This window comes from Streptomyces sp. NBC_00237 (genome assembly GCF_026342435.1).
Taxonomy (GTDB): Bacteria; Actinomycetota; Actinomycetes; order Streptomycetales; family Streptomycetaceae; genus Streptomyces.
Genome location: NZ_JAPEMT010000008.1, coordinates 1 through 53,574 on the forward strand (window position 1 = coordinate 1; position 53,574 = coordinate 53,574).

70 protein-coding genes and 1 pseudogene (1 of these 71 only partly in view) are annotated in these 53,574 nt (G+C 70.6%); 42 read left to right on the forward strand and 29 right to left on the reverse strand.

The window, feature by feature from the left end:
- Positions 1–1,102: 1,102 nt before the first annotated feature.
- Complete coding sequence (locus OG897_RS39865) at positions 1,103–1,663, forward strand: hypothetical protein (RefSeq protein WP_266665239.1); 561 nt, start codon at positions 1,103–1,105, stop codon at positions 1,661–1,663.
- Complete coding sequence (locus OG897_RS39870; RefSeq protein WP_266665241.1) at positions 1,660–2,130, forward strand: helix-turn-helix domain-containing protein; 471 nt, start codon at positions 1,660–1,662, stop codon at positions 2,128–2,130. The genes OG897_RS39865 and OG897_RS39870 overlap by 4 nt, the downstream gene beginning before the upstream one ends.
- 488 nt (positions 2,131–2,618) lie before the next feature.
- On the opposite strand, the gene OG897_RS39875 is transcribed toward OG897_RS39870, so the two are convergent.
- On the reverse strand, positions 2,619–3,404 hold the full coding sequence (locus tag OG897_RS39875) for a hypothetical protein (RefSeq protein ID WP_266665243.1): 786 nt from the start codon (positions 3,402–3,404) through the stop codon (positions 2,619–2,621).
- A 144-nt stretch (positions 3,405–3,548) separates the two neighbouring features.
- Between OG897_RS39875 and OG897_RS39880 the strand changes: the two genes are divergently transcribed.
- Positions 3,549–4,280, forward strand: coding sequence for a phosphotransferase family protein (locus tag OG897_RS39880; RefSeq protein ID WP_266665245.1), 732 nt, complete (start codon positions 3,549–3,551; stop codon positions 4,278–4,280).
- 248 nt (positions 4,281–4,528) lie between these two features.
- Positions 4,529–4,825, forward strand: a complete 297-nt coding sequence (locus OG897_RS39885) for a hypothetical protein (RefSeq protein ID WP_266665247.1) — start codon at positions 4,529–4,531, stop codon at positions 4,823–4,825.
- A 4-nt stretch (positions 4,826–4,829) separates the two neighbouring features.
- Here OG897_RS39885 and OG897_RS39890 read toward each other — a convergent pair whose 3' ends face one another.
- Positions 4,830–5,525: a hypothetical protein gene (locus OG897_RS39890; protein WP_266665249.1), complete on the reverse strand. Its 696-nt coding sequence runs from the start codon at positions 5,523–5,525 to the stop codon at positions 4,830–4,832.
- A gap of 205 nt (positions 5,526–5,730) precedes the next feature.
- On the opposite strand from OG897_RS39890, the gene OG897_RS39895 reads away from it, so the two are divergent.
- Positions 5,731–6,240 carry a hypothetical protein gene (locus tag OG897_RS39895; protein ID WP_266665251.1) on the forward strand — a complete coding sequence of 170 codons (510 nt, stop codon included), beginning with the start codon at positions 5,731–5,733 and terminating at the stop codon, positions 6,238–6,240.
- Between the two features lie 18 nt (positions 6,241–6,258).
- Here the strand turns inward: OG897_RS39895 and OG897_RS39900 are convergent, their stop codons facing one another.
- Both OG897_RS39900 and OG897_RS39905 read right to left on the reverse strand, forming a co-directional pair.
- On the reverse strand, positions 6,259–6,696 hold the full coding sequence (locus tag OG897_RS39900) for a hypothetical protein (protein ID WP_266665253.1): 438 nt from the start codon (positions 6,694–6,696) through the stop codon (positions 6,259–6,261).
- Between the two features lie 186 nt (positions 6,697–6,882).
- Complete coding sequence (locus tag OG897_RS39905) at positions 6,883–7,581, reverse strand: hypothetical protein (protein WP_266665255.1); 699 nt, start codon at positions 7,579–7,581, stop codon at positions 6,883–6,885.
- A 200-nt stretch (positions 7,582–7,781) separates the two neighbouring features.
- On the opposite strand from OG897_RS39905, the gene OG897_RS39910 reads away from it, so the two are divergent.
- A complete protein-coding gene (locus OG897_RS39910; protein WP_266665257.1) occupies positions 7,782–8,711 on the forward strand; it encodes a hypothetical protein in 930 nt (309 codons plus the stop codon).
- Positions 8,712–8,811: 100 nt separating this feature from the next.
- On the opposite strand, the gene OG897_RS39915 is transcribed toward OG897_RS39910, so the two are convergent.
- The 14 genes from OG897_RS39915 to OG897_RS39980 form a co-directional block, all read right to left on the reverse strand.
- Entirely contained in the window at positions 8,812–9,072 is a 261-nt protein-coding gene (locus OG897_RS39915) for a hypothetical protein (RefSeq protein ID WP_266665259.1), read from the reverse strand.
- Positions 9,069–9,374: a DUF6247 family protein gene (locus OG897_RS39920; RefSeq protein WP_266665411.1), complete on the reverse strand. Its 306-nt coding sequence runs from the start codon at positions 9,372–9,374 to the stop codon at positions 9,069–9,071. Before OG897_RS39920 ends, OG897_RS39915 begins: the two co-directional genes overlap by 4 nt.
- A 76-nt stretch (positions 9,375–9,450) precedes the next feature.
- Positions 9,451–9,783 (reverse strand): hypothetical protein, encoded by a 333-nt coding sequence (locus tag OG897_RS39925; protein ID WP_266665261.1) that lies wholly within the window; start codon positions 9,781–9,783, stop codon positions 9,451–9,453.
- A gap of 14 nt (positions 9,784–9,797) precedes the next feature.
- Positions 9,798–10,346 carry a helix-turn-helix transcriptional regulator gene (locus tag OG897_RS39930; RefSeq protein ID WP_266665263.1) on the reverse strand — a complete coding sequence of 183 codons (549 nt, stop codon included), beginning with the start codon at positions 10,344–10,346 and terminating at the stop codon, positions 9,798–9,800.
- 5 nt (positions 10,347–10,351) lie between these two features.
- A complete protein-coding gene (locus OG897_RS39935; RefSeq protein ID WP_266665265.1) occupies positions 10,352–10,729 on the reverse strand; it encodes a hypothetical protein in 378 nt (125 codons plus the stop codon).
- Positions 10,730–10,786: 57 nt separating this feature from the next.
- On the reverse strand, positions 10,787–12,901 hold the full coding sequence (locus tag OG897_RS39940; RefSeq protein ID WP_266665267.1) for a helix-turn-helix transcriptional regulator: 2,115 nt from the start codon (positions 12,899–12,901) through the stop codon (positions 10,787–10,789).
- 245 nt (positions 12,902–13,146) lie between these two features.
- Entirely contained in the window at positions 13,147–13,686 is a 540-nt protein-coding gene (locus OG897_RS39945) for a flavoprotein (RefSeq protein WP_266665269.1), read from the reverse strand.
- Positions 13,687–13,789: 103 nt separating this feature from the next.
- Entirely contained in the window at positions 13,790–13,969 is a 180-nt protein-coding gene (locus OG897_RS39950; RefSeq protein ID WP_266665271.1) for a hypothetical protein, read from the reverse strand.
- 52 nt (positions 13,970–14,021) lie between these two features.
- The gene (locus tag OG897_RS39955) at positions 14,022–14,195 is read right to left on the reverse strand and encodes a hypothetical protein (RefSeq protein WP_266665272.1); all 174 of its coding nucleotides are present in this window, start codon (positions 14,193–14,195) and stop codon (positions 14,022–14,024) included.
- Positions 14,196–14,254: 59 nt separating this feature from the next.
- On the reverse strand, positions 14,255–14,740 hold the full coding sequence (locus tag OG897_RS39960; protein ID WP_266665274.1) for a transcriptional regulator: 486 nt from the start codon (positions 14,738–14,740) through the stop codon (positions 14,255–14,257).
- 109 nt (positions 14,741–14,849) lie between these two features.
- The gene (locus tag OG897_RS39965) at positions 14,850–15,275 is read right to left on the reverse strand and encodes a hypothetical protein (protein WP_266665276.1); all 426 of its coding nucleotides are present in this window, start codon (positions 15,273–15,275) and stop codon (positions 14,850–14,852) included.
- A 396-nt stretch (positions 15,276–15,671) separates the two neighbouring features.
- Positions 15,672–16,193, reverse strand: a complete 522-nt coding sequence (locus tag OG897_RS39970) for a hypothetical protein (protein WP_266665278.1) — start codon at positions 16,191–16,193, stop codon at positions 15,672–15,674.
- Positions 16,190–17,122 (reverse strand): ATP-binding protein, encoded by a 933-nt coding sequence (locus OG897_RS39975; protein WP_266665279.1) that lies wholly within the window; start codon positions 17,120–17,122, stop codon positions 16,190–16,192. Before OG897_RS39975 ends, OG897_RS39970 begins: the two co-directional genes overlap by 4 nt.
- A gap of 101 nt (positions 17,123–17,223) precedes the next feature.
- Positions 17,224–18,429 (reverse strand): helix-turn-helix domain-containing protein, encoded by a 1,206-nt coding sequence (locus OG897_RS39980; protein ID WP_266665281.1) that lies wholly within the window; start codon positions 18,427–18,429, stop codon positions 17,224–17,226.
- A 119-nt stretch (positions 18,430–18,548) separates the two neighbouring features.
- On the opposite strand from OG897_RS39980, the gene OG897_RS39985 reads away from it, so the two are divergent.
- The gene (locus OG897_RS39985) at positions 18,549–19,241 is read left to right on the forward strand and encodes a haloacid dehalogenase-like hydrolase (protein ID WP_323188164.1); all 693 of its coding nucleotides are present in this window, start codon (positions 18,549–18,551) and stop codon (positions 19,239–19,241) included.
- A gap of 60 nt (positions 19,242–19,301) precedes the next feature.
- Here the strand turns inward: OG897_RS39985 and OG897_RS39990 are convergent, their stop codons facing one another.
- The 11 genes and pseudogenes from OG897_RS39990 to OG897_RS40030 all read right to left on the reverse strand — a co-directional run bounded on the left by OG897_RS39990 (position 19,302) and on the right by OG897_RS40030 (position 29,830).
- The gene (locus tag OG897_RS39990) at positions 19,302–19,514 is read right to left on the reverse strand and encodes a hypothetical protein (RefSeq protein ID WP_266665283.1); all 213 of its coding nucleotides are present in this window, start codon (positions 19,512–19,514) and stop codon (positions 19,302–19,304) included.
- Positions 19,511–20,623: a hypothetical protein gene (locus OG897_RS39995; RefSeq protein WP_266665285.1), complete on the reverse strand. Its 1,113-nt coding sequence runs from the start codon at positions 20,621–20,623 to the stop codon at positions 19,511–19,513. The genes OG897_RS39990 and OG897_RS39995 overlap by 4 nt, the downstream gene beginning before the upstream one ends.
- A 214-nt stretch (positions 20,624–20,837) precedes the next feature.
- Positions 20,838–22,001 (reverse strand): protein kinase, encoded by a 1,164-nt coding sequence (locus OG897_RS40000; RefSeq protein ID WP_266665287.1) that lies wholly within the window; start codon positions 21,999–22,001, stop codon positions 20,838–20,840.
- 115 nt (positions 22,002–22,116) lie between these two features.
- Positions 22,117–22,968: a DciA family protein gene (locus OG897_RS40005; RefSeq protein WP_266665289.1), complete on the reverse strand. Its 852-nt coding sequence runs from the start codon at positions 22,966–22,968 to the stop codon at positions 22,117–22,119.
- 10 nt (positions 22,969–22,978) lie between these two features.
- Positions 22,979–24,409: a transcriptional regulator gene (locus OG897_RS40010; RefSeq protein ID WP_266665291.1), complete on the reverse strand. Its 1,431-nt coding sequence runs from the start codon at positions 24,407–24,409 to the stop codon at positions 22,979–22,981.
- Between the two features lie 645 nt (positions 24,410–25,054).
- Positions 25,055–25,324, reverse strand: a complete 270-nt coding sequence (locus OG897_RS40015) for a helix-turn-helix domain-containing protein (RefSeq protein ID WP_266665293.1) — start codon at positions 25,322–25,324, stop codon at positions 25,055–25,057.
- A gap of 479 nt (positions 25,325–25,803) precedes the next feature.
- On the reverse strand, positions 25,804–26,235 hold the full coding sequence (locus OG897_RS40945; RefSeq protein WP_323188165.1) for a deaminase: 432 nt from the start codon (positions 26,233–26,235) through the stop codon (positions 25,804–25,806).
- 35 nt (positions 26,236–26,270) lie between these two features.
- Positions 26,271–26,951, reverse strand: a complete 681-nt coding sequence (locus OG897_RS40950; protein WP_323188166.1) for a dihydrofolate reductase family protein — start codon at positions 26,949–26,951, stop codon at positions 26,271–26,273.
- A 4-nt stretch (positions 26,952–26,955) separates the two neighbouring features.
- Positions 26,956–27,843: a DNA-binding protein gene (locus OG897_RS40025; RefSeq protein WP_266665295.1), complete on the reverse strand. Its 888-nt coding sequence runs from the start codon at positions 27,841–27,843 to the stop codon at positions 26,956–26,958.
- A 327-nt stretch (positions 27,844–28,170) separates the two neighbouring features.
- Positions 28,171–28,389: pseudogene (locus OG897_RS40955) on the reverse strand (multiprotein-bridging factor 1 family protein); the annotation flags it as partial.
- 121 nt (positions 28,390–28,510) lie between these two features.
- A complete protein-coding gene (locus OG897_RS40030) occupies positions 28,511–29,830 on the reverse strand; it encodes a GNAT family N-acetyltransferase (RefSeq protein WP_266665297.1) in 1,320 nt (439 codons plus the stop codon).
- Between the two features lie 369 nt (positions 29,831–30,199).
- On the opposite strand from OG897_RS40030, the gene OG897_RS40035 reads away from it, so the two are divergent.
- From OG897_RS40035 to OG897_RS40205, 35 genes are all read left to right on the forward strand, one after another.
- Positions 30,200–31,192 carry a hypothetical protein gene (locus tag OG897_RS40035; RefSeq protein ID WP_266665299.1) on the forward strand — a complete coding sequence of 331 codons (993 nt, stop codon included), beginning with the start codon at positions 30,200–30,202 and terminating at the stop codon, positions 31,190–31,192.
- 130 nt (positions 31,193–31,322) lie between these two features.
- Positions 31,323–31,631 (forward strand): hypothetical protein, encoded by a 309-nt coding sequence (locus tag OG897_RS40040; RefSeq protein WP_266665301.1) that lies wholly within the window; start codon positions 31,323–31,325, stop codon positions 31,629–31,631.
- Between the two features lie 92 nt (positions 31,632–31,723).
- On the forward strand, positions 31,724–32,260 hold the full coding sequence (locus tag OG897_RS40045) for a WhiB family transcriptional regulator (protein WP_266665302.1): 537 nt from the start codon (positions 31,724–31,726) through the stop codon (positions 32,258–32,260).
- Between the two features lie 239 nt (positions 32,261–32,499).
- Positions 32,500–32,679, forward strand: coding sequence for a hypothetical protein (locus OG897_RS40050; RefSeq protein WP_266665304.1), 180 nt, complete (start codon positions 32,500–32,502; stop codon positions 32,677–32,679).
- Positions 32,680–32,814: 135 nt separating this feature from the next.
- Complete coding sequence (locus OG897_RS40055) at positions 32,815–33,036, forward strand: hypothetical protein (RefSeq protein ID WP_266665306.1); 222 nt, start codon at positions 32,815–32,817, stop codon at positions 33,034–33,036.
- A gap of 121 nt (positions 33,037–33,157) precedes the next feature.
- Positions 33,158–33,373: a hypothetical protein gene (locus tag OG897_RS40060; RefSeq protein ID WP_266665308.1), complete on the forward strand. Its 216-nt coding sequence runs from the start codon at positions 33,158–33,160 to the stop codon at positions 33,371–33,373.
- A 105-nt stretch (positions 33,374–33,478) separates the two neighbouring features.
- Positions 33,479–35,497, forward strand: coding sequence for a hypothetical protein (locus tag OG897_RS40065; protein WP_266665310.1), 2,019 nt, complete (start codon positions 33,479–33,481; stop codon positions 35,495–35,497).
- Positions 35,498–35,570: 73 nt separating this feature from the next.
- Complete coding sequence (locus OG897_RS40070) at positions 35,571–35,732, forward strand: hypothetical protein (RefSeq protein ID WP_266665312.1); 162 nt, start codon at positions 35,571–35,573, stop codon at positions 35,730–35,732.
- A 128-nt stretch (positions 35,733–35,860) separates the two neighbouring features.
- Positions 35,861–36,358 carry a hypothetical protein gene (locus OG897_RS40075; RefSeq protein WP_266665315.1) on the forward strand — a complete coding sequence of 166 codons (498 nt, stop codon included), beginning with the start codon at positions 35,861–35,863 and terminating at the stop codon, positions 36,356–36,358.
- The gene (locus tag OG897_RS40080; RefSeq protein ID WP_266665317.1) at positions 36,355–36,591 is read left to right on the forward strand and encodes a hypothetical protein; all 237 of its coding nucleotides are present in this window, start codon (positions 36,355–36,357) and stop codon (positions 36,589–36,591) included. The genes OG897_RS40075 and OG897_RS40080 overlap by 4 nt, the downstream gene beginning before the upstream one ends.
- A 152-nt stretch (positions 36,592–36,743) precedes the next feature.
- The gene (locus OG897_RS40085; RefSeq protein WP_266665319.1) at positions 36,744–39,263 is read left to right on the forward strand and encodes an ATP/GTP-binding protein; all 2,520 of its coding nucleotides are present in this window, start codon (positions 36,744–36,746) and stop codon (positions 39,261–39,263) included.
- Between the two features lie 19 nt (positions 39,264–39,282).
- A complete protein-coding gene (locus OG897_RS40090) occupies positions 39,283–39,699 on the forward strand; it encodes a conjugal transfer protein TraB (protein WP_266665321.1) in 417 nt (138 codons plus the stop codon).
- Positions 39,700–39,780: 81 nt separating this feature from the next.
- Complete coding sequence (locus OG897_RS40095; RefSeq protein WP_266665323.1) at positions 39,781–41,904, forward strand: chromosome segregation protein ParM; 2,124 nt, start codon at positions 39,781–39,783, stop codon at positions 41,902–41,904.
- A gap of 76 nt (positions 41,905–41,980) precedes the next feature.
- Positions 41,981–42,169, forward strand: coding sequence for a hypothetical protein (locus OG897_RS40100; RefSeq protein WP_266665325.1), 189 nt, complete (start codon positions 41,981–41,983; stop codon positions 42,167–42,169).
- 67 nt (positions 42,170–42,236) lie between these two features.
- Positions 42,237–42,770 carry a hypothetical protein gene (locus OG897_RS40105; protein WP_266665327.1) on the forward strand — a complete coding sequence of 178 codons (534 nt, stop codon included), beginning with the start codon at positions 42,237–42,239 and terminating at the stop codon, positions 42,768–42,770.
- Between the two features lie 181 nt (positions 42,771–42,951).
- On the forward strand, positions 42,952–43,758 hold the full coding sequence (locus OG897_RS40110) for a hypothetical protein (protein ID WP_266665329.1): 807 nt from the start codon (positions 42,952–42,954) through the stop codon (positions 43,756–43,758).
- Positions 43,759–43,820: 62 nt separating this feature from the next.
- Positions 43,821–44,084, forward strand: coding sequence for a hypothetical protein (locus OG897_RS40115; protein WP_266665331.1), 264 nt, complete (start codon positions 43,821–43,823; stop codon positions 44,082–44,084).
- Between the two features lie 109 nt (positions 44,085–44,193).
- Positions 44,194–44,436, forward strand: coding sequence for a hypothetical protein (locus OG897_RS40120; protein WP_266665333.1), 243 nt, complete (start codon positions 44,194–44,196; stop codon positions 44,434–44,436).
- A gap of 243 nt (positions 44,437–44,679) precedes the next feature.
- Complete coding sequence (locus OG897_RS40125) at positions 44,680–45,102, forward strand: RRQRL motif-containing zinc-binding protein (protein ID WP_266665335.1); 423 nt, start codon at positions 44,680–44,682, stop codon at positions 45,100–45,102.
- A gap of 136 nt (positions 45,103–45,238) precedes the next feature.
- A complete protein-coding gene (locus tag OG897_RS40130; RefSeq protein WP_266665337.1) occupies positions 45,239–45,991 on the forward strand; it encodes a hypothetical protein in 753 nt (250 codons plus the stop codon).
- Positions 45,988–46,272, forward strand: a complete 285-nt coding sequence (locus OG897_RS40135) for a hypothetical protein (protein ID WP_266665339.1) — start codon at positions 45,988–45,990, stop codon at positions 46,270–46,272. The genes OG897_RS40130 and OG897_RS40135 overlap by 4 nt, the downstream gene beginning before the upstream one ends.
- Positions 46,269–46,463, forward strand: a complete 195-nt coding sequence (locus OG897_RS40140; protein WP_266665341.1) for a hypothetical protein — start codon at positions 46,269–46,271, stop codon at positions 46,461–46,463. The genes OG897_RS40135 and OG897_RS40140 overlap by 4 nt, the downstream gene beginning before the upstream one ends.
- A gap of 37 nt (positions 46,464–46,500) precedes the next feature.
- Complete coding sequence (locus OG897_RS40145; RefSeq protein WP_266665343.1) at positions 46,501–47,274, forward strand: hypothetical protein; 774 nt, start codon at positions 46,501–46,503, stop codon at positions 47,272–47,274.
- Between the two features lie 122 nt (positions 47,275–47,396).
- Positions 47,397–48,254, forward strand: coding sequence for a DUF4097 family beta strand repeat-containing protein (locus OG897_RS40150; RefSeq protein ID WP_266665345.1), 858 nt, complete (start codon positions 47,397–47,399; stop codon positions 48,252–48,254).
- Between the two features lie 119 nt (positions 48,255–48,373).
- The gene (locus OG897_RS40155; RefSeq protein ID WP_266665347.1) at positions 48,374–48,610 is read left to right on the forward strand and encodes a hypothetical protein; all 237 of its coding nucleotides are present in this window, start codon (positions 48,374–48,376) and stop codon (positions 48,608–48,610) included.
- A gap of 162 nt (positions 48,611–48,772) precedes the next feature.
- Complete coding sequence (locus OG897_RS40160; protein WP_266665348.1) at positions 48,773–49,063, forward strand: hypothetical protein; 291 nt, start codon at positions 48,773–48,775, stop codon at positions 49,061–49,063.
- A 92-nt stretch (positions 49,064–49,155) separates the two neighbouring features.
- Complete coding sequence (locus tag OG897_RS40165; protein ID WP_266665349.1) at positions 49,156–49,833, forward strand: GGDEF domain-containing protein; 678 nt, start codon at positions 49,156–49,158, stop codon at positions 49,831–49,833.
- A complete protein-coding gene (locus OG897_RS40170; protein ID WP_266665350.1) occupies positions 49,830–50,273 on the forward strand; it encodes a hypothetical protein in 444 nt (147 codons plus the stop codon). Before OG897_RS40165 ends, OG897_RS40170 begins: the two co-directional genes overlap by 4 nt.
- On the forward strand, positions 50,270–50,548 hold the full coding sequence (locus OG897_RS40175) for a hypothetical protein (RefSeq protein ID WP_266665351.1): 279 nt from the start codon (positions 50,270–50,272) through the stop codon (positions 50,546–50,548). Before OG897_RS40170 ends, OG897_RS40175 begins: the two co-directional genes overlap by 4 nt.
- Before the next feature lie 102 nt (positions 50,549–50,650).
- On the forward strand, positions 50,651–50,875 hold the full coding sequence (locus tag OG897_RS40180; protein WP_266665352.1) for a hypothetical protein: 225 nt from the start codon (positions 50,651–50,653) through the stop codon (positions 50,873–50,875).
- Positions 50,876–50,885: 10 nt separating this feature from the next.
- Positions 50,886–51,608, forward strand: coding sequence for a histone-like nucleoid-structuring protein Lsr2 (locus OG897_RS40185; protein ID WP_266665354.1), 723 nt, complete (start codon positions 50,886–50,888; stop codon positions 51,606–51,608).
- A complete protein-coding gene (locus OG897_RS40190) occupies positions 51,608–52,351 on the forward strand; it encodes a hypothetical protein (protein ID WP_266665355.1) in 744 nt (247 codons plus the stop codon). The genes OG897_RS40185 and OG897_RS40190 overlap by 1 nt, the downstream gene beginning before the upstream one ends.
- Positions 52,348–52,524: a hypothetical protein gene (locus OG897_RS40195; protein WP_266665357.1), complete on the forward strand. Its 177-nt coding sequence runs from the start codon at positions 52,348–52,350 to the stop codon at positions 52,522–52,524. Before OG897_RS40190 ends, OG897_RS40195 begins: the two co-directional genes overlap by 4 nt.
- Positions 52,525–52,617: 93 nt before the next feature.
- Positions 52,618–53,217: a hypothetical protein gene (locus OG897_RS40200; RefSeq protein ID WP_266665359.1), complete on the forward strand. Its 600-nt coding sequence runs from the start codon at positions 52,618–52,620 to the stop codon at positions 53,215–53,217.
- Positions 53,199–53,574, forward strand: partial view of a nucleoside 2-deoxyribosyltransferase domain-containing protein gene (locus OG897_RS40205; RefSeq protein ID WP_266665361.1) — the beginning only. It continues 530 nt past the right edge of the window; 376 of the gene's 906 nt are visible here — the first part of the coding sequence; it begins with the start codon at positions 53,199–53,201; its stop codon lies off the right edge, out of view. The genes OG897_RS40200 and OG897_RS40205 overlap by 19 nt, the downstream gene beginning before the upstream one ends.

Here is a 53,574-nt window from a genome sequence, read left to right on the forward strand (position 1 = left end):
CTCGGCAAGCCGGGGGCATAGAGCGGCGAATTGCGCAAGCGCAATTCGAATTCCGGCGCAAGCGCCGGAATGGAATTCCGTAAACGGAATTCCGGAAGGAATGCAATTCGCGCAAGCGCGAATTGGTGTGATCGCGCAAGCGCGATCACTGAGGCTGGCTACAGGAGGAGGTGCATCATGTGCGGGCCTGTGTAGGACCTGGAATTCCCAGCTACCACCCCCGCAACGAGAGTGACGGCCCGTCGGTCCGGTCGAGTGCCGGCCACACCGCAGTGACGGGCTCCGCTGCGCTCCACCCTGACCCCTCCCCCGCCCTCGAAACCAGCCGCTCACGTTCACCAATACCCTGCCAGTATACACGCCAACCCGCAACCGTGGAACGGAATCGAGTGATGCGTCACCCGTAGGAGCAAAGACACTCAAGGGCTGATGCATCACGGGACCTAGCTGTGTAGCGTTTGGGTCCTGCCCGCACCACCCCCGCCCCGGCTCAAAAACTCCCGGCAGAATTAAGAATTGCGCGGCCTTGAATGCCTCAGCCACGGAACGGAAGCCCGATATGCGAGAGCTGGAATTCAACGTGCGGAGGCACCTGAGCCGATCGGCCGCCAGGCCGGGCGGCGGAACCCGCCGCCGAGACCGGCCACGCTTCCGTGATTTTGATCGTCACGGCCGGTACAGCCCGAGACTCAGAGCCGCTGCTGCCGCCTACGGTCCGCGCCGACTCCACGGAGCCGCACGCGAAGCCGCCTCAGCCCCGTCCGCGAGCCCACGGGCAGCAGGTGGTGGGTCGTCAGCGGATGCATCCAGAGCCTCGCCTGACGGGCCGTCGCCTCGCCGCCGCGCGCGGCGGCGAGAGGCCGTAGCCGCGGGAAGTGGAGGGCGCGCCTCTAACTACCAGATAGGCGCGAACCCGTGACCTGCGACAACGCGAAAGTTCCATTCCCCTGCACGCATAGATCGCGGTCGTATGGCCCGAGTTCTATGCGCTCTAGCCGACTAGATCGACGCTGGCTAGGGACACACCCGAGATGAATAGATCTCACGCATAACATCACTCATGAGGTATGTTATGCGCCTCATTGATCATGGAGGAGCGTCAGTGGCACAGCCCTTGAGAAGCAGTGCGCGCGCGCCGTTGCAGTCGGCGCCGCTGGCTCCCGTCCCTGCCCCGGAGCGGGATGACGTCAACGGCCTGGAATCGGCTGCTGCCCTGCTCAACAAGTTCAAGGAACTGTCCAAGGGCGGGACGTTCACCTACGACCGCAAGCGCCGCCCCTACGTCTTCTACGGCACGAACCACTCCAGCATCTCGGATGTGCTGCAAGCGAACCTGTGGAAGTTCCGGCTTTCCATGGTGGCCCGGGACGTGCTGGACTACCTGGTCACGCACCACGACCAGCAGGCCCTGGTGAAGACGACCCAGGCGAAGCTGGGCGAGCACTTCTGCTGCTCGCAAACCAAGGTCAGCAAGGCCATCGGGGAGCTCTCCCGCCACAACTTCACGTGGAAGGAGAAGCGCGGGCTGTACCGGCTGAACCCGCTCTACGCTTACGGGTGGGGCAGCGACCAGCAGCGGCAACTAGTCGTGTCGTTGCAGAACGTCCTGCTGGAGCACCAAATCGAGATCCCGACCGTTGGGAAGAAGGAGACCTCGCGATGAGCAGCACGATCCCCGGATTCCACAACCCGCAGCTGTTCGAGGTCCTCCCCAACGCCTGCCTGTCGGCCACGGCCCGGGACATCTTCGACGTGCTCACCGCGCGCCAGGAGCCCGGCGGCCTGGTCCACATCCGTCAGCAGGAACTCGCCGAGCGGCTGGGGCTGTCGCAGTCCGCCGTCTCCCGAGCGATCAGCCAGCTGCGCGACAAGGGCATCATCAGCGAGCGGCAGCGCAAGGGCACCTTGCTCATCCACCCGCTGCTGGCCGGCTACGAGTCTCTCGCCCACATGACCAACCACCTCGCGGCCCCGGACACCCACGTGTGGCCCATCAACTTCCCGGTCGGCGACATCCGCCCGCCGCGCGTACGTGACGGCCGCACCGGCACCGACTTCGACCCGGACCCAGACGGCGGCGAGGACGCCCCCCTCGCCGAGGTCCGGCCCGCGCTGCGACTGGCCGGATGAACTGCTGCCCCAGCCCGCACACCGCCACGGCGCCCACCCCACGGGGAGGGCGCCGTCGTCGTTCCCGGCCGGGACGGAGCAGCACCGGTAGCACCAGGTAAACCGGTTCGTTCTGGTGCAGCAGAACAAACGCGACGACGACCGGCGTGCAGCAGCTGGCCGTGCTGCATCGGCCGGGGCCGGGCTGCTGCCCGTGCAGCACCCTTGTGCTACGCGGCCCATGCAAATGCTGCGCTGCTCCTGCAAACCCGCCGTGCTGCAACCCGACGCCCGCCGCCAGGACCACGAGCAGCACGCCCCTGGCGGTGGTCGCTGCCCCGCTGCCCATCGAGCAGCGGCACGCTGGGCACCACGGCGAGCAGCACGACCAGGAGCAGCGCTGCCCCGTCGCCGCAGGCCCCCGCCTCACACCTCACGCCCTCACAGCGCACCGCGCCCACCTGGGGAAACGGGCTGTGAGCCTCATAGGGGCAGCTGGGTTCATCGGGCTACAGGATGGTGCCGGACAGGGCGCGGCGGTCGCCGGAGAGGGCGTAGCGGCGGGCGGCGAGTGCGTTGTCGAGGGTCTCGCCGATCTGGTCGCACAGTGGGGCGAGGACGTCGGCCGCCTCGATGTCGGACAGGTACGCGGGGGCGACTTCGAGCATGAGCTCCCCGAGCTGGTGTGTGGTGACGGCGAGTTCGTCGACGACGCGGCGCAGCTCGGTGAGCGCGGGATCCGCCGGCGGTTCGGCGGGCGGCGGGGGCGGCGCGGTGCGGACGTCGCGCACGGCCTGGCGGACCACGGCGCGCACGGTGGGCTCATCGAGGGCCTGGAGGCCGCTGTCGGCGAGCGTGGCGAGTCGGCGGGTGATCAGGTCCGCGAGGGTGTCCGTACGACCGGAGACGGCGATCAGGGCGCGTTGGGAGAGGCCGTAGTCGAGCGCGACCGCGGCTTCCGGGGCGCTGTCTCGCGTGCGAGACGGATCGGGGCCGGCGGCGATGGCGTCGTGGATCGCGGCCAGGGCGCGGGCGACGTGGAGGAGCCGGTACGCCTGGGCGCGGCTGATGCCGAACTCCGCCCGGCAGTACGACTCCCAGCTGCTGTGTCCCAGGGGGAGCCAGACCTTGGCGGCGTGCGCGGCGCGGACCCGGGCGGCGAGGACCGCCACGGAACGCTGGACGTCGTTCATCGCGTCGCGCAGTCCGGCCGTCATCTCGCGGGCCTGCGGCGTGCTCAGCGTCGGCCTTGCCGGTTCGGCGCCGTCGTCCAGGTCCTCGTTGTGCTCGCCCACGGCTCTATCGTCCTGCGCGTCGACGGCCCCGCACAGGGCGTGCGGAAGCACGGGAGCTCTGGGGCGTCGACCCTGCACCGACGGGCCTGCTCAGGCGGAGGGTCGGTTGAGCGCCAGGCGCGGGCGGGCGTGAATGATGGGGCCATGGAGATCGAGGTGCCGTTGCCGGGTGGGCGCATCACCCCCGGTGTCGTCAGGGTCGGCGGCACGGTTCGACGGCCGCGCACAGCGTCGTCCCCGTTCGTTGCCGAGCTACTCGATCACCTGCGGCAGGAGGGGTTCACCGGCGCTCCGCGTCACTTCGGGTTCGACGCGGCCGGCCGGGAGGTCCTCAGCTACATCCCCGGCTGGGTGCCTGCCCGCTTCCAACGGTGGACTGATGCCCAGGTGGCTGCCTCGGGTTCCCTGCTTCGCGCCTTCCACGACGCCACCCGTGGCAGCCGCTTGGCCGGTGGGCATCCTGTGGTCTGTCACCACGACCCGGGGCCGAACAACGCCGTCTTCACGGAGGGTGTTCCGGTCGCCTTCATCGACTTCGACACCGCCGCTCCCGGCGATCCTCTGGAGGATCTCGGGTACATGGCGTGGACCTTTTGCATCTCTTCGAAGCCCGGCGCTCCGCCAGCCGCCGTGCAGGCGGCGCAGGTGCGTGTCCTCGCCGACGCTTACCTGCTCGACACCTGCGCCCGTCCCCGCCTCATCGGTGCCGCGCTTGACCGCCAGACCCGCAACGCCCATTGGTGGCGCAGCCGTCTCGCAGGCCCGCCGCCGCACGTCGCCGATGACCACGAGATCGTCGAACGGATCCGGTGGTCCGAGCGGGAGCACACCTACACTGCGGCCAACCGCGCGGTCTTCGAAGCGGCCCTGGCCTGACGGGCCTCCGCTCGCCCGATCTCCCGGCCTGCGCGATCACTTTTCGGTGACTCCGGATGGCGGGCGCGGGCCCTGTCTCACAGCCTCACACCCTCACAGGTCAGCGCTTCTACCTGGGGAAATGGGGTGTGAGGCTCATAGAGCTCACAGGGTGGGGGCTGTACGTGACACCTGTGCCGGGCAGGTCTGGCAGGCTGACCGGCGACGGCGGGCTGTCGCGATTCGCCGCAGAGCCAGGGAGGTTCGGGGTGGCGGGGATCGAGCGGGAGCCGGCGGAGGTGCGGATACCCAAGGCGGCCCTGGATGCCTTCGCCGCGGCGCTGAGCGTGCGTACGGCGGCGATGCGGACCTGGCCCGACGGCATCCAGTGGATGTACGCCCTGGGCACGTGGGAGGAGCCGCACGTGGAGGTGGCGCTCATGCCCGGTGGCGAGGAAGTGTGGCTGCGGATGTCCACCGACCGTTCCCGCGTCGTCGTGTGGACCATCCAGCAGTGGTGGGACTTCGCCGGTGACCTGCCCGGTGCGGCGCCGCCGCAGGTCTGAGTGCTCAGCCCTTCTCGATGAGCCGGTTGATATCGAAGGACACTTCCTCCGCCAGCCGGAACAGCGGCTCCAGGACACCCTGGTACACCGGGTCGGTGTGGGGCGGGCAGTGCTGGGTCAGCAGGCAGCCGGCGGCTTCGTCCTTGGTCCGGGGGTCGGCCTCTTCCTCGTCTTCGGCGATCTCCACCACGCGTTCGATCGCGTCGTCCACGCCGTCGCGCACCTTGGCCCACCGCTGTGCCGTGCGCTCGCGGTCGTTCGGGATGCCGAGCTGGCGCTCCGGAAGGAGGTCGGCTACCGGCACCGACAGGGCCTCGTGCAGGCGGCCGAGGGTCGGCTCCTGGCACAGCTCTTCCACCGTCGTGGTGCTCAGGGGCTGCTTCGCCTCCGCGACGCGCTGCAGCACGGCGACGCCCAGGACGAGTGCGGCGGCCGTGTACCGCCAGGCGGTCAGCGCCGCATGCCGCTCGTACGCGGTCGCGCCGTTCGCGATCTCCTGGAGGGCCTGCCCGTGGAACGGGAACGTCGTGGGCGTCTCGTGCTGTTCGGCCACCGCGCCGTGGCTCTGGAGGCGGTCCCAGAGGGCGACCGCCGACTGCCACTCGTAGCGCGCGGTCAAGAACGCCGCGTTGAGCGACCGCAGCGCCTCGAGCTCGGTCGTCGTCAGCGGGCCTTGCTCATCGAACCGTGGAAACCTCATTGCCGCTCCCCACCCCTGGGTCTGGATCAGTCACCGGCACGCTACTACCCGGCGCGGGTGCCCGGGGTAGCTCTTCTGGCGTACGAGCGGCGGCGGTTGGCGTGGCTGCGCAGGGTGCGGCTCGTTGAGCAGCAGCTGGAAGCGAGCACGACGTCGTCCAGGCCGCCGACCGTGGACGCGCTGACCGCCGAGCGAACGAGGACCGATGCCGAACAAGCCCGCCCACGACCCGACGTACGGCTACGACCCGGAGACGAGGACGGTCCGGGTCGATCAGCACGACCTGGCGCGGCTGCTGCTGATGTTCCGGACGCTCATGCGGCAGCAGCAGCCCGGCAAGTGGAAGCACATGCGCGACTTCGACCTGTCTTTCGAACGCCTCGCTGACGCGGTCGATGCCAGCTCGCAGATCCGGTACGGCAAGCGCTGGGACGGCCCTGATCTGCGGATGCGCTGCACCACCACCGAGCCGGTCTACACCTGGCCCAAGGGTGCGCCGTACGACCGACGTGCGACATTCACCTGGAACGTGCCCGGTTACGGCTCGCACGCCACAGAGGATGATCAGGTTCATCCCGACTCGGTGAGCACCAGCCTGTGCGGATTCAGTTGGGGCTTCGATGACAAACCACGCCTGGTGGGAGGTCTGCCGGACTGTCCCGAGTGTCGGCGCGAGGTCCAACTTGGTGCCGAGCGTCCGCGTGGCGCCTGGTGACTACCTGGGACGTACGCGTCACCAGCGGGAGATCAGGGCGTCGCGGCGTCCGTGGATGGTGATCTGGGGGTTGTCCGCGTCGGCTATGTGGGCGGCGAGCGCCTCGCGGACGTGAGTCTCCACAGCGCTGTACTCGGTGGTGCCGTACAGCGTCAGCAGAGCGTCGCGTTCCTCCAGCCCGACGCCGGGTGTGGCAGGGCAGAGCTGGAGTGCGGAGGCGGCGTAGGCGTCCACGGCACGGTCGGCGTTGGCCAGTTCGACCGCGAGGACGGCCGCCGGCGGGGCGAGGCCGGCGTCTGCCTCCGTCACCTCGTTGTTGATCGCGGCAGCCAGCAAGACCACGGCTCGGGTGTGCCGTGGTTCTTCCATTCGGTCCGGGGTGCCGTGGGCGTGCCAGCGCAGGAGCTGATCGGCGGCGGAGGCGGCGTACTCCCACACCGAGGACGGGTGCCTCACCGGATGGCCCGGCTGCTGTCGAACCGTGCGGTCAGGGCGGCTGCGTGCAGCTCGGTGGTCGTCAGCGTTCGGCGGTCCTTGAACGGTGGAAACCGCATGCCCCTCCCCCGGGGTTCGATTCAGTGGCCAGAACAGTACTACCGGCCGGAAACCACGCGGGCGGGGGTACCGGCCGCGGAGCAGGGGCTATCGCTGTGCGGGTTCGGGGCGTGGGACGGGCACTTGGTGGATCAGGTGGGAGTACAGGTGTTGCTCCAGGACGTCCGGCCCGCTGATCTGGCAGGCGCCGTCCACTTCGACGTCGTCGCCGGAGCGTTCGACGTAGCTGACGAAGTGCAGGCAGTCGGCGCATTCGTAGTCCGGGTGGGGCACTGGGGTCTCGGGGTGCTCGGTCTGGACATGCAGTCCGTACAAGGCGCTGGCCGAGGACCGGCTCATCGCGCTGACCGGGTCGTCGCCGGGGACGGCGTGCCAGCCCAGCGCATGGCGGAAGCAGGTCGTGCACGGTGTCTTCTGGAGGGTGGAGGCGATGTCGACGCACGCGTTGAGGAGGTGCACGGCCAGGCGTCGGCACTCTCCGATTTCGGCGCCGTAGGCGGGTTCGAGGTGGCCCGCGCAGTGCACGACGGCGGTCGCCCACCGTCCGTCCGTCACCGCGGGGGTGGCGATGCCGGGGCCGGCCGCGCGGATTGCCGAGCGGATGATGTCGGGCAGCAGGCGAATGGCGGCCTGTTCGCCGTCCTCTGGCTGTGCGGCGGCCGCGGTCTGCAGGCCGACGGCCACGTAGGAGGCGAGCTCGCACTCGACAGAGCGCGGAGTCCACTGGCCGGTGGCCAGGTCCTCGCTCAGTGCCGCCAACACCTGGTGGAGATCGTCTATCGCCATGGCGCGACTCTACGGGGGTGCGCCGCACCGTGCGGGCTGAGGGGCCAAGACGTGGTCGTCCGGGCGTCGGGCCCTGCCGTTGGCTGGTGAATCCCCGTTCACTACCGCTGAGTTGATCGGTGGTTCATGCTCAAGGGCATGACGATGAGCGACCTCTTCATGCGGGCCCGGCTGGCGGACGTACCCCTGGGAGGCGCGGCATGAGCCGCTTCGTCCTGTCCGGCACGCCATGGCCTCTCCCGCTGGCCCTGAGCCTCCTGGTCTCGTCCACCTCTTCGGAACGGTGGCGAGGGGCAGTTGGGGAGGCGGCCCGGCTGCTGGCGCCGGGGTGGGACGACGACAGCTACATCAGCGATCTCGGGACACTGGCGCTGGTCCTGCACCTGCGTGCCCAGGACGACCGCCTCCCCCAGAAGGTGCCGGTCCAGGAGATCCTGGCCACGCTCGCGCCGGTCGACGCGGCCGGAGAACCGGAGTTCGTGCAGGAGAGCTGGGAGCTGCTGCGGCAGACCGGCGAGGCCCCGCCCATCGCCGGTCAGGTCGAGGAGGGGGCAGGCCAGGTGTGGCTCGTGCAGCGCGACCTCGGTGACCGGTACCTGGGCGGGGACATGGACGAGCTGCACGGGCCGGGGCCATCGGCGTTCCAGTCGGCCACGGCCCGCTTGCGGGCCCTTCTGGCTGACCTGGACGAGGAGCGGCGCGAGGCCCTGTACGTGGTGCCGGTGCCCTCGGGCAGCGTCCAGGTCCAGGCGGCCGGGGGCGTGAAGGTGATCACGACAGGCAGCGTGATGGCGATGCGCTGCACCCACAAGGGGTGCCCGGCCGAGGGCGGCACGGTGATTGTCGACGGGATGCGGGCCCGGTACGTGTGCCCTGACGGGCACACCAGCAGCCCCCGGACGCTGGCGCCGGCGCATGCACGGTGGGCCCTGCGGCACGTCGGCCACGACCCCGCCAGCAGCGGCCGTCTCCTGGTGGACGGGCTCTTCCACGTGCCGCAGGTCTCCGAGTCGCCGCGCATGGAGCTGAGTGCCAACGTGTGGCTCCGGCAGCAACAGCGCGGCTCGAAGGCCGATCCGGAGGTACTGCGCCGCCTCGATGCCGCCGCTGACGAGTTCGACCGGTGGTGACTACCCGGGTGGCAACTGCTGGATACGGCGGTGGATACGATCGGAAACGGCCTGACCCCGGCAGCTGCAATGCCGGGGTCAGGCCGTTGTCACGGGGTGGCTATCCGAGCCAGGTGATGGTGAGGACGGACAGACGGCGCAGGGGCCGGTTCACCCAGTAGGTGAGGGAGAGCTGGCCGACGGAGGCGTGGCGGACGTCCCCGCCCTCGGGGTCGTCCGCGTTGAACTGCCGAAACCCCCAGGGGTTGGCCGCGGCGGCGTCCAGAACGTCCCACACGGTGTCTTCCGCGTGCTCGGGCAGGGCGTTGAGGACCTTGGCGGCCGGGGCGGAGAAGCGGACCGCGTACGGCTGTGCGGTCACCGGCGCCTGCCGCGGAGCTCCGCCATATCGATGAAGTCGCTGTCGTCGTAGCCGGAGGCGACGAACGCGTCGACGTCCGGGGCTGCGGCGATCAGGCCCTGCCACTCCTGGACGACCTCGTACAGCCCGGCGAGGGAGAACGTGCGGCGCGATTCCTCGAGGGCGGCCGCCCACTGCTGCTCGAAGGCCGGCACCCACTGCGCGGCGCGCTTGTCGGCGCGCAGCTGGGCGAGGAGTTCCGCCGGAGCCCCGGGGGCGGGGGCGTACGGCGTGACGGGTGCGTGGTCGGGCTGCGCGCTCATCTGGTCCTCCCGGCGGGTCGTCACCCCACCGTACGCGCGCAGTTGAGCTGTGGAAGCGGACATGCGGCGATCCCTCCTACCGGGGGCGCAGGGCGCGGGCGACGGCCTGGGCGTGCTCGCGCAGGGGGAGGTCCTGCTTGTCCCAGGTCGCGGCCACGTAGTTGAGGAGTTCGGCCGTGGCCCGCTCCGAGTCGCTTGGGTCGCTGCACAACAGCCGGTCGGCGACGTAGGCGACGTCCTGTGCCGGAGTGGACGGGAGGCCGGGGAGGTCGTCGGCGCCTGCGGAGTACCGGGCGGGCGGGAGGCCGTCGTGCTGCTCCTGGCGGTCGTAGTCGTCGGCGGCCCGACGGTTCGCCGCGCGGTCGGCCTCGGTCGTCGGGTTCGGGAACGGGTAATTGATGCTGGGCATAAAGGGGCTCCTCGTCAGTACTCGATATCCAGGTAGTCGATGGATTTCAATTCCACTTCGTTGAGGTCCCGGGCGCGGCGACCACCGTCCTGAAAATACACTTCCCGAATTCCGTCGGCGACGATTTCCCGCAACTTCTGGTCGTTCGCCCCGCTGTCCTGGGCGTCGAACAGGAGGCGTGCGTGGTGCGCGGGGAGCTCGACAGTCACCCTCCGCATGCGCGGTTCGTCGGTCGATCCCCCGGCAGCCCGGTAGCCGAAGGACGCCCGGGTTTCCACCTTGATGCCAGCGGAAGCGGCCTGCTTGCGGCGGCTTCTGCGCACGCCGGGCTGCCACCGCTCCCGCACCATCGCCTCGATCTTCGCGGCGACGTCCGGGGAGGGGTGGCGCACGCCGCGCCGGTAGCGGTTGACGGAGTCACCGGTGACCCCCGCGCCCTGGCCGATCTCCTTCGCGCTGAGGTGCTTGCGCAGGAAGTTGAGCTGGCCCTTGAGGGTCTTGGGCGGGGCCTTGGTGAACGCCTCCTGGTCGGCGCGCTGGAGGGCGTCGTGGATCTCGTCCATGCCGGTCAGCTCCCGTCGGTAAAGAGGTCGCGGTCGACGATCAGGTGGGCGTCGGCGGCCGGGGCGAGATCGGTGACCAGGCGCTCGCCCACTCCGGTGGACGTCGTCTCGTCAGGGACGATGTAGCCGATTTCGCGCAGCTCACGTACCGCCTTGCGGTAGGCGTCGCGCCCCTCAGCCGCCTCCCCGCGCTCGCTGCGGGTCAGCGACACGAGCTGGCTGATCGTGGGCCCCTCGCCAGGGGCGTAGGCGGTGGTGAGTTCGGCCAGGACCCCGCGGGCGCGCCAGGTCAGGCGCATGTCGCGCATGGCGCGGGCGAACAGCTCCGCGTCGTGGGCGGGCGGGGTGGTGGGGACGGGCCACCGGGGGGTGGGCAGGTTCATCGGGTACGGCTCCCTTGGGTGCTTGATGTGGGTGAATCCGGTGGCAGGGGGCGGGTGTTACTCGCCGTCGTCGACCACGGCGTTGCCGCCCTTGATGAAGCTGGCGGGGTTTTTGGACTTTTCCATCAGGTCGACCGTCCACATCATCGGCTCGACACCCTCCAGCTTCGCCAGGCCGGGGGTGGGACCGAGGCGGAATCCGCCCGGCTGCGGTTTGCCGCTGGCCGCGTACGGCAGGAAGTCGAGCGGGCTGGGGCCGGGGCTCGGGTAGACGACGCAGTCGGACAGCACCGCGAGCGGATACAGGCCCGTCATGTCGGCCATCTTGAACAGCTTGCGGTGCATGTTGATCCGCGCCTTGCTGATCACGGCGGCGCGGATGTCGGGGCGCCAGGTGGGGCGCTGCATGGCCGGCCACGGGTCGCCGGGCTTGTAGTGCTTGCCCTGCGGGTTCTCGAACAGCTTGCCGATGCCGCCCTTGATGGTGCCCTTGATCGCGGCGAGCACGGCGGTCAGTACCGGGTCGACGTCCTTGTGCCGGGCCATCGCCTCCAGGAACTCGGGGTCGGTCAGGTCCTTGGTGACGCCCATGTCGGCGAGGGTGTCGACGTAGGCGGTCTTGAGCCGGTCGTGCCAGGGGTCCAGGTACGCGCCGGTCTCGCGGCGCAGGTACGCCTCGATCGGTGCCACGTTGTAGCCGAGCTCCTGGGCGTAGGCGACGGTGTGCGTCTGGTACCAGGCCGGGCCGGTGGGGCGTTCGCCGGTCGGCGTGAACGGTGAGGGCAGGCGCGGGTCGATCTCCACGTGGGAGAGGTCGACCAGCCACGAGCCGGGAATCTTGGGGTTGAACTGCGGGGCGTGGAAGTGGTCGGGGGCGGACAGGCCGACGGTGAGCCGGGCGGCGGCCGCGAGGAACGCGGTGTTGAGGTCCAGGCCGACCGCGTAGGGCAGCGTGCACTCCTCATCGGTGAGGAGCTTCACCGGCCGCACCCAGTTGTACGCCTCTTCGTTCAGGAACCCGCCGTCCCAGCCGGAGTGGAAGACGGCCGGGTGCTCGGGCTGGCCCTCGGGCGGCGCCGGGTCCATCGGCTCGGTGCCGAGGCTGCCGGGGTTGTGGCCGGCCACCCAGTTCCCGGTCTCCTCATCGCGCACCGGGCGCGTCGGCGGACGCAGCGCGGTCATCAGCTCCAGGCCGGAGACGGCGGTGGAGCCGCGCGGGGTGGCCACCCGCTGGGCGTAGATGCCCAGCACCCGGGCGATGTCGACCGGGGCCATGTCCGTGACGCCGGGCCAGGAGCGCTCATCGAGGGCGTCCCAGGGCAGGACCGCGAGCTGCACGCACTGGCGCTGAGCGCCTTGCGCCTTGCGGTAGATGCGGGCCCACGGCCCGAAGCCCCTTTTGGTGAGCTGCCACTTCGCCTTCAACACCTGCTTGACGACCGGGTGGTCCTCCTCCAGGCGCAGCCCGCGCCGGTCCTCCAGGCGCTCGGGCAGCCCGAGCTTCACGGCGGCCTCCGTGGTCAGGACGATCAGCGGGTCGGCGTCCTTGCCGTGGCGGTGCAGGCGCGGCGCGCCGAGACCGGCCTCGCCGAGCGTCCACTCCACGAGCTCCACGACGGTGGTCGCCGGGCAGTTGAGCACGATGCCGTCGACGCCGTACGCGCGGCCGTCACCATCGAGGACGGCGAGCGGACCGTTCGGGAAGCGCGGGTCGGTCGCGGGCTTCGCGGCCTTCTTCGCCGCCGGGCGGCGCGATGTCGCGGGCCGGGCGGCCGGGCGCTCCGCTGCGGCCGGGTCGGCGGCGGGTGTCTCCACCGGGGCGACGGTCTCCACCTCGGGCTCGGGGGCGGCCGGGCCGGTGAACGTCTCCGGCACCACCGGCTGCGGCGCGACGACCGGAACGGGAGCAGCGGGGGCGGCGTGTGCGGGGTACTTGGCGGCCCACCCGTTCAGCAGTCGCTGGTACGCCTCCAGGCGCGGCGACTTCGGCTCGGAGCGGCCGTTCTCGTAGTTCTTCACCGTCTGCACGGACGCCTTCAACGCCTGCGCGAGCCGGGCCTGGGTGATGCCGGCGGCCTCACGCAGCCGGGCGCGCTCCGCCGGGGGCGGGAGCTGCGGCTCCTCCTCCAGCAAGGCGTCGATGTTCGCGAAAAGCTCTTCCTCGGATGCCATGGGTGGATCTCCTTTCGTACCCCCACCCTAGCACTGTTTACCCAAGTCTTTAGCCCGTTTTTTTAACCCGTTCGGATTCTCTTGATCAAGGGCTTCAGGTGGCATCCGCAGGCTCTGCCTCACAGCTCACAGGCACCCACCCCACCCCTTCCCGCCTGCGGAAATACCGTGTGAGGCTCGTAGGGTCCTCCCTCAAGCGCGAGGACCTTACGGCGTGCTGTCACGGATTTCGTACGGCGGGGCGCTCAGGCGGGCAGGGCATCGAGTGCGGCCTGCCACGGGTAGGCATCGAGATCACCCTGGCGCGGCTCGTGCGGAGTGAAGCCCCCCTCCCCCAGCAGGATCGTCACTCCGGCGTCCCGCAGGGTCTGGACGCTGCGGGCCACGGCGGGGTGGCGGCCCTGGGCGGCGTTCCAGTGCGGCAGCGCCACCAGCGGGGTCCGCATCCCGATCGCCTCGGTGATCAGCCCGAGGGCGAGCGTGTCGGAGATGCCGGCGGCCCACTTGTTCAGTGTGTTGCTGGTCAGCGGTGCCACCAGCATCGCGTCTGGGGCGGGCAGAACGTCCGGCTGCGAGGGGAGCTTGTACTGCCAGCGCACCGGATGCCCGGTCAGGTCCTCCAAGGCATCGATCTCCCCCTCGGAGTCCTCCCGCGCCCAGCGGTACGCGGACGGGCTCATGATCAGGCAGACGTCCCAGCCTGCCTTCTGCGCAGCGGAGATGGGAACGGACAGGCGGCGGGCCGGAGGTGCGGCGCAGGAAATCACGTACAGGGTCCTGGTCATCCAGGCAGTCCACAGCGATCAGCAAGTGCGCGCAAGCGCCCCTCTACGGGCGAAGTCCCGCACCCCTGACTGCGGGGTGCGGGACTTCGCCCGTACGGGAGGACTAGTTCTTCTTGTTGATGATGTCGCCGAGGTTGATCTCGCCGTAGTACGTGCCGCCGGTGATGCCGGTGACGTTGCCCATGATGTGGGAGCCGTTGTAGGTGGTGGTCTGGTCCTGCTGCTGGCCCTGGTCCTGGTTGTTCTGCTGGCCCTGGTCCTGGTTGTTGGTGTTCTCCGGCATGACGTGCTCCTCAGATGTTGTTGGCTGCGTGGCGTGCGGGCGTGCTCTGCGACTACTGCTGCTGGTTGCCGAACGAGACCTTCTGGCCGTTGACGTGGACGTCGGCGTGGAACGTGCCGCCGACGATCAGCTCGCTGGCGTCGCCCTCGGCCTGGGTGCCGTGGAAGACCGGCTGGCCGCTGGAGTTGGAGTTGGCGCCGGTGTTCTGGCCTTGGTTGTCGGACACGGGGACTCCTTCAGACGTGGTGGTGTGGAGTGAGGTCGTACGGGGCGCGTGGCCTGGGGTCACAGGGCCGCGATGACGAGTGCGGCGATCCCGAGCCAGAGGGTGTGCCAGCTCTGATCAAGCGCATAGGCGCCAGTGCCGAGCGTCGGGGCGTACGTACCGGCGGCGGTGACCGGGTGGGCAGGGTGGGCCGGGGTGCCCAGGGAGAGGAACTCGCTTTTCCCGCAGAGGCGGGCGAGGCGGGCGAGGGTGGTGCGCCGGTCTGCCCAGTAGTGCGAGGCCGCGTCCGCACCGAGGCCGACCACGAGGCCGGCCGTGCCGACGGCGAGGTCCAGGACCAGGACGACGGCAAGGAGAACGGCGGCCTTGGTGGCGGTGAGTCCGAGGACGTGGCGGGCGCAGGCCGCGCGGCCCGTCCAGCCGGGCCGCCCCTTGTCGGCGGCCTGGCACGAGCTCTGCACCCAGTGGTCGCCGACCGAGTGGCCGATGTAGAGGGCGACGAAGACTGCGGCGAAGGTGGTGGCGGTGAGGCCGGGATCGGCCATGATGGTGGTCTCCTGTTTCTCTGCGAGGAGTTCGGGAGTACGGGGCGGCCGTGCGCCTGGAAGTGGACGGCCGCCCCCACTGATGAGAGGCACCGGGCATGGAGTCCGGTCAGTTCTGCTGCGCCTGGTCGTCCGTCGCGTCGTCGTCCTCGGCCACGGCCAGGTGCCCGAGGCCCATCTGCCGAACCCCCGCGTTGTAGACGCCCCGGGCGCTGCTGCGCTTGCTCGGGTCGTCGTAGAGGAGCATCGCGATGTCGCCCCAGCTCTTGCCCTCGTGGTCCCTGAGCTGGACGACCATGGCGCGCATGCGGCGCTCCAGTTCCCGCTGGATGGACGCGGTGGCCTGGGTGATCTGCCCCAGGTCCCCCGTCGTCTCCAGGGCCTCGATCGTGCTGGCACCGAGCGCGGTCAGCGCCGACTCCAGCCGTCCGTCCTTGGTCGCCCTGTCCAGGTATCCGCGCGGATCGTCGTTGTGCGGGTCCCACGTCAGCGTCAGTTCGCCGACCGTGGGCCCCGGCGTGATCTGAATGGCCATGCCCGGTCCCTTCTCAACTGCTGTGCGTTTTCCGCACACCCACAAAGTAGCGCCGTGCGTTTTACGCACACAAGGGGGTCGTTCATGATTCTTTTGCCAACTTCCTTTACCTAACCGGCAGTTGGCAGGTCCTACGTTCTGATTGCTGGCCGACTTTCCTGCGCCGACCAGCGCCTTGAGGCCAGCACGGCACGTGGAACGGGGTGCCGGGCGCAGCGATTCCAGACCCCGGTCCCCAGCGGCGCCAGACTCAGATGCCACCCTGTACGTCGCCCGGCGGTGCCCATCTCCTGAAGCCGATGCTGCCGCCGGGCGCACAGCACGCCGAAGAACAAGGACTACGACAGCAGGGGCCGCCGGAAGTGATCCGGCGGCCCCTGCTGTGTACGCCCCGGGTCATCCGGCGGCTTCGAGCTGATCCAGTGCGAGATACAGCGTCCGCACCAGCCGGGCGCAGCTCTGCGCGTGGGCCAAGGTGTGGTGCACCAGCTCGGGGAGCCGCCGGTCGGCCTCCCGCAGCGATGCCTCGACAAGGGGGCGCAGGGGGCTTCCCGATGGCAGTGCGTCGCAGCGGCGGCGCACCAGGGTGACCTGTTCCCGGGCGTGGTCGCGCAGCTGCGGGACGACCGTCGCCCAGTGGCCGGCCTCAAGGGCGGTGGTCTTCGGCACGGCGAGCACCGCGGCCGCCAGGGCGAGGTGCGGGGCGCGGTCGAGCGGCAGGTTCTGCGCGTCCTGGTCGTTGGCGAGGACCACGTAGTGCGGGTCGAGGCAGGCGGTGTCCAGGTCGTAGGCCGGGGCGTGGTCGACGTCCTGATCCGCCCCCGCCTCCCAGGTGCTGTCGTTGTCGAGTTTCAGGATGCCGTCGACACCGTGCCGTGCCATCAGGTCCGCGAGCCGGGCGCGGGCTTCACTGCTCATGCGCCCAACCTCCCCGCAGCTGCGGGCCCTGACTCTCCTGTCGGCCGTGCCGGTTGCGCCCGTTCCGCCGCTCGTACGGGCAGCAGCGCCCACACGCTCTTGCGGTCCGTGCCGAGCGGAGTCCATCCCCAGTCGGTGCTCAGGGCATGGACCAGTTGCAGGCCGCGTCCGCTCTCCGCGTCTCCAATGCCGCGTACGAGCGCGGGCGGGCAGCTGCTGTCGTCGCGGACCTCCACCAGGAGGAGCCCGCTCCCATGGGTGAGGACCAGTTCGGCCATCGCGCCGACGGTGTGCTGCACGGCGTTGGTCATCAGCTCGGACACCACGAGCAGGGCGGTGTCGATGGCCCGGGGAATCCGCCATGCGGCCAGCGTCCGCGCCGCTGCCTCGCGGGCCCTAGGCACGCCTTCGGGAGAGGCAGGAAACGTCATTGCCGCCTGCCCGCAGGCCGCTACCCCAGGGCGTTCCCGGGCCTGTGCCGCGCTCTTGGGGCTGCCCGCTCCGCACCCCCCGACCGCGACCGTGTCCAAGGGCGGCTCCTCGATGCCGGTGGCCGGCCCGTCGCCGCCGCAGGCTTCCCGCAGAGCCGCGTGCAGGACCGTGGCGTCGGTGTGCACGCGGCCGGGGCGCGGGGAGTGCAGCCAGTACGGGCCGGGCTGTGCTTCCTTCCCCGCTTCCGGCAGCACCAGGGAGTGGGGCGTGTCCAGGACGGTGGTGTGCGGCAGGTCCCAGCCGGTGGCGGCGCCGGGCGGTACGAGGAAGTACAGGTGCCGCTGGGCGGGGTCGACGGCGACGCCGCCTTCCCTCCCGCCCAGGTGGCTCAGAGCCCGTAAGCCGAGGTACCGCGGGACCCGTACGGCATCCGAGAGAGGGCCGGCGGGCCCGGGACACGGCGAAGTGCCGGACAGAGAAGGGGAGTTGCTGGTCATAGGAGTTTCCCGCTCGTGGGCGTCGTGGGTGCCTGGGACGCTACGCGGCAGGCCCGTTCCCAACCCGAGCTGAGAGTCCGGGTTGCCTCCCGGTACGGGTGCTACAGCAGGCTGAGCCGTTCCGCGAGCGCGGTCGCCTTGCGCCGGTAGGTGGGCCGGGACCGCTCGACAAGGGAGAGGACGAGCTCGCGGGCCAGCGGGGAACGCTCCAGGTCCTCGGGGGCGAGCTCTTCGAGCTCCAGGAGGTGGACCAGGACGGCGGCGTCCTCGCGGCGCAGGTCGTAGCAGCGGGCCACCTCGAGGATGAACGTGAACTGCCGCTCCCTGGAGGGAAGCTGGGCGGTGTCGACCTGGTCGGCCAGGCGCAGCGCCTCGGTGGCGTCCCCGGCGAGCATCTCCACCGACACCGCGTGCAGCTCCAGGTTGGTGGGCCCGAACACGGTCCACTGCACGTTGCCCTCCCCCACCTGTTCAGCCAGCGGACGCACCCGCCGGTCGAGGTGCTCGCGGGCTGCCCAGGCCCGCCGGGTACGGGCCTGGGCGACCACCGCGACCAGCTCCAGGGCCCCTTGGACGGCGAGAGCCTCCGGGGTGCTGAGGGCGCGGTGCAGGTCTTCGGCAGCGGACCGGGCGACGTCTGCGGCAGCGTGCTCGTCACCGGCCGTGGAGAGCAGGATGTGTCCCAGGTTCCACTGGGCGGTGGCGATCCGCAGCGGATCGTCGGCGTCTTCTGCGGCGCGCAGGGCCCGGTCGGCGACCATCAGGGACAGTTCGAGCCGCCCTGCCCGCCGGCAGTAGGAGCGCAGCAGCCCGTACAGGTCCGCCGCGGTGCGCAGGATCTCCCGGCGGGCGGCCGGATCAGTGCTGCGGCGGTGGGCGCGGACGGCTTCCTCGACATCGCCGATGAGCGCGGGCAGGACGGCCTCGGTCGCGGTGAACCGCGCGGCTGAGGTCTGCCACGTGCGCCAGAGGTCATCCACCCGGGTCCGGAGCCCGACGTGCGGCGCCGCACCGCAGGGGGTGTTGGGGTACTGGCCGAGCAGGGCCCGTACGACGTGGTCGGCGGCGGTGTCCGGCGCCTGCGGTTGCGGGAGGGCCGACTCGTCCAGCAGGACGGCGACGGAGACCTCCAGTTCGGCGGCCAGCCGCAGCAGCACGTCGTACGAGGGCTTCTTGAGCCCGCGTTCGATCTGCGAGAGGTAGTCCTCGGTGATCCCGCACAGACCGGCCACGACCGCCTGGGTGCGGCCACGGCGCTCGCGGTGATGCCGGACGCGCGGGCCGAGGGGCAGTGCGGGCAGGTCCATCCCGTCCTCCTGGAAGAGGGGGTTCCAGCGTAGTTCCGGCGACCGTCGGGCAGGCGGTATTACTCCAACGTGTGACACGGTGAGGCCCGTTGAGGGTGGCCGAAGGGGAGGCAGAGATCGTGCAGGTGGTGTTGTGGGACATCGACCACACCCTGATCGCCACGCACGGTGTCGGCGGTGAGATCTTCGGCGAGTGCTTCCAGCAGGTCACCGGACACCGCATGCGCGAGCAGGCGACTGTCGACGGGATGACCGAGCCGGTCATCTTCCGTGAGACCGCCGCTCTGCACGGGCTCGACAGCACCCGTGCGATGTTCGAGGAATTCGCTGCCTGCTCTGCCGAACGGCACCGGGTGCGCGCCGATGAACTGCGCGTCCGGGGTTGCGCGCTGCCCGGCGCGGCGGACACGCTCGCGGCGGTCGCCGAGGTGCCCGGGGTCGTGCAGACCGTCGTCACGGGCAACATCCGGCCGGTCGCCGAAATCAAGCTGGGCACCTTCGGGCTCGATACCCACATCCGGTTCGAGCTGGGCGGATACGGCGAGGACGACGACGACCGGGCCGCCCTCGTACGCACCGCGATGGCCCGCACTAGCCAGGCCCTGCACATCACGGTCGCCCCCGAGGACGTCCTGCTGATCGGGGACACACCCGCCGACGTTGCGGCCGGCCTGGCCAACCACGTCCACGTTCTGGCCGTCGCCTCGGGCCGTACGAGCGCCGCCGACCTCGCCCGAGCCGGGGCGCATGCGGTGATCGAGGACCTCACCGACCCGCTGCTGCTGGACCTCCTCACCCGCAGGACGAACTGACGGCCCGGCCCGCTAGAACCGGGCTGACGGGCCTGACCGCCTGGTGGTGCTGGTGGGCTGTCAGCTGACGGTGATCCGCAGGCCGTACGGCGCGCCCGAGCTGATGGCGGCGGCCTGTTCCTGGAGGTCGGCCTCGGTGAATTCGAGCAGGACGCGGTCTGCGGCACGGCGCAGCAGGGGGACCACGGTCGCCGCCGGGCGTCCCTGGTGGGTGGCGGCGAGCTTGGTGAACTCGTCCTCGTAGCCCGTGTAGAGGTTGGGCTTCTGGGTCATGGCAGCGGCTCCTGGTGCTGTTCCGGTCGGGTGTCTCGGGCGGGGCCTGTGGCAGCCCCAGACCTGGGGGCACTGTGCTGGCGGCGCGCGGCCGCGCGTGCGCGCGGGGAGCGGCTCCGGTCCACCACGGCGAGTGAGGCGGGCACCAGTGCTGTGCTGCCGAAGCGGGCCCGGAGCCGGTCGGCGGCCTCCTCAACGGCGCGGGCCTGGTCGTCGACGGGGTCGAAGGTGAGCTGGTAGGCAGCATCTTCGGCGGGTGCGAGTCCTTCCGCGCGGAGCGTGAACGTGCGCACGCGGGCCCGCTGGAGCCCGAGCTGGGCGTGTATGTCGTAGACGGCCGCGGCCAGGGCCCGGCTGTGCTGGGTGGGCTCCGCCAGAGTGCGGGTGCGGGTGGTGGTGGAGCGGTCGGCGTACCGGACGGTCACCGAGAGCGCGCCGGCGACCTGCCGGGTGGTGCGCAGGCGCAGCCCAACGTCCTCCGCGAGGGCCAGCAGCGCCCGCCGCTGGGCGTCCGGGAGGAGTTCGTCGCGGGGGAAGTCGTGCCGGGCGCTGAGGGATTTACTCAACTCGCCGGGTTCCACCGGGCGGGGGTCGATGCCTCGGGCCCGTTCGTGCAGGAGCTTTCCGGTCGCGGTGCCCAGGATGCGCTGGAGGGTGAGCAGCGGGGTGTCGGCGAGGGCGCCGATGGTATGCAGTCCGTACCGGGTGAGGGTGCGGGCAGTGGAGGGTCCGACCCCGGGAAGGGCGGCGGCCGGGCGGGGCCGAAGGAATGCCTCGACCTGGTCGGGCGGGATCAGGGTGGCGCGGCCGGGTGCGGTGAGGTCGGCGGCCATTGCGGCGATCAGGCGGGTGGGGCCGCCGCCCACGCTGGTGGCGGTGCCGTGGAGCCCGGCTACCTGCATCTGAATCATCGAGGCGAGCGCAGGGGCGTCCTTGTCGAAAAGGCGCAGCGCCCCGGTGATGTCGAGCTCCGCGCTGTAGTCCTGCGGCAGCGGCTGAACCCGGGGAGTGAACGTCTGCAGGAGGTCCAGGAGGTCCTCGTACTGCTCCTCGCTCCCGGCCCCGGGCGGGAGGTGGAAGTGGATACGGAGGATGGAGCGGTTCTGCACGGGAGCTCCCTCCTGACCGACGGCGTCCTACCTCGACACCCGTTCGAATACTTGTTCGAAGAATAGCCGGTGGGATTCCCGAGCGCGAAAGGATCAGCAAGCCAGCGAGCTGCTGGCGACCGTCAGCCCCCGGACGCAACCGTACGAAGCGGCAACCCCTTGGGCATCGCCGGTGGACCGGGGAGCCGCAAACAGCGTGCCGTCCGCGATGCTTTTAGTCGGTGACGTAGACAGTCACGTACAGGTCACCGGATGGCCCGCCGTGGACGCCTGTGCAGCCGAAGCCCCGGAGGCGGACTTTCTGCCCGTCCTTGATGCCAGCGGGAAATCGCACTCTGTAGGTGCGCCGGGACCGGAGCACTTGCCCCTCTCCCCGGCAGACGTCACAGTCCTCCGCCGGGTCGTCATCCTCCTCGGATCTGCACACCGGGCACGGCTGGTAGGCGGACATCCGCAGGGGAATCAGCTCTCTTTTGGACGCTTCCTGCCTGCTGATCCACACCTCGGAGGCCAGGTCGATGCCCTTGGCGGGGGTCAGGTCATCGTCCAGGTACTGGCCGATCTCCCCGAGGAGGTCGCAGACCTCCCCCGCGCTGTCCGGCCGGTGACGCGGGTCCTTGGCCAGGAGCTGACCGACCAGCTGTTCCAGTTCCGTCGGTACCTCGGGGCGCAGGGCGCGCAGTGGTGTGGGCTGCTCATGGATGTGCTGGTTGATCAGCTGCCAGGAGGTGCCGGTGAAGGGCCGCTGCCCGGTGACGAGCTCGTAGAGCACGCAGCCCAGGGAGTACAGGTCGGAGCGGTAGTCGACGGTGCCGGAGAGGGCTTCGGGGGCCATGTAGGCGGGAGTGCCGATCAGGACGCCGGTGGTGGTGATGTCGTGGCTAGGGTCGCTGCCCTTGGAGATCCCGAAGTCGACGACCGTCGCGTGGCCGTCCTCGCGGACGATGATGTTCGAGGGTTTGATGTCCCGGTGGGTGAGGCCCGCTTCGTGCGCGGCTTCCAGGGCGTCCGCGACGCAGGCCGCCATGTAGAGGGCCGTCGGCAGGGGTGGGAGTTCCTTCCTGAGGGCGGCGCTGAGCGAGAGGCCGGGGAGCAGCTGCATCACGAGGTAGGCGTACAGCTGCCCGTCGTGGACGGCGGAGCCGAAGTCGTGGACGGTGACGATGTGCGGGTGGGCGAGCCCGCCGGCGACCGCGGCCTCGCGGGCGAAGCGGGCCACCTGCCGGTCGTGGTCCGTATTGCCGTCGCCGGTGAGGACCTTCACGGCAACGAGCCGGTCGACCTTCGGATCGTGCGCCTGCCAGACCTGCCCGAAGCCGCCCGCGCCGATCGGCTCGATCAGCCGGTAGCGGCCGTCCAGCACGGTCCCTGCCCGCACGGCTCCCCCTCATGGGCACGCACCGCAGTGATCGGTGCACTCGACGTGTACCCATCACGCTACGCCGACAGAACCCCCTGCAACAGGGGAAACCTGACCGGCAGTCACATGAGGGTCACGCCGTGGTGCGCAGCGGGGCCTGCTGCGGCAGCGACGTCGTGGTGCCGTTCTGCCGGGCTGCCCGTTCGGCTCGGGCCCGGCGCAGGGCTGCCGCTTCGACGGCAGCGGCCTGGCGGCTCCGCTGGAGACGCGCCTCTGCGATCGGAGCCGGTGCGTCTGCCTGTGCGGCGAAGGCGCGGGCGCTGAGCTCGCGCATCGCCTTCGTCTGCCGCTCCACGGCCGCCGCGACCTCCGGATCAACCCGCCGACCGGAGCGGCTGCCCTGAACGACGGCCAGCGCCTCCTGGTACCCGGCGCACCCCATCTCCCGCGTCTTGACCTCACCGCTGGGCTCCGGGGCGGCCTGGCGGCGGCCCGGAGCAGGCGGGGGCGGGGCGTGGGGGGCCAGGACGACGATGCTGCGCACGGCCGACGTGCCGGTGACCTGGCGGGCTGCGGCGAGGATGCGGTTGGTGAGGTAGCGCAGCTGGGTGCGGTAGGCCATGGTCTCCGGCCAGAGGGTCAGGGCCCCGGTGGTGGGGTCGTACCCGCTGGCCTTCACACGGTCAGCGAGGGTGGGCGCGACCAGGGCCGCAATGTCGGGCCACTGGTCGAGGACGCTCGCGCCCAGGGTGGCCAGCTCCCAGACCCGGTCGGCGATCAGCTCCTTCGTGACGGCACCGAACGCGGCCGGCTCCCTACGGTCTCCCCGGACAGACCGGGCCGGACGGGATCGGGGTGTGCGGGATTCGCTGGGGTTGTTGCCCCGCGCACGGGCGGCGGCGCGGGCGGACTGGAGGGCGAGACGGGCCAGGTCGGCGCCGGACACGGTCTCGGGTGCGGTCGGGGTGGTGGGTGTGGTCGTCATGGCGGGCCTCCTACCGGCTGCCGAGCGTGGTCAGGGTGCTGGTGGCGAGGGCCGCCAGCTGCGTGGCCTGGTGGACCAGGTCCGCGCCGTAGAGCTCCTCCGTCAGGTCACGCCCCAGGGCATGGAGCGCGTTGACGACCGTGGACGGGTCGCCCGCGCGGAGTTCCTGCTGCACGAGCGCCCGGCCCGCCGCCTTCTCCGCGTCCAGGTCCTGCGGGACGCTGTCCGCGAAGGCTCCGGGAACAGCCCCACCTGGCACCGACGGCCGGAAGGCAACCTGGAAGGCATCGGCGACGCGCTGACGCACGCTGGCGTCGGCGGGGACCCGCCAGTCGCCGTCGAACTGCTCCCGCTGGCGGCGGACGTGCTGGATGCGGTGGCGGCGCATGGCCACCTGAGTGCCGCGCCAGTGCTCCACCAGGGCCGCACGCTTCGCCGGGGTGTCGATGCTGGTGTGTGCACCGGCCAGGAGGGTTGCGAGCAGCCCCGAGCCACGCCGTACGTGGCCACTGCCGATGCCGCCGCGAAAATCAATCCAGGCCCGGATCTCGGTGACCGACCACCCGGCATCGGCGACGTGCTGGCTGACCCAGGCGATACGACGGACGTGGCAGCCGCGCAGCCAGTCGAGCTCAGCGATCAGCTGACCTGCGAGGTGCAGGCGGTTGCCGAACCGGTTGCGCTTCTTGGGCCCACCGGCCCGCCGCTTCTTCCTCCTCTGGGTGGGGGAATCGCTCTCCCCGCTTGCGAGGTTTTTCTCAGAGGGAGAGAGAGTCTTACCCGCAGAAAGGCACTGCGGGTAAGACCCAGGAGAATGGGGCTCACGGCCCGACCGGCGCCGCCTACGTACGGGGCGCTTCCGCTTGGCCTCAGCCGCCGTCCGGGCAACCTCCACCGCACGCTCACGCCCCGCCTCGGTCACCCCGCACACCCGGGCCTCGTAACCCGCGCCGACCAGCCGGTGACCCATCGCGTCGTCGTACACCAGCGGGATCACCGCACCGTAGATCGTGGCCGTCGCCGTGTACGCCCGACCCGGCACCCTGAGGTTCCGCTTCGAGCCGTGGCGCACCCACACCAGGGCACCCAGCTCCCGCAGGATCTTGACGTGCCGCTTCACCGTCGCCCGCGACAGACCAAGCCGCCGCACCGTGCCGTCGAGGTCGTACAGCACCAGCCCCAGCGTGAAATCCATCCGGGCCGCCAGGTCCTCCGCCACGCGCACCGTCGACGGACCCGCCAGCGGGTGCAACCCTGCTCCCACCAGCCACACGACCGAACGCAGCCACGCCCGCGGCCCGGCACGACGCGACGCCGTCTGCTGCACTCCCTGCGCCTCACCTCGGACCAGCGCGAACGCGGGCGCTGCGAAGCCGTCGTCCGGAGCCGACCGGGGAGCAGGAACCTTCGCGGCGAGCGCCGCCGCAACGTTGAGTTCCACCTCGAAAACGTCACAGTTGTAGCTTCCTACCGGAAACCCTTCTTCCGGCACGAACTGCTCAAGAGCGAAGGAGTCGGGCGCAAATTCCGTCACGCGGGAAGCCCGCTGGAACTGAACCGGGGTGAATCGGGCAGGGCCAAGCTGACAGGTGGACACCAGATCGGGCACTATGAAGAAACCAGCTTCCATATGCGTGGACCGACCAAGCCCTTCGGGGCTGGCCTATCCGTTCGTGTGGATGTGTGGGAGCCCTCTCCGTGCGGAGCGGGCGGACATCGAATGGCAGGGGGGAGATTTCTCCGTTCCTTTTGTCTGTTTGGTGGTGGATTGCCAATCCCCCGTGGTGGGGGCACCGGCGATCCGACGCGCAGCTGGTGCTGCTGCGGCTGTGGTGGCCGTGGTGAGTGGCCGGGTGTTGCGATTGCTGAATAACTGGCTCGATGAGCCGAAGCTCAGAACCGGCGGTAACCGGGACTGAGCGGCCGACCTGGGTGGTTAATCCGGTCGGAACGAAGGGCCGCGCGAGGCCAGAGCGGGTGGTTAATCCGCTTGATGGCGCGCGCGGCCGGTGGCGGCTACGTCACCCCGACCCCCTCGATAACGCAGGTGGAGTCGGCATGCCTGGAAGCGGCCGGGACCATGAAGTCACCCCTCATTGGTCGCCTCTTCAACGGCGGCATCCGGGTGCTTCGCGGCCAGCTTCCGAAGGAGATGTGCGTACGCGCGACGGTTCCCTCGGTGAGGCTGGGTGGCGCCGGCCTCCCACCGTGCGACCGCGAGCCGCTTGACGCCGATGGCCTCGGCGACTTCGGCCTGGGTGAGGCCGGCGGCGAGTCGGAGCTGCTGCCGGACCTGCGGTGCGGGGAGGGTGTCCTCCTCCACCAGGGCGTCAATTCGCCTCAGCGGATCAGGCATCGGTACCTCCACCCTAGAGAATGATTCCCCAAAAGATACACGCCACCAACGATCTTCGCCATCGAGAACGAGCATGTTGGTATACGAGATACCGACTGCCCCCATCGGACTCCCCTCCCTCCGTTGACGATTGCGTCGTTCCTGCTGTGAGAACGCGCAGGTGGAGCCGCTTAGTGCCCCTGAAGCGGAACAGATTTCGAGCGGCAGTTCCAGTGCCCGCTGACTTGTGGCCCCGCTCTTCCCGCCTGACGGGATGCGAGTTCGCGAACGGTCCCATCCCACGGGAAGGGAAGCGAACGCGGCGAGTCTGGCACGTGACCTGACGCGGTGTCTGGTGACATTCGGGGATGACATCTGGATGTCACCCCCGAATGTCACCCCCTTCGACCGCGCCCTGAGCGGCCCTCTGCAAGGCGCCACGACGACGCCGATCTCCACAGCCCGGCCATCAGACGATCCGATCACGCGCAGCTGATCCGTCATGCGAGGCCCCCCAGATGCACGTTGACCGCCTTCGCGGCCTCAGCCAGCTCGTGCAGTTCCACGACCACGACCCCGGCCGCCACCAGCTGTTCGTAACCGACGCAGTCGGCGACGAACAGGCTCGGCTCCCGCCAGGCGATGACGACGCGCGGGATGCCCGCCTCGAGGATTCGCTGGGCACACGGGGTACGGGAAGCGCTGCGCTGGGAGCAGGGCTCCAGCGTGCTATAGATCGTCGCCCCGGCCAGCCGGCGGTCATCCTGGGAGAGTTGGGCGAGCACGACTTCCTCCGCGTGTTCGCGAGGGTCGGTAGCACGGGAGTAGCCGGACGCGAGCTCGGTGCCGTCTTCACCGACGAGGATCGCGCCGACCGAGTAGGCGCCAGCAGCCGGAGGACACAGCGCGGCGAGGTCGATCGCGCGTCGCATCCATCGGAGGTCCTGGTCACGGGCGGGCGCATACATCAGACGCGCCCCTTCGGGGCGTAGCGGAGCAGCACGACGTCTCCGATCACGCGGGCCTCCAGCAGCCGCATCCGGGCGGTCGACCCACCCGGGTAGTCGGCGGTGCCCAGGAACTTCGGTGCGTCGGCCTGGCCTACCAGTAGCGGCGCGACGGCGAGGTGCATTTCGTCGGCGAGGTCAGCAGCCATGAGCTGGGTGTGGATCGTGCCCCCACCCTCAACCATCAGCCGACGGACGCCGCGGCGCCCGAGCTCCTCGAGGACCAGACCCCAGTCGAGCTCCGGCCCGACGCTCACGACGTCGGCGAGGTCCCCCAGCGTGGCGCGCACCTTCCCCACCGCGTCGTCCACGGTCACGACCAATTTCCCGCCGCCGTGGTGCCAGAACTTCAAGTCGGCGGACAGGTCGCCGGTGCGGGTCACCGTGACCTTGAGCGGGAACTCGGGCTTGCCGTCGGCAACACGCTGAGCCCGACGCTTGTCGGAGTTGACCAGCAGCCTCGGGTTGTCCTTCCGCATGGTCGTCGCGCCGATGAGGATGGCGTCGGACTCCGCACGGACCTGGTCAACGCGGTCGAAGTCGTCGGCATTGGAGAGCAGCAGCCGCTCCGGGCTGGTGTCGTCCAGGTATCCGTCGACCGACATGGCGGCGGACAGTACGACGTACGGGCGGGCAGTCATCTGCTCAGGTTTCCGTTTCTGTCTCGTGGGCGAGGGTGGAGTCGAAGGCGGCCCGGAACTCGGAGACCGGGGCCTCGCGCTGCCAGGGGATCAGGGCCGTGTCGAGCCGGATGAGCTCGTTGGTGATCCGGCCGGAGCCTGTGTCGGCCGCGACCGTCAACGCGTGCATGCCGACCGTCGCGGCATGCTCCGGATCGCGGGCACCGGCCAGGGCCACGGCCTGGCGCGCCATGTAGACGCCGCGGTCGCGGTGGTAGTCGCCGGGCATCAGCCGGATCGCGTCGGCGAAGGCATCGGCAGCCTGGCCGTGCTTGCCGAGGGCCTCCAGACCCTGCGCGCGGTGGACCTCTACGTACGAGGCGTTCAGCCACACGCCCCACGGAGTGGGATCAGAGCCGATGCCGTCCAGGGCGTTGCGCACGTAGTCGATGGCGCGCTCGCTGTTGTCGGCGTCGCCGCGCAGGGCGTGTCCGTATGCCTCGTAGGTGCGGGCCACGGCGGCGAGCCGGCTACGGGGCCGCGCCATCCGCTGGGCGGCTTCGGCCAGGTCGACCACCTCGACCAGGTCGGCTGTGTCACCGGCGAGTTGGGCCTTTCGGGCCATGATGTACGTGGTCAGGTCGGTGTCGCCGACCGTGTACGACCACTGCATCGCCCTGTCGAGCCAGTACGACGCGGCCTCCGGGTTTCCCAGGTCCTGGTGCAGCCAGGAAAGGAATTCCCCGTACTGCGTCTGGAGCTCCATCAGGTCGCGCCGGTCGGCGCCCTTCGCCTCCCGTCGCAGTTCCTTGATGACGTCGATGTAATCGCGCGTCGCCTTGAGGGCGTGGCGCGGCCCGAGCAGGTTGTCGCCGTCGATCAGCAGACGGCGGGTACGGCGCAGATGTTCCACCGGTGTCGATCCGTACGCAGACGCGGCCCGCGCCTTGCGAACCAGGCTCGACAAACTGTCCGAGTCCGCGGCCGCGGGCGAACCAACGCCGACCGCCGCAGCGGCTCCCAACCCCACCCCCGCGCGCAGAAGTGCGCGCCGTTCCAGAGCCACCCAAACCACCGACCCATCGCGTAGACGACACGGGACCGAGGTCCCTTCACCGTCCGACGCTGCCTGGTCTGCTGCGGCCAAGGCCAGATCGATCGAGGACTTGGCCACATGAACGGGCGTATTGGCCACATGGCCATGCTTGTCGCCGATCTGCTCCCAGAGACGGAGTAGCATCCCGCTGGCGTCCAGGGCACGGTCAAGGACCGCTGCCTGGGCATGGTCGGCCACGCGCTCTGCTCGTTCGAATCGCCCCAGGTGGGCGTGATCGATGCGGCTCCGCTTCGAGAGTTCGCGGAGGCTGAGGCCCCGTGAGTTTCGCAGCCCGCGCAGTTGGTAGCCCCAGTTGTGCAGGGGGGACACCCAGGGCGTCAGCTCCCTCGGCTTCTGCGCCATCCCGCCCCAATCCTGTGGCTGATGTGGCCAGTTCACCCGGCCACATGTCAGATCTGGAACTAGCAGCTCCCCGGGACTAGAACCGAGTCGACGGGTTCTGGAGTCCAGTGAGGGGGGTGAATCAGTGCTTGTTTTCGTTCGGAACAACGGCGAGCTGCGGCCCTGTCCTGCGGCTATAGCCGGACGGGCGCTGGAACAGAGCACCGCTGCTTCGGTCGGCCGCTTCGACGGTCCGAATGTGAGTGAAGCCTCGGTCGGTGTAGTACTTCTGCAGATCTTCGTTGGTGCGCCAGGCGTCCAAGCGGAGCAGCTGTTTGCCCTGGCTCGTAGCGTGCTGGCCCGCCCAGTCGAGCATGGCCGATCCGAGATCGAGGCCCGACACATCGCGGCGCACGACCATGCGATGCACGTAGAACGCAGGTTCGGCAGCCTCATCGGGAGTCCAGAAGTCCGAGTCGGCGTGCTCGTCGATGGTGATCGTCGCCACGGGTGCCCCATCAGCTTCGACGATCCAGCACTCACCGGCGGCGATGTTGGCCTTGATGCGATCTTCGCGCGGCGGGTACTGCCATTGATCGATACCTTGCTCGTTGAGCCAAGAAGCAGCGTGTTCCCACAGGTCAATGACCGTGCGCAGGTCTGCGGCGACGGCCTGACGGATTATCGGCGCGGGATCGAACTGGCGGCGGCTGCGCTCGTAGGTAATGACGTGTCGGTCGCCGGGCAGCACGTTGACCACAGCGCGAACCGGCCTGCCTTCCTCGGTGAACCCCGTGCACAGGTGGATTGCCACGGGCGTGCCGGGGCCGAGTTGCAGGCGGTCGGCTTCCTCGGGAGTCGGCATCCGTACCTGGATCTCGTCCAAGGCGCGGACCTGCTCATACCCGAGTTCCGACAGGACCACGTTCGCGCCGCGGGCGATGTCGTCCGGGCTCATGATCTCGCTGTTCTGGACCAGCGCGAGCGGGAAGTGCGAGTCGTTCGTGTTGTAGGGGACTCCGTCGACGAAGCGGACGCGGCGCCGGACGACAACCAGCTCCCCCTCGTTCAGCTGGAGACGCTCGCGAACTTGCCGAGACGGCACTTCCACCTGCACTTCGATGTGCTGGCCGGCCTCGCGCCCTTCCTCGGACATTTGCGTGAGGAACTGGTCCATCTCAGGGGACAGTGGGCGCTTTCGGAATTCGCCCTGCGGCCGATAGACCATCGGTCGCCGACTACGGACGAAGTATCCGCGGGGTCGGTCACTGATGATCAGCCCTTCGTTGACCAGCAGCTTCAGGCCCTGAACGGCGGTCGAACGGGTTGTGTCCCACTCGGCGGCGATCTCGGCTTCAGTCGGCAGTCGGTCGCCAGGAACCAGCGTCCCGTCGGTGATCTGGGCGCGGAGTTTGTCCGCGATGCGCTGGTAGAGGGCTCGGGCCCTGCCGCTGACTGCCATGGGAGATGTCTACATGCCGAAGAAAGACTAGTCAATCTAGGCGTACGGGCTTGACCGCTCGTTGCGCGGCGTGCATGCTTCATTGCGGCGGGCATTGAGTAGTCAATCTATACCGACTAGCTAACCCGTCGCTGCAAAACGGCACCACCGCAAGTCACGTAGGAAGCACTTCCCCTGAAGAGGGGGAGGGCCAGGGTCGATGCTCTTCCAAATCCCCTGGGCCGGTCACCTGGCCGGATGCTCTCTTCGTACGTCGCAGCGCTGATGCGCTGTCCGAGCAGTCAGGACAACGTCCCGTCGGATGCCTGGTGTTCGGAGAGCTCACCCGCGACGCAGCCCCCTTTCGCTCTCCTCTTGAAGGAGCCCTGCATGTCGATCACCGCGATGCCCGCACAGGACAAGGACCGTAAGGACCGCAAGCGCCGCCGTAAGCCCCGCACGAAGCAGGTCAGTGATCTACCGGCGATCGTCGCCTCGGAGCTCAAGGCCAACGAGATCAACCTGACGCCGGGCAAGGAACACGCCGTGTGCCCCAACTGCGGCTGCTGGACGCCGATCACCGGCGTCCTCGGCACGCCGAAGCTGACCCCGCACCACACCACCCCGTACCACCACCAGCAGGCCACCCCACGCCGCTGTAACGGCAGCAACCGACGCATCAACCTCGACATCGACGCCAGTTTCTGGCGCACGCAGCTTGCCGAGACCAACCCGACGGTCGCCGCCCGCCGTGCGACGAAGGTTCTGCCGAAACCGCGAACCGGCAGTCTGCCTGCGGCTACGCAGCTCAAGCCCGTCGCGCTCAGCGCGAGTGCGGCACACCAGATCCTGCTTGGCCACATCGACCGGTGCATGTCCTGCACGAAGCGCACCCCCAGCACGGCAGCGCGGATGTGCCGCGACGGCGCGCGCCTGGAGGAACTGTTCCAGCGCCTGCGCCGGCAGGAGCCCACCCGCCGGGCGCGCCGTGAGGTGCTGGAGCGCGAGCGCCGCCGGTTCGACCGCCAGTACACGACGGCAGCAGTTCGCAGCGAGCACTGGGAGTCGGCGCTTCCGCGGGCTGAGGCCGCCGATGCGCAGCGCGTACCGGAGTTCGTGGGCGAGCAGCCGCTGGAAGCGTGCGAGGCGCCGATGGATCCGGAGCCGGTGAATGTCCCGGACGGGCGCAAGGACGACATCAAGCGCCTGTTTCCCGATCGACCGTCGCCGGTCAGGCCGACGCCGGAATGCGTGCGGTGCGGGGCGACCAAGCCGACCCTCGCCAGCGCGGCCGGGGCCGGGTGGCGCCGCATCCGGAACCAGATGCACTGCGGACCCTGCGCCATCAAGTTCCCCGCGTGGGCACCCCCCTTCTCCTCCTGACCTTCACCCCGCTAGTTGCACCACCGCGGCCCCGGCCGACCCGGTACAGACCGGGCCGACCGGGGCCGCGGGCTGTCCGCACCACAACTCCCCACCACCGTGCACGGCCCCATCCCAGAGAGGCACCACGATGACCGTCTCCGCACTGAACCCCCTGCGCCCCGTACGAGCGGCGCTTGACGAGCAGATCGGCCCGCGCCGGCCGGGTGCGATCTACCAGACGCCGCTGGGGCAGTACGAGGTCCTGGTCCTCATCACCAACCCCGCCGAGGCGGCGCAGCTGCTGCGCCGGGACGCCGCCCAGTGGGCGCTCATCGTCCGCGACGTCCTGCGGCCGGACGGCCAGCCGTACGCGATCGGGGACGTGTGGACGACGTCGGACCACCTGATCCGCCCCGCCCCCAACCGGGCCGTGGCCTCGTTCGCTCCCGCCGCCTAGAACAGCCGCTCCAGTAACCAAAGCGGCGGCCTCGGGGATTGCACCCCCGGGGCCGCCTTGCAGGTCACCGCCTTGAGAGAGGAACAACCCACATGCAGTACAGGATGACAGGTGAACAGGCCCAGTCGCAGCGCCGGGACGCGCTCCAGCAAGTGGTCGACGCGGGCGCCCGGTGTCAGCAGCCGGGTGTTGCCGCCGTCGACTTCTTCCGCGGTGAGAACGAGAGCCGCAAGTCCTGGAACGAGCACCGGGAGGAGCTGGTGCGCTTCTGCCACGGCTGCCCGGTGATGGCCGCCTGCCGTGAGCTCGCCCTGCGCGAGGGCGACGGCTGGGACAGGGCGGACGGCATGGTCCGCGGCGGGCTTTCCGGCCAGGAGTTGTACAAGACGCGCATGCGCGAGGACGAGCGACTTCGCGCGGCTCGCCGTGAGGACCTGGACCCGCAGTGGAAGCGGCTCACCACCGTCGCCCGCACCTTGCAGGCCGCGGTCGCGGTGAACGTTGAGCAGTCCAGCCGCAACGCGGGAGCCCAGGCGCGGCAGAACCTGCTCATCCGTCAGCTCGCCGGTGAACTCCGCGAGGTCAAGGCGGCCCGCCGGGCCCGGACCGGTTGGGGGCAGGCGGCATGAGCAGCGAGGACGCGCAGGCCCGGGAGATGGACGAGATGCTGCGGCGGGCCCGTGAGGCCGACGCCCGGCGTGCGGCGTCGGGCAGTGTCCGGTGAGCGCCGACGGCACGGGCCGGGATTCCGCACAGGCTGCCGCTGAGCTGGAGGAGGCCCGCCGCAGGGCCGCCGTCGACCTTCGCGCAGCGGACCAGGCCGCAGAAGACCTGGAACGGTGCCTCGCCCGTATCCCGGCTGGCCAGCGTGGCTGACGACCTGCACGCCCGGTACATGGCGGCCACCCGCACCTGGCACAAGCACGCCGGTGCCTGCGGTCACTGCACCAAGGAAGTCGGGCCCCGGTGCTCCGCCGGATCTCGGCTGTACGAGTCCTTCGCCCGCCTTCAGGACGCCTACCTCGGGCGACAGCGCCGGGCCCGCTGAGCGGGACGCGCACCCAACTCGTCGCCCGTCGCACGCTCCTTTCCTTTACAGGCCGCCCGCAGGACGGGCGGCCTGCTCTTCGATGCGCCCCAGTCGGGGCACACCCCGCCCCATGCCTTCACAGAGGAGGACCACATGCCCCCCACCGTCCTGGCCGCCAGCGTCCCGACGTCTTACGACCCCGCGGATTACGACCACTACGAAGACCTCGCCGCCGCCGCGCACCCCGCTTTCGCCGCCGCGCACCAGTCCGGCCAGGTCATCACCGCGGTCGCCGCGCAGGGCGTCACCGTCTCGACGCACGAGGCGGTACGCGTGCACGCCGCCCAGTGGGCGCAGCACCTGTCCCTGGCCTGACCCGGTCTGCCGGTTGCCTGATCCGCCCGACTCGACCGCCCGCGACTGCGGCGGCCGGGACGGGCGGTGAAGGGGAGTCGGACAGCCCGGCCCGGACCTCCAGAACAGGACAGGAGACGTCATGCCGCTCCCCGGATGGCTCGCCAGCCAGATCGCCACCGCGCAGGCCGAGACCGAGAACGACGGCACCACCTGGTCCGCCTACGTCACCACGGAGGACGGGCTCGCGGCGATAGCCGGTGCTCACGACCGTGACCACGCCCAGCGCTGGCTTGATGAGTCCGGTCGCACTGGCCTCGTCGCCCCCAGCCGCCGCACGCGCGGCCAGCAGATCTGAAGGAACACCCGTGAATGCCGCCCCGCTTGGGGCGGCGGCATCCCGTCCGTCATGCCCTTCGCCAAGCGGCGGGTCGGCAGACGTACACCAGAAAGGACCCCGCCTGTGAGCACCCGACGCCAGCCCGCCCGCAAGGCTCCCGCGAAGAAGAACACGACGGCCAGGACCACCACCGCCACGGCCGCCAAGACGGCAGCGGCGACCGACGCGAACACGTCGGTGGTCACCGAGCCCGCCCCGGCCCCGGTGATCGACACCGAGGCGCTCGTGACGGCCGCCCGCGCGGAGGCCGACCAGCTGCTCGCCGCCGCGCGCACCGAGGCCGACGACCTTCTCGCGCAGGCCCGCCAGCAGAGCGCCGAAGCCGACAGCGCCGTACGGAAGGCGCAGGCGGAAGCCGACAGCATCCTTCAGATCGCCAAAGGCCAGGCGGCGCGGATGCACAAGCTGACCGAGGAGCAGATCGCGGCGGCCGAGGAGACCGTGCAGCGCGCCCGTACGATCGCCGACGGCGACCTGACGGCGGCCGAGCAGACCCTCGCCCGCCGCCGACAGGCCGCGGAGAAGCTCCAGGCGGAGGCGGAGGCCGAGGCCGGTCGGATCGTGGAGGCCGCTCGGACGCGCGCTCAGCAGGTGCGTGCCGAGGCGGAGCAGGACAAGGACCGGCTCCAGGCCGAGGCCGACGCGACCGCCGCGCACGCCGGGCACCTGGTGGAGGAGGCCAAGCAGCGGGCCGTTGACCTGGTGGCCGCTGCCGAGGACGACGCCCGCGCTCGCCGCGAGGCCGCGGCCGCGATGCGCCAGCAGGCGGAGCAGGACTCCGAGCACCTGCGCACCCGGGCCCGCGAGGAGATCGCGACGGCGGAAGAGGACGCGGCCCGCCTCCTGGACGACGCCCGCGCTCAGGTTGCCGAAGTGCTGCGCGAGGCAGAGCAGGACGCCGACGACACGCGCGGCGAGGCGCAGCAGGTCCTCGAGGACGCGCAAGCCCGCGCCGAAGAGGACGTGCTCAAGGTCCGCTCCCTCGCGGAGGCCAAGGCGGCCGGCGCCATCTCCAGCGCGAACACCGCCGCCTCCGAGCGGATCACGGCGGCGGAGCAGGAGGCAGGCCGCCTGGTTGCCGCCGCCCAGCAGGAAGCCGAGCAGGTCCGCAACCGTGCCCGCATGGAGCAGCAGGCGGCATGGGGGGAGCTGGAGGCCACTCGCGCGGAGGTCGCTGAGGCCCAGGCGCTCATCGCGAAGCAGGAGCAGCGGAAGAACTTCGTCGACACCTGGGGGCCGCGTGTGGCCCTGGGCGCGACGATCGTCCTCACCGCGTCCGGCGAGTTCGCCCTGGCCAAGATGAGCGGCTGGCCGACGGAGGTTGCCTGGGCGCTGCCGCTGGCTATCGACGTCTACGTGGTGCAAGCCTTCCGCCGGCACCGCGATGTCGCCGGTGCGCTGATCCTCATGGTCGCAGCCAATGCGATCTACCACCTCGCGGCCGCCGGACTGGTCGGCGTCGACGGCAAGGGCAACCCGCTGTGGTGGCTCATCGTCAGCGTCGCCGCCATCGCTCCGTGGGTGATGTGGCGCATCCACCAGATCACCAAGGCACCGGTTGAGACGGACTCCGGTGAGATGGGCACCGGCAACGGAGCCGGGCCGGATGAGACGAACCGCGCCGCATCCGCCGATGAGACCGAGCCCACCCGGGCCGCCGATTCCGGCGCCTTCGGGGAGACGGTTCCCCACCCCCGCACGGCCCCGGCGCTCGTTGCCGAGACGGACGAGGGTGAGACCCGGCGGCTACTTGAGACGGGCGTCACCGAGACAACCGCTCTGGTGAGCACAGCTGAGACAGCGTCTCAGTCGAGTGAGACTCCCAGGTCAGGCCGTGAGACAGCTCCTTCGGAAAGCGGCGCGACTCCGCTTCCGCTGCGCTCCGTTGAGACCGGCCGCCCCACCCTCGCCCGGGACGCTGAGATCGAGGGGCAGATCACTTCGCTGCTCAGTCTCATGTACCGGCGCAAGGGCGCGGAGACCGTCTCAGTGGACGAAGCCAAGGACGTCCTCGGTGTCTCACGGGCCACCGCCGGCCGCCGCCTTGAGATCGCGAGGACCCGCTTCAAGGACGTCTCGTGAGATCGCGCGGCTCCAACCAGGGCTGCCGCCCGCCGAAGCGACCCGCGCCGAACCGGACCAAGAGGAGTTCGACATGAGCAACCTGACCTACGCGATCGGCCTGATCCTCGCCGTGATCAGCCTCGCCCTGATTGTGGCGGCGCCGTTCGCCCTGGCCCACTCCCGCACGCTGCACGACCACGGCCCCGGCTGCTGGTGGTGCCACCCCCGGCTGCTGCCGCGCAAGCAGCGCTGAGCCAGTCGTTCGTCCGGCACACACCAGTGAGGGCCAGCCCATCCGAAGTGGGCTGGCCCTCGCTGCGACTGCCGGAAGCAGTCCACAGCCCGCCCAGTACAGCAGATCCGACCCCCACGGAGGACCCCGTGAGCACCGAAAACAACGGCCAGCCCTTCTTCGATGATCCGCACGCGGCGCTGCGCGAGATCGCGCAGAACCCCGCCGCCTACGCGCACTACCTCGCGGACTTCAACCGGGTCGTGCTGGACATGCAGGCCAAGCTGGAGATCCTCCAGCGCGAGACCCGCCTGCACTGCCGCAATTCGCGCGTGCCGGGCGACAAGTGGGGTCAGGCTTTCCTGCGTTCCTTCCCGGTGGAGAAGTCCCTGAACGACGTTCTCAGCAATCTCAAGAGCATTAGTTCCGGGCTGGAAAAGAGCGCCCATAAGCGTCACGCCCACGACGAAAAGGTGCAGGAGGTCAAGAAAAACCGAAAGGAAAAGACCCAGCTCAAGGCGCACAAGAAGAACCCCACACTCCAGGCCGCCCCGGAAAACCCGGGCCAGCAGGGTGTGCAGCGCCCGAATCCGGGCTATGGTGGTCCCACGTCGATTTACGACCTGAACCGCAGGGAGTCGGCGTGAGTGCAGGTCGCCCGCTCACGAAAGCCGAGCGGAAGAAAATGAACCGTGCGGAACACGAGCGGAAAATCAAACAGGATTTGATTGCGCAGCACGGCACCGACCTCGGCACCTTCTACGCCTGGCTCCGGATCGTGAATATCCGAGGCACCCAGGCATACCGCGACGGGAACACGGAGTTCATCCGTGAGGCCGCGCTCGCCCTGCACAACGTCTACAGCCGCCACTCCGGCTAGCTTCCCGCGCCCCGTACGAAGGGCCGTTCCCGATCCCCGGGGGCGGCCCTTCGGCGATCCCAACGCGTGCCGCGCGTGTCGCGTGCCGCGCGTGGCGTGCGCGCGTGTACGCGAGGCCGACGCCGACTGTCAAGCCCAGGAGGAGGAGCCGCGTGTCCGACGACACCGACAGCAACGTCATCAACCTCCCCACTCGGGGCGGCGATTCCGGCGGAATGCCGGATGCCCCCGACGCCGGGGATTTCTTCTATTCCGAACCGTCCGGCAGCAGCGCGGACGACGGCGCTCCCCCGGAAAGGGCGACCAGGGAAACCCCGGCCATTCGTGGCCCTATTTCCCCGGAAATCGCATTGCGGGAGACGGGATTGCCTGACGCCCCGGATTCCGACGAGGAGGAATACGAGGAAGGCGAATACGAGCAGCCTCGCTCTCTCGCCGACCGCCTCGGTGAATGGCTGGAACTCCGTTTTGAAGTGGCGCGGGACCGGCATGCCGGTGAAGCACCGTTCCGCGAGGCGGAAATAGCGCGAAAGACCGCGCTTTTGGAGGCCCGCACCGCTCAGGAAACCGCGCTGATGGAGCAGAACGCGAAGTTTCATGCCGCGCAGATGAAAGCGAAGTCCGACAAGGCGGCGGCGCGCGGCAAGGCCGACGCGGCGCGATCCTCCAGCTCCGGCCTGGGCGCCGACAAGGGCGGCCGCTCGAAGGCCGGCGGCGGCTCCGGTCGCGGTGGGGGCCGGGGCTCGGGTACGAACGGGTCCGGTGGCTTTGGCCGCGGTTCCGGGGGTGGCCACTCCCCCAGGGGGGCCGGTAAGGGCTCTGATCGCTCCGCTGGCGGCGGAAAGGGGACCTCGAAGGGCAACCAGTCGTCCGGCGGCCTGAAAGGCCGCCAGAACGGCCCTGGGGGCCCCGGTGCGGGCAAGTCCGGTACAGGCAAGGGCAGTTCGGGCGGCTCCGGCGGCAAGAACGGCTCGGGCAGTACCGGGACCGGCAACGGCAGGGGCGGCTCGAAGGGCGACGGCGGAAAGGCGAAGGACTCGCCGGCCGTCAGTCCCCGGGCTGAGCGGGCCCGCGGCCGCCAGGAGCGCGCCGCCGCCCGCCAGGCGGCACGCCAGCAACGGCGCAGCGCCGACCAGGCCGCCAGCCTCGCGGACCGCAGCAAGGACCGCGACCTGGAGCGCCCCGCCGTCCAGGCGGCGCGCGAGGAACGCCGCAGGGGGAAAGCCGAGCGGAAGGCCGCAGGAAGGGCGAAGCGGGAGGCGGCCAAGGCCGCCGACGACCGCACCACCCTGGGCGCGGCCCTCGGGCAGGAAGCGCAACGCCGCTGGGACAAGCGCCGCGCGGCAGAACAGGACAAGGCCGCGAAGGACGACACGGCCAAGGACGAGACCGATGGCACCAAGGAGGACAAGGCCAAGGACGACAAGGCCAAGGACGAGACCGATGGCACCAAGGACGCCACCGGCGACAAGGACTCCGAGGCCACGACCAAGAAGATGACCAAGGACGACCCGGCGAAGCCCTCCGGCAGCCCGAAGGCCGACTCCGCTACCACGGAGCCGGACGACGGGAAGAGCGGCGAGAAGCCCTCCGAGGGATCCGCCACCAAGGACGGCACCGGGACCGACACCAAGGATCCCAATACCGCAGATCCCGCCTCCGCGAAGAAGCCAGCCGACGGCGCCCCCACCGGCGAGGCGAAGGCAGACGATCCCAGCCCCGCCCCAGAAGCCCCCAAGGACTCCAAGGAGGGAGCAGCGACCCCGGAGCCGGAAGAGCCGGAACCGGAGGGACCGGAGAACGATGGCCCGTACGGGCTCCGGGACATGTGGAAGCGGCTCCGGCGTGAGGAGGCGGAGCAGCGCAGGAAGGAAAAGGAGCAGCGCAGGAAGGAAAAGGAGGACGACAAGGCCTATGCCCGGGCCTACTACACCCGGCTGGACCGCGAGCGAGAAGAACGGGAGCGGGCACAGCGCGGACGGCAGGGTCACGCGGCGCAGTGCCGGTGCAAGCCGTGCAAGCAGGCCCGGGCCGCCGCGTCGGAGCGGCAGTCCCCGCGCCCGGCCGCCGATTTCGGCTTCCGGATGGACCGCGCGGACCGTCCCTCCGAGCCGCAGCAGGACCCCGGCCCGGTCCGGGAGGAGTACCCGGAGGCGGAGATCGTGCCGCCGCCCGCGCTGCCCCGGGCCCCGGAACCGCACACCCAGCGTCCCGGCACCACCCGACCCACTGCACAGGAGGACCCCGTGGCATCGGAGGTCAACAGGCCGTCAGGCCAGGCCCGGATGGCGGCCAAGCACCGCACCGACATCACCTTCGGCGAGTACCTGACGGAGATCGTGAACATCGCGATCGCCGCAGCCGGAGACAAGGACCGCGCCCAGGACCTGGCCGACGCGCTCGGCAAGGTTGCCGACGCCCTGCGCGACATGGCCACCGATCTGGGGGCCGATCACAACATCGCCACCGCGGTCGTCGACCAGATCACCGACCTGGCCGACGCGGCGGACCGTATGAAGCAGGTGGCCGAACGGTGCGCCACCCAGTGCGACATCGCCGCGGAGGCCGCCCGGCTCGCCGCCATGGCGGTCGGCCGCGTCTACGGCCAGGACATGCAGGCCATGGACGACGCCGGCCTGGCCACCGCTTCCTCCGCCGCCCACCACGACTAGCAGGAAAGGGGGCTCACTGATGAGCGACCTCGTACCCGCCACCGGCAGCGGTGCCGCCGCCCGGACGGACGGCGACAACCGCTACAAGGCCGTCCAGCAGAAACTCAAGGCGCTCGGCCACGCCATGGACCTGGCCACCAACGAACTCCAGACGCTGCAGCGCGACATGGAGACCAACGCCCGCCGTGCCGAGGGCCTGGCCGTCGACATCGCCAACGCCGAACTCGACCGCACGCACGTCGAGATGACCAACCAGGTGTCTGTCGCCCTGGGCGGCGCCGCCATCGAGGTGAAGAAGCTCCACGAGACGGCCCAGGAGGTATCCGGCCAGGCCCACGACACACGGCGCACCCACGCGCGGCTGTACGAGGGCCTGGACGACATCCGCTCCAGCCGCAAGGAGCGCACCCCCAAGCCGGGCTTCTTCGTCCGCTGACCCGACCCACCCGCACCCCCTGATGGGCGGCCCGCCACGTTACGGCGGGCCGCCCATCGCCACACCCGAAGGAGAAAACCGGTGTCCGTGCCGCGCAGCGTCGCCCTGGAGCGCACCTTCTACACCCTCAGTGCCCCGGTCCTCGCCGCGGCCCCGAACCTCTTCGCCGACAGCCCCGTCAACACGGTCGTACAGCTGGCCGGGGCGGCCGGTGTCGGCGGCTGGGTGCTGGCCGCCAAGAGCAACAAGTCCGGTGCGGGACGCAAGATTTTGCGCTGGTCGCCGCTCGTGGCTGCCGCCGCGATCGACATCGCCGCCCGGCACACGGTCGGCTGGGGGCCGTGGTGCCTGGACGGCCTCCTCGCCGCCAGCTGGGCGGGGGCCGGCCTGTTCGTGATGCCCTTCTCCCGGCACGCCCGCCGCCGTCACCGCCCCGCGCTCGCCAGTCCGGCCCCCGCGCCGCAGCTGCAGGAAGCCGCCGAGCCGTCTCCCGCGCAGCCGGACGACGGTGCCGACAACTTCACCCGCCAGGTCCGCTGGCTGTGGGAGGAGCGTGGGCTGCCCGGCCGCACCATCGTGGTCACGGCCACCCCGCACGCAGGCATGCCCAACGACCTGTCGCTGCTGCTGCGTGCCTCCGAGGCCGGACGGCCGATCTCCAGCCTCACCGAGGAAGCCGTTGCCGCCGCGTTCGGTGTCGAGACCACCGACGTACGGATCGAGGACGTGCCCCGCCAGTACGGGCGTGAAGGAGGACCGGGCTGGAAGGAAGTCCACGTCACCCCGGATCTGAACGAGCGCCGCCGCAAGGCGCCCACCACCCGCGAGTGGTGGGCCGACCGGATCGGCGGCGACCGTGGGCCGGTGCCCGGCTCGCAGTACATCAAGACGGTCCGCGACCACGACCGCAAGGTCACCCACTACATCGCCCAGGTCCCCGACGAGCTGGGAGAGCCGCGCGTCAACCAGGACAACCTGGCCGCCGCGCTGAAGACCAAGTACGACGACGGCCGGCTGTTCGTCACGGTCGACGGCAACCAGGTCCTGGTCTCCCTGTGGGACTCCAGCCCGCTCGCGCAGATCTTCCCCGCCACCCGCGAGCTGCTCACCCCGGACAAGGACGGCCGGTGGGTGACCGGCTACCTCGGCAACGGGCAGCCCGCCCGCAACCGCGTCCACACCGACCGGGGCGCCGCCCACGGCCTGTTCGTTGCCCCGTCCGGCGGCGGCAAGACTCAGCTGATGGGGTTGCACGTCGCCGCCGACGCCCTGTTCGGCGCGGTGGTGTGGCTGGCGGCGGAAGCCCCGGACGAGAAGGCAGCCAAGCTGGGCGAGTACACCGACCGCTACGGCGTCGGCGCCCTGTACATGATCCGGCTCCTGCGCACCCTGGACGCCCTGATGGAAATCCGCGGCGAGATGGTCTGGGACGACGGACGGGTCTACGACTGGGACCCCAAACTGGCGGGCTGTCCCTACCGGATGCTGTCCGCCTACCTGGACGAGTTCCTCTCCGCCGCCCGCCACGGCGACTACGGCGCGGAGATCATGGACCTTGCCGAGAAGGTGTCGGTCAAGGGCCGCAAGTACGGCATCGGCCTCAAGGTGGCAGGCCAGTCCATCTACGTACAGGACGGCTTCACCCAGCTGTTGTGCGAGAACCTCCGCGAGAACTGCATCCCGGTCATCTTGAAGGTCGCACCGAAGAAGATCGCCGACATGTTCAAGGCCCTCGGCATCTCCTCGGACAACACCCCCGACCCACTCCCCCGCTCCTTCTCCCCCGCCGAAGCGGGCCGCATCGAGCGGGTGATGGCCGGGGAGCCCGAGCCGCCCACCGACTCCAACACCGGCGGCGCCGGATGGATCGTCGAAGCCAAGCACCCCGAGGTCCTGCGCACCCTTTTCATGGACTTCAAGTCCGGCCTCGACGCCTACTTCCCCGACGCGATCGCCTCCCTCACCGACTACGAGATCCGCGAACTCGAGGCGCGGGAGTTGTGGTTCGACTGGACCGAGCCGCCCCGGCCCGGGGAGTTCGGCCCCGAACCGATCGATGACGAGGACGACGACTGGGACGGGGAGGACAAGCCGAAGAAGGGCGGCGGCAAGCCCCGCCGCACGGCGAAGTCCGCCGCGCGCCGCGACGCGGTCACCTCCCCCCTCCAGGCACTGGAAGCGATCAAGAACCTCTCCGGCGTCTGACCCCACCCCGAACACCCCCTGCAGGGCCCGGCCGCGTCGGCCGGGCCCTGCTCACCCCTGGAAGGAACCGCAGCTCGTGGCCGTATCGATCTCCTTCGTTCTCCTGCTCGCCATCGTCGTGGTCGTCCTCATCCGGGGCGGCTCCGTACGTCTCCTGCACGCCCTGGCCTGCGCCGCTTTCGGGTTCTTCCTCGCCTCCTCCGGCGCCGGGCCCTACATCACCCGCGCGATGAGCGGCATCACCGGCTGGATCTCCAGCTTCTGACCGTGTCTGGCCTCCTGCCTCGACGGCCGCCGCCCCCTGCATCTCCGACGCCTTCCGAGGAGCCCCGATGCCCCACCCCGCCCACGCCCCGCCCCTGTCGGTCCGTACGAGCGCGCCGCCCGCCGCGCTGTCGCTGGAGGCCCGCCTGGCCGCCACGGACGCGGCGATGACCGTCCGGCTGGAGGAGGCCGCCGTCGCCTACGAGGTCAACACCGCGCACATTCCCACCGTGCCGGTCGACCTGGGCGACGTCGTCACCCTTCCGCTCACCCCGACCCTCCAGCCCCCCGCACCGTACGCAACGCCGGTGGCGGCCCTCCTGCAGCGTGCGCATCACCGGCTGCTCACCGACGGCTGGTGCACCGGCGCCCTCATCGACGTGGAAGGCGCCCGGTGCCTGTACGGCGCGATCCACCACGAAGCCCACGGCGACCAGAGCCTCGCATCACGCGGCCTTCAGATCCTGATGGACGCGATCCACCGCGAGTTCGGCGGCGACGTCGACTCCGTGCCGTCCTTCAACGACGGCTTCGCCAGCGGCCGTGTCCCGCTGCGGATGCTCGACAAGGCCGCCGTCCTCGCCGACGCCCGCCTCCTCTGAACCCCTGCTCCGGACCACCTGCCTCGCACCCGAACCCGTCGCGGTCGGGGGCGGGCCAGGCCGTCCGGCCTTCTTTACGCCGTAAAGACCCGCCTGGCGTGCGCACCACCGCGCCACCGGCCCCGGCAACACCTCCCCACACCGGCCACCACACCCACCCGACCAAGGGAGCACCTTCGCCATGCAGTCCGACGACAAGCCCGTCAACAGCCAGAACAACCCGAGCTTCCTCGACCTCCTCAACCAGACGCCCCCGCCGAAGGCCACCGACCTGAACAAGGACACCGGCACCACGCGTCTTGCCCGGCTGCGCACCGCATGGAACGCGTCCTGGGAACAGGGCGGCTTCCTGCACGGGCGGTGGGAGGAACTGCGTCTGGTCCCGAAAGCCGGGTGGCACGGCATGGCCCCCTGGATCAAGTCGCTGCTCGTGCTGGCCGGGGTGTGCGCGCTCCTCATCCTGCTCGACACCGCGGGCGACATCTTCGGCACCGCCCTGAGCCGCCTGGCCGACTCGATGCCTGCCACCCGGGCCGGCACCAGCGCGGTGGGCGAGCTGTGGGGCGTGGTCGACAACCCGATCCGGTCGTACATCGACCAGCACAGCGTGGGTCTCAGCGTCAGCGGGTCCGCCGTCTACGCGTTCTGGCAACTCGTGGGTCTGTTCGGCCTGGCTGGCGGGTTCCTCGGCAGCACCGGCGCCCGCATCACCTGGATCTGCTGGGGTGCGGCAAGCGTCCTGGCCGTGTGGTCCGCGGCCCCGGCCGACGGGCGCACCGTCGCCGCCGGCATCGCCGTCCTCGCCTGGACTCTCGCCTCCACCCTCGCCCTGCGCGGCTGGAGCCTGCGCCCGGTCGTCAACAACTTCCTCCCGCCCGCTCCGGCGTTCCAGCCCCAGATCGAGATCCGGCCCGAGATCCATCTCCCCGCCCCCGCGTCCGCGCCCGACGACGACACCCCCGACAACGTCCACCAGATCCAGCACTGAGCCCGCCCGCCACCTCGGACGTGTCCGATATGGCACGCCCACGACCCGAACGGACCGCCTCTATGACCCAGTTCCGGATCGGCACCTACCACGGACGCCACGACGGCACCCAGGCCAAGGCCACCGCCACCCGCGACGACACCCGCTCCGAGCCGTACGCCTGGACCTGCATCTGCGGAGCCAGCCGGGCCTTCGCCGATCGCCATGAGATGGACCTCAGCGCCTGGCGGCACACCCACCCCACCCGGCTGGACCGGATGCGGCAGCACCTCGCCCGCCGCCGGCGCGCTCGGCAGGCCCGCCGTACCGGCTCGCTGACCTCCTGACCTGTCGCCCTGCCTGGATCTCGGCCGCCCCTCGCGGCGGCCGAGATCCTCACAGGCCGCCCGGCCACCGCACCACCCCACCCCTCTACTCCCCTGAAGGAGAACGGTCTTGGCGAAGCCAGCACCCAAGGTCATCGGTGTCCTGAGCGAACCCGCACCGCCCACCTGGTGGCGCGCCCACCGCCACCAGGTCCTTCTCGCAGCCGGACTCCTCGTCGGCTTCTACCTCGGTACCCAGGGCCCCGGCGGCCAGACCCCGGTTTCCCCGAGGCCCGGCCACACCACCCCCGGCACCCCCACTCCCACCCCGCACACGCCCCGCCCCCAGCAAACGATCGACCTGTTCACCTGACCCGCGCTCTTCTCTCACCGCGCCCCGCCGGAACCCGAGCAGCACCCCGGCAGGGCGCACCGCTGCCCACCCACCGCGCCAGGAGGAAATCCCCGTGCTCGTGCCCCGGCCCCGCCGCCGCATCGGCCGCCCCCGCCCTGCCCGCCCCGGCCCCCGCTACCCGGCCCGCCCCCGCCGCCTTCCCGACTCCTGGGGCCGGTGATGCCCCGCCGGGGGAAGCGACCCCGCCGGGAAGTTGTCCGGGTGCCGCGCGAGGATGCTGCACTGCCGGAGTTCGACCGCGCCGACTGCCCCGAAGGGCTCGTGACCAGAAGGCGGTTACGGGAGATGCAGCTGAGCCCCGGCGACAACGACGGTCCGGTCGCGATTCTGCGCTGCAAGCTCTGCGCGCTCCGTCCGCAGTGGTCCTGCCGCCACCCCACCCGCGGCTTCCTGCTCCGCGTCGACCTGGCGAAGCCCAAGCGGACCCCGTCGCTCGCTCAGGAATGGGCACTGGACCGGGCCATGGCCGCACGATCCACCTGCCCCCAGTGCAAGCGCAGGTACTGGTACTGCCTCCCCCTGCGCACCCAGGGCAGCTGCGACCCCTGCGCCCGGGGCTACGAGCCCAGCCCCGACACCTACGTCACCCCTGCGGCCACCCCGGGACATCGGCTGGCCGCGTAACACCCCCTGATTCCCGGGGCGGCCGCCGGCGACGTGCCCGGCCGCCCCGGTGACACAGGCGGGCGCCGCCAACGGGCCGCCACCCGCCACCACTTGCACCTTCCCCAACACCCGACAGACGAAGGAGAGCCCCACCATGCAGCGAACTGCTTACCGTGCCTCCCTGGCCGTGGCCGATGCCGTGACCGGGGGCCTGGACACCGTCACCGCCGTGATCGGCGGTGCCGCCGGTGCCTGGGCGGCCTACACCCACACCCCCGCCACCTGGCCGACCGACGGGCGCCTGGCCCTGGCCGGCGGCGTCGCGGTCGTGTCCGCCGTAGCCGCGAACTCGCTGGCCGACTTGTTCCTGGCTCCGCTGCGCCGCCGGGTGGTCACGGCGCGCGGCATCGCCCGACCCGCGATCAGCCAGCGTCCTGGCGTGCCGGTGCCGGACACCCTGCCCGAATCGTTGGCGCAGGTCGCCGCCGCGACGGGGGCCGACGCCGCCGTCCGGGCCGCGACCGACGCATGGAACCTGGACCGCAGCGAGGGCTTCCTGCGCAACGAGGACCGGTGGCGGGGATACGAGGACGGCACCGCGTCCTACTTCCTCGCCCCCGGTGTCTGGCTGGTCTACCGCGCCGTGCCGAACCAGTTCGGCCGCGCCAGCGAGTACACCCTGCTGACCGGGGACGGCGAGGAGCCGGTGCCGGTCACGTACATGGAGGAGATCCGCCACCAGCTCGCCGCCCGCGCCGCCGGACTCCCGGCTGCTCCACTCACCGACGACAGCGACCGTGGCGGGCCCGATGACGTCGACCGGAAGGCCGACGACCACGACCAGGGCGACGACGCCGAAGACCGCGTCGGCCTCGAGGCGCAGGCCCTGGAAGCGGTCAGCGGATGACGACCGAAACCCCCGTGTATGGCTGGGACCAGGCCGTCTTCAGGTGCGGCCGGTGCGGTGCTGAGCACACCACCATCACCGAGGCCGACTACCTCACGGTCGTCGGCGCCCACCGTGACGCCCACGCCGTGTGGGACCGACTCAACCCCATCGAGCGGTCAGGCCTCGCCTCGATCCTCCGCACCATCTTGTCCGCGCCGGACCTCGCCGTGGAGCTCCTGGCCCTCGCCGACCGGCAGCAGCCCGGAGTCGACGGCGACGGCGACGGCGCGGACCGGTGAGCCGCGCCGCCGACGGCCCGCACCCGCACCCGCTCACCCCGGCCGACCTCCCGTCCGGGGACGAGTGGGCGCAGTGCTGCCCGCGCTGTCACCTCGTCATCCAGGGCGGCACCGCAGGACTCGCCGCGCACCGCCGCACCGTCCACACCCGTGCGGGCGATCCGCGCCGCCAGATCAACATCCAGTTATGAGCGGCCTGACCGCTCTCGCCCCTTCTCGGAGGCCCGCATGCCCCGCACGCCCGTCACCTGGTACATCGCCACCCCCGCCGACGGCATCATCGAGAGGTCCCGCGAAGCCGGGACCCCGGTGAACCTCGCCGCCAACGTCGGCAAGGTCATCAACCACCCCAACCCCTGCGCCAACAAGTGGTACGACGAGAGCCGCTTCTCCTACTTCCGCATGGTCAAGCGCGTCGGCGAGGCGCTGGAGGACACCAGTATCTGGCCCGCCACCTGGCCGGTGCGGCTGTGGAGCGTGGAGCCGCTGGGCGAGACCGGCAACTGGAGCGAGCGCTACTACCCCTACCGGCTGCTCTCCCACCAGATCCGCGTCCTGGAGGAGACCGACGCCCACCCGGCGCTGGGACCCTGCGGGCGCGACGTCGTGAACGTCGTGCAGCAGGAGATCCCCGAGCGGGCCGCACGCTGGGCGGCGGACTGGGACGCCGACCCCGAAGGCATGCGCCGCCGGAAGTGGAACTGGGAGCAGTGCGGCGGCCCCACCTGCGGCAGCGGCCGGTGGGCGGACTCCATCGCCATGTCGGTCTCCCACAACCGCCGCGAGTCGGCCGCCCAGACCTGGATCGAGCACCTCGCACGCAACACCGTCGACCAGGCCCTCGCCGACACCGACGCCAGCATGATGGCGCGCTACTACGCCTACAGCCGCGCCACCGGCCTCGCGGTCGCCGCCCAGCACCAGAACCGCTTGGAGACGTACGTCCTGGACGCGCTGCGCGGTGTGGGCCTCGACTCCTCTGCCGTGGTCGCAGCTGTCTGATCTGCACCAACAGAAAAAGCATCCTCGGAGGATGCCAAACGCTTGATATGCATCCTTCGAGGATGCATATTGGTTGTGCGGGGGCCGCCCGGCCCCCGCACTCTCCGACCAAGGAGCCCGCCTTGAGTACCTCCCAGACCTTCACCGCCACCGCCGCCGGCGCTGTGTGGACCGACGTCATCAGCCACGTCGGCACGGTCAACGTCACCGTCGACCCGACGCTGAAGAACGCGGTCGTCACGGTCAGCACGAGCGACGACGAGGGCCCCCTCGCCGACGCGGTGCGCGCCGCCACGCAGAAGGAGAGCACCTACCAGAACCTCAACTGCCTCACCATCCGCGTCCCCAAGGTCCAGGGCCACACGATGACCATGGGCAACTCCACGTTCAGCTTCAACGGCGGCAACATGGTGGTCGGCCAGAACTTCGGCGTCGTCACCGGATCCGTCACCGGCATCCACATGGCGGGCGGCGACATCAGCATCGGCGGCCGCAAGGTCGTCTCCGGCGGCCGCGTCGTCGCCGAACAGGGCACCGTCGTCAGCGGCGGCGGCATGGGCACCATCACCGTCGACGTGACGCTGCCCAGCGACCAGTCCTCGATCCGGCTGGAAACCACCAGCGCCGACCTCACCGTCCACGGCGACCTCCAGGTCCTGGACACACACTCGGTCTCCGGCGACGTACAGGCCAAGGGCGTGCACACGCTGCGGGCCAACACCACCTCCGGTGACATCGAGGCGGACCGCATCGACGCCCGCATCGACGCGGTCTCGGTCTCCGGCGACATCGAGGTCGGCGCCTACAACGGCACCGAGTTCCGCGCGCAGACGGTCAGCGGCGACATCCACCTCAGCGCGACCCCCGCCGCCACCGGCACGATCGACGCCACCACGGTCTCCGGCGACGTCACCACGCGCGGCACCAGCCACCTGCACGAGCGCGTGCGCACCGTCTCCGGCAAGCACCGCAGCCGGTGACTTCGCCCCGGGACGGCCGCCACAGTCGCCAAACTCGCCGGCCGTCCCGGGCCTCCCGACCCACTCCACAGGAGCAGGGGGGCACAGACATCGTCCCCTGTATCCCACCTGGAGCCACCATGAGCCCCCGCCCCGACGACCAGGCCCGCACCGAACTGCGGGACCGCGTCGCCCAGGCCCAACAGCGCCGCGCCGCCGAACGCGAACGGATCGAAGCGGAGTTCTGGCAGGAGATCGACACCCTGCAGAAGAGCTACCACGGCGCGCAGCAGGACATCGCTGACGTCCTGGACGTCCAGCGCAACCAGGTCCTGCGGCAGACCAAGCGCTACCGGTCCGCCCCCGACAACAGCTGAACCCCGGTCTCACCCGGATCCGCCCCCCCGGGGGGGCGGATCGCCTCTTCGCTGACGGACGCTCCGTGCCGTCCCGCCCTCGCCCACACGGCAGGCCGGGACGGTCGCGGTGGTCCCTCACCTCACGAGGACCAAGCACAAGTCCACCGAAGGGAGGACGCCATGGCCCTGCACCGCTTCGAGGTCGACGTCCCGATACACAGCCTCAGCACCCCGGCTCTGACCGGCGTGCACGTCTTCGTCGGCCTCGCCGACTCCCCCGCCACGGCCCTGCGCCGCGCCCACGAGGCGTACGACGCCGCGCTCACCGCACAGCAGACCGGGCAGAAGATGCCCGGCATGCAGGCCGGGGACTGGGGAGCACGGGGGCTGCGGACCGGCTGGGAGCTGGAGTGGCCCGCCGCGACGACCAGCTACTGGAACAGCCCGGTCAACCTGCTTAACCCCAGGTAGCTCCGCCCCGGGACAGACGACCGTGCGTCTCAAACCCAACCGTCTGCCCCGGGCCCACCCACCTCGTACAAGACGAGAGGGAGAACCCCAGTATGGACTCCGTCCTGCGCGCGCACCCCCGCATCGGGCAACGCGCCCTTCTACTGACCACCGCCGCCGTTCCGTTGACCGGCTGGGCCGTGCACGCGGCCGTACTGCACCGGCAGTTGGCCGCGAAGAACCGCGACCCGCTCACCGGCCTTCTGCGCCGTGACACGTACACCGCGCGCGCTCACCGCATCCTGCGCCGCCACCGCAGCGACACCGCCGTGGTTCTGGTCGACCAGGACCACCTCAAGACGATCAACGACTGCTACGGGCACGCTGCGGGCGATATTGCGCTCGCGGCGACCGCGGACCGTCTCACCGCGTGGGCGGGCCCGCACGCGGCGGTCGGCAGGCTCGGGGGCGACGAGTTCGCGCTCGTCCTGGCCCTCCCCGCCAAGGGCCGCCAGGAGCGTCTGCAGCAGCTGGTCACCTTGCTGTCCACGCCGGTCCCCCTTCCGGGCGGCCAGCCCATCGCCGTCGGCGCCTCCGTCGGCGCGGCCGTCGCGGACGCGCTCGGAAGCCAGGACCTCTCCGCCCTGCAACGGGCGGCCGACGCCGCCCTGTACGACGGCAAGCACTCCGGCCGCGCCGTCCTCGCCACACCCGTCCACGCCTCCACGCCGTCCGTGAACGGCCGCCGTGCGGGCAGGCCGGGCACACACCAGTGGGGGCGAGCAGCATGACCACTCCCCTGCCGTCGGGCGACTGGATCCGGGCGATCAGCATCAAGCAGCCCTGGACGGCCTGCATTCTGGCCGGGGCGAAGACCGTGGAGAACCGCAGCCGCAACCAGTGGCCGTGGCGAGGTCTCGTGCTCCTGCACGCGAGCCAGAACCTCGACCGGCCCGCCCTGCGCCACCCGCTGGTGGCCACCACGGTGGGCGGCCGTGAACTGGTGACCGGCGCCGTGGTCGGCGTGGCCCGACTGATCAACTGCCACCGGGACGCTGACGGGGCCCCGCCCTGTACCGCGTGGTCGGAGCCCGGTGCATTCCACCTGGACCTGCGCGACGTCCAGGAGCTCGCCCTGCCCGTTCCCGCGCTCGGACGCCTCGGTCTCTGGAAGCCATCTGAGGAGCTCCTCGGCCAGGTCCTGCAGCAGCTGCCCGACCTGCGGCCGTGACCTCCCGCAAGCAGGACAAGCAGTCGTTCGAGCCGGGCATCGTCCCGGCACCGGGCGGGCTGTTGGACTGGCGCGACTCCCGGCACTTCGACAGCCGGCAGGACCGTCCTTGCACGGTGTGCCTGCAGCCCACGCCCATGCGCGCCCACTCCGGTGAGGCCGTCCACAAGGTCTGCGCCGAGGCCTGGATCGCCGCGAATCCGGTCGAGGCCCGCCTCGGCAGGTTTGCCAACGATCTCCAGGTCAAGCGCCGCCACGACGGCGTCCACGCCTAACAAAAATGCCCCGGGGGAAGTCCGTTCCGTCACCAGCCGTGTGGCCAGCCGGACCTTCCCCGGGGCACCCCCACCCTCGCACGCTCAAGGAGCGCCTTGACCATGCACCCCGAAACCCATCACGGAGTCCGGTCGCAGGTCGCCTGGCTCCCGGCCTCCCGGACGCCGTCCACGGCAGCCGCCGTCACCGAGGCGGAGCTCGCCTACCCCCAGCCCGCAGCGCACCCGCTGTGGTCGCGCCGGGCCAAGTGCCGCCCGCTGACCCCGCAGGAGCAGCAACACAACCGCGAACTCCTGCTGGCCGCCCTGCGCGGCCCGCACACCTAGGAGGCCCCCGGTGACCCATGACTGGGACGCCCTCGCCGCCGACCACCTGCCCCTCGCCCCGCTCACTCCGGAGCAGGTCACTGCGGCCCGCCACACCACCGCCCACCACGCCCACAGCCGCGCCGATCTGACGTTGCTCCTGGATGCCCTGGGCATCCCCGCCGCCCTCCCCCTCACCCCACCTGGAGACCCGATGAAGACCTCGACCTACACCGCGCAGCAGGCAGTGGCTGTATCCCTCCACACCAACGGCACTCCCCTGACGGAGATCACCCGGTACACCGGGATCTCCGAGGAGGACCTCGCCCCACTCCTCGCTGACGCACAGGACGGCACCCCTGTGTTGGCCGGTGGACTGGAAGACCTTCTCGTCTGGGCACAGCGGCACAGCGCGCCCAGCGTCCAGCGCAAGGCCGACCGCATCCGGGCCGACATCGCGGAGCTCACCGCCCGCCGCCAGGCGGACGACGCCGAAACCGCCGCGCAGGAACGCGTGGCAGCCCTCCAGGCCGAACTCCAGCAGGCGCAGGAGGCGCTGCGCGCCGTCAAGACCGGCAGCCGCTCCCCCGCTCCCTCCGTGTCGCAGCTGCCGCAGGGGGTGGGAACGGAGGACATCCGGGCGTGGGCGAGGAGCAACGGCCACGAGGTCAGCAACCACGGAAAGCTCCCTCAGCGGATCGTCGACGCCTACACCGCCGCCCACCACACCCTCACTCTGGCGGAGGCGAGCTGATGGACGCCATACCGCTCGCGCTGGACGGCTACCTGGCCGCGGAACCCGAACAGGGCGACCGTGAGGACAGCGTCTCCTGGCGGCTGACCTGCTCCACCGGCACCGACCACCTGGTTGAAGAGGCGGTCATCCCCTGCACCACCACGCAGCCGCAGATCGCCCACGCCTTGCTCACCGAGCGGCAGCCCGGCGACCTGCTCCGCGTCACGGGAATCGTCACGCTCCCCGACACCGCAGGCGGAATCCTCCAGCTGCACGTGGAGACCCTTGAAGTGCTCTGGGCGGCACCGTTGTTGGACACCGGCGAGGAGATCACCGCCATCTCGACCACCGCGGAGGCGGACTGCGGCAGGGCCATCGAGGCTCTCTCTGAAGCCCTTACCGGCCTCGGACAGGCCGCACCCGGCGCGGGTCCCAGCATCCGTATCCACATCAGCCCGGCCGGGGCCCTGGGATCGGGCCTGGAGCACTGCCGGAGCGTCGACATCGTGCCGTCCCTGGCCCACCGGCTCGCCGACTACGTCGACACCATGAGCTGCCACCTGGACAGCGAACGACCCGACAACGTCGTCCTGGACGCGGACACCCTCGCCGACCTGGCCGATCTGTTCGACGGCATCGACCTGACCGACCTCACCAACACGGTCCTCAACGCGACCCGCCCCGAGTCCCGGCCCGCGGTCACCCGCGCGATGGACGACATGTTCGGCGACATGCCCGCCCCCGAGGACATCGACCCGTGACCGCCACCCGAACCCGGGGGGAACCAGCCCCGATACCTCACCGCACTCCGCACGGCTCCCGGCCCACCGATGCGTACGCCGCCACCCAGCACGACCGGGGCCAGGACGCCAAGGTCGTGATGGACCGGGCCGGTGACCAGTTCCTCGTAGTCCCCGACCACACCCCCCAGTAGGACCTAGCGCTACCACCCCGATCGGCCCGGGGCGGCCGCCGGCCACATGCCCGGCCGCCCCGGGTGCCACCCCTCAACTCGAGGAGAACCTTCGTGACCCTCTTCATCGACGCCGCCCCCGGCGAGGCCTTCCATCTGTCCGGACTCGAGCCGGGCTTCGACCCCTTGCACGGCATTCCCACCGCCGCGCTGGGTGAGGAATGCGACCGACTCCTGGCCGTAGGCCACCTGGCCGACCGCGCCGCCCTCGCCATCACCAGCGCCTACCACCGACGGACCCTCGGAGAGCTCATCGTCCCCGGCCGCGAACTCAACGACCTGATCGCCTTCGGTACGCACCGCGTCCATGTCCGCGCCGTGAGGGCGCAGCTGGGCGACGACTGCCCCTGGTACGTCGACGATGCCTCCCCCAGCCATCCCGCTGCGCAGGCCGCCACCGTCATCCACTGCGAATGGCTGGAGCGGGAAGAGATCAAGCCCGCTTCCGCGTTCCCGGCCTGCACCCGCATCAGCCGCTCGACCCGGTTCGGCCCCGGCGACGCCGGATGGGCCTCGTACCACCGCTGCCGTCACTGCGCCCACCAGTGGCTCCCGCCGGTCGCCGCGATCCACCCCGACCTGCCGCGGGCCCTTCGCCGGCCCCGTGCTGCTACTCACGTCCTGGAGACGCCCTCGTGCACACGCTCCGCCTGACCTCGCCCAGCCGCCTCAACCCGCCCACCGAACCCGAGGGATCCCCCGTCCCACCCGTAGCCGACTGCGCCTTCTGCGCCATCGCCGCTGGGGAAGCCCCGGCCGTCATCGTCCGCGAGTGGCCCGACGCCCTCGCGATCCGCCCCCGCTCCGGAGGCGTCAACGCCAGCCACGTCCTGGTCCTGCCACGCGTGCACGTCGACGACGCCGCCACCGATCCCGAGGTGACCGCCGCTGTGATGCGCCGGGCCGCTGAGCTCATGGCCGACTTCCCCGCCGGGAACCTCATCACCTCCAGGGGAGCCGCGGCGACTCAGACGGTCTTCCACCTCCACGTCCACGTCCTGGCCCGAGAGG

What these genes read in the sequence shown, in the direction of transcription:
- OG897_RS39870 (WP_266665241.1), top strand. Translation starts at nt 1,660, where the DNA reads ATGAGCAGCACGATCCCCGGATTCCACAACCCGCAGCTGTTCGAGGTC.
- OG897_RS39880 (WP_266665245.1), top strand. Translation starts at nt 3,549, where the DNA reads ATGGAGATCGAGGTGCCGTTGCCGGGTGGGCGCATCACCCCCGGTGTC.
- OG897_RS39890 (WP_266665249.1), bottom strand. Translation starts at nt 5,525, where the DNA reads ATGAGGTTTCCACGGTTCGATGAGCAAGGCCCGCTGACGACGACCGAG.
- OG897_RS39895 (WP_266665251.1), top strand. Translation starts at nt 5,731, where the DNA reads ATGCCGAACAAGCCCGCCCACGACCCGACGTACGGCTACGACCCGGAG.
- OG897_RS39905 (WP_266665255.1), bottom strand. Translation starts at nt 7,581, where the DNA reads ATGGCGATAGACGATCTCCACCAGGTGTTGGCGGCACTGAGCGAGGAC.
- OG897_RS39910 (WP_266665257.1), top strand. Translation starts at nt 7,782, where the DNA reads ATGAGCCGCTTCGTCCTGTCCGGCACGCCATGGCCTCTCCCGCTGGCC.
- OG897_RS39920 (WP_266665411.1), bottom strand. Translation starts at nt 9,374, where the DNA reads ATGAGCGCGCAGCCCGACCACGCACCCGTCACGCCGTACGCCCCCGCC.
- OG897_RS39925 (WP_266665261.1), bottom strand. Translation starts at nt 9,783, where the DNA reads ATGCCCAGCATCAATTACCCGTTCCCGAACCCGACGACCGAGGCCGAC.
- OG897_RS39930 (WP_266665263.1), bottom strand. Translation starts at nt 10,346, where the DNA reads ATGGACGAGATCCACGACGCCCTCCAGCGCGCCGACCAGGAGGCGTTC.
- OG897_RS39935 (WP_266665265.1), bottom strand. Translation starts at nt 10,729, where the DNA reads ATGAACCTGCCCACCCCCCGGTGGCCCGTCCCCACCACCCCGCCCGCC.
- OG897_RS39940 (WP_266665267.1), bottom strand. Translation starts at nt 12,901, where the DNA reads ATGGCATCCGAGGAAGAGCTTTTCGCGAACATCGACGCCTTGCTGGAG.
- OG897_RS39945 (WP_266665269.1), bottom strand. Translation starts at nt 13,686, where the DNA reads ATGACCAGGACCCTGTACGTGATTTCCTGCGCCGCACCTCCGGCCCGC.
- OG897_RS39950 (WP_266665271.1), bottom strand. Translation starts at nt 13,969, where the DNA reads ATGCCGGAGAACACCAACAACCAGGACCAGGGCCAGCAGAACAACCAG.
- OG897_RS39960 (WP_266665274.1), bottom strand. Translation starts at nt 14,740, where the DNA reads ATGGCCGATCCCGGCCTCACCGCCACCACCTTCGCCGCAGTCTTCGTC.
- OG897_RS39965 (WP_266665276.1), bottom strand. Translation starts at nt 15,275, where the DNA reads ATGGCCATTCAGATCACGCCGGGGCCCACGGTCGGCGAACTGACGCTG.
- OG897_RS39970 (WP_266665278.1), bottom strand. Translation starts at nt 16,193, where the DNA reads ATGAGCAGTGAAGCCCGCGCCCGGCTCGCGGACCTGATGGCACGGCAC.
- OG897_RS39975 (WP_266665279.1), bottom strand. Translation starts at nt 17,122, where the DNA reads ATGACCAGCAACTCCCCTTCTCTGTCCGGCACTTCGCCGTGTCCCGGG.
- OG897_RS39980 (WP_266665281.1), bottom strand. Translation starts at nt 18,429, where the DNA reads ATGGACCTGCCCGCACTGCCCCTCGGCCCGCGCGTCCGGCATCACCGC.
- OG897_RS39990 (WP_266665283.1), bottom strand. Translation starts at nt 19,514, where the DNA reads ATGACCCAGAAGCCCAACCTCTACACGGGCTACGAGGACGAGTTCACC.
- OG897_RS40005 (WP_266665289.1), bottom strand. Translation starts at nt 22,968, where the DNA reads ATGACGACCACACCCACCACCCCGACCGCACCCGAGACCGTGTCCGGC.
- OG897_RS40015 (WP_266665293.1), bottom strand. Translation starts at nt 25,324, where the DNA reads ATGCCTGATCCGCTGAGGCGAATTGACGCCCTGGTGGAGGAGGACACC.
- OG897_RS40945 (WP_323188165.1), bottom strand. Translation starts at nt 26,235, where the DNA reads ATGCGACGCGCGATCGACCTCGCCGCGCTGTGTCCTCCGGCTGCTGGC.
- OG897_RS40950 (WP_323188166.1), bottom strand. Translation starts at nt 26,951, where the DNA reads ATGACTGCCCGCCCGTACGTCGTACTGTCCGCCGCCATGTCGGTCGAC.
- OG897_RS40030 (WP_266665297.1), bottom strand. Translation starts at nt 29,830, where the DNA reads ATGGCAGTCAGCGGCAGGGCCCGAGCCCTCTACCAGCGCATCGCGGAC.
- OG897_RS40035 (WP_266665299.1), top strand. Translation starts at nt 30,200, where the DNA reads ATGTCGATCACCGCGATGCCCGCACAGGACAAGGACCGTAAGGACCGC.
- OG897_RS40040 (WP_266665301.1), top strand. Translation starts at nt 31,323, where the DNA reads ATGACCGTCTCCGCACTGAACCCCCTGCGCCCCGTACGAGCGGCGCTT.
- OG897_RS40045 (WP_266665302.1), top strand. Translation starts at nt 31,724, where the DNA reads ATGCAGTACAGGATGACAGGTGAACAGGCCCAGTCGCAGCGCCGGGAC.
- OG897_RS40055 (WP_266665306.1), top strand. Translation starts at nt 32,815, where the DNA reads ATGCCCCCCACCGTCCTGGCCGCCAGCGTCCCGACGTCTTACGACCCC.
- OG897_RS40060 (WP_266665308.1), top strand. Translation starts at nt 33,158, where the DNA reads ATGCCGCTCCCCGGATGGCTCGCCAGCCAGATCGCCACCGCGCAGGCC.
- OG897_RS40070 (WP_266665312.1), top strand. Translation starts at nt 35,571, where the DNA reads ATGAGCAACCTGACCTACGCGATCGGCCTGATCCTCGCCGTGATCAGC.
- OG897_RS40090 (WP_266665321.1), top strand. Translation starts at nt 39,283, where the DNA reads ATGAGCGACCTCGTACCCGCCACCGGCAGCGGTGCCGCCGCCCGGACG.
- OG897_RS40105 (WP_266665327.1), top strand. Translation starts at nt 42,237, where the DNA reads ATGCCCCACCCCGCCCACGCCCCGCCCCTGTCGGTCCGTACGAGCGCG.
- OG897_RS40110 (WP_266665329.1), top strand. Translation starts at nt 42,952, where the DNA reads ATGCAGTCCGACGACAAGCCCGTCAACAGCCAGAACAACCCGAGCTTC.
- OG897_RS40115 (WP_266665331.1), top strand. Translation starts at nt 43,821, where the DNA reads ATGACCCAGTTCCGGATCGGCACCTACCACGGACGCCACGACGGCACC.
- OG897_RS40130 (WP_266665337.1), top strand. Translation starts at nt 45,239, where the DNA reads ATGCAGCGAACTGCTTACCGTGCCTCCCTGGCCGTGGCCGATGCCGTG.
- OG897_RS40135 (WP_266665339.1), top strand. Translation starts at nt 45,988, where the DNA reads ATGACGACCGAAACCCCCGTGTATGGCTGGGACCAGGCCGTCTTCAGG.
- OG897_RS40145 (WP_266665343.1), top strand. Translation starts at nt 46,501, where the DNA reads ATGCCCCGCACGCCCGTCACCTGGTACATCGCCACCCCCGCCGACGGC.
- OG897_RS40155 (WP_266665347.1), top strand. Translation starts at nt 48,374, where the DNA reads ATGAGCCCCCGCCCCGACGACCAGGCCCGCACCGAACTGCGGGACCGC.
- OG897_RS40160 (WP_266665348.1), top strand. Translation starts at nt 48,773, where the DNA reads ATGGCCCTGCACCGCTTCGAGGTCGACGTCCCGATACACAGCCTCAGC.
- OG897_RS40165 (WP_266665349.1), top strand. Translation starts at nt 49,156, where the DNA reads ATGGACTCCGTCCTGCGCGCGCACCCCCGCATCGGGCAACGCGCCCTT.
- OG897_RS40170 (WP_266665350.1), top strand. Translation starts at nt 49,830, where the DNA reads ATGACCACTCCCCTGCCGTCGGGCGACTGGATCCGGGCGATCAGCATC.
- OG897_RS40180 (WP_266665352.1), top strand. Translation starts at nt 50,651, where the DNA reads ATGCACCCCGAAACCCATCACGGAGTCCGGTCGCAGGTCGCCTGGCTC.
- OG897_RS40190 (WP_266665355.1), top strand. Translation starts at nt 51,608, where the DNA reads ATGGACGCCATACCGCTCGCGCTGGACGGCTACCTGGCCGCGGAACCC.